At 69.7% G+C, this 57,671-nt stretch carries 47 protein-coding genes and 2 pseudogenes (1 of these 49 running past the window's edge); 25 read left to right on the top strand and 24 right to left on the bottom strand.

Going from position 1 to position 57,671, the window contains the following annotated elements; genetic code table 11:
- Together ACFFC4_RS15830 and ACFFC4_RS15825 are read left to right on the top strand one after the other, a co-directional pair.
- Nucleotides 1-210, top strand: the 3' portion of a protein-coding gene (locus tag ACFFC4_RS15830) for a DUF2786 domain-containing protein (protein ID WP_375502564.1). Its footprint begins 603 nt before the window's first position; only the last 210 of its 813 coding nucleotides appear in the window; its start codon lies beyond the left edge, outside the window; its stop codon occupies nt 208-210.
- The gene (locus tag ACFFC4_RS15825) at nt 207-692 is read left to right on the top strand and encodes a TIGR04338 family metallohydrolase (protein ID WP_375502562.1); all 486 of its coding nucleotides are present in this window, start codon (nt 207-209) and stop codon (nt 690-692) included. The genes ACFFC4_RS15830 and ACFFC4_RS15825 overlap by 4 nt, the downstream gene beginning before the upstream one ends.
- 45 nt (nt 693-737) lie before the next feature.
- Here ACFFC4_RS15825 and ACFFC4_RS15820 read toward each other — a convergent pair whose 3' ends face one another.
- The 4 genes from ACFFC4_RS15820 to recC all read right to left on the bottom strand — a co-directional run bounded on the left by ACFFC4_RS15820 (nt 738) and on the right by recC (nt 10,330).
- The gene (locus tag ACFFC4_RS15820; protein WP_375502560.1) at nt 738-1,865 is read right to left on the bottom strand and encodes an NDMA-dependent alcohol dehydrogenase; all 1,128 of its coding nucleotides are present in this window, start codon (nt 1,863-1,865) and stop codon (nt 738-740) included.
- Nucleotides 1,866-2,055: 190 nt separating this feature from the next.
- Entirely contained in the window at nt 2,056-3,831 is a 1,776-nt protein-coding gene (recD, locus tag ACFFC4_RS15815; protein ID WP_375502558.1) for an exodeoxyribonuclease V subunit alpha, read from the bottom strand.
- Nucleotides 3,828-7,097, bottom strand: coding sequence for a UvrD-helicase domain-containing protein (locus tag ACFFC4_RS15810; RefSeq protein WP_375502556.1), 3,270 nt, complete (start codon nt 7,095-7,097; stop codon nt 3,828-3,830). The genes recD and ACFFC4_RS15810 overlap by 4 nt, the downstream gene beginning before the upstream one ends.
- A complete protein-coding gene (gene recC / locus ACFFC4_RS15805) occupies nt 7,094-10,330 on the bottom strand; it encodes an exodeoxyribonuclease V subunit gamma (RefSeq protein ID WP_375502554.1) in 3,237 nt (1,078 codons plus the stop codon). The genes ACFFC4_RS15810 and recC overlap by 4 nt, the downstream gene beginning before the upstream one ends.
- Nucleotides 10,331-10,619: 289 nt before the next feature.
- Here recC and ACFFC4_RS15800 point away from each other — a divergent pair, with 289 nt between their 5' ends.
- Nucleotides 10,620-10,754 carry a hypothetical protein gene (locus ACFFC4_RS15800; protein WP_375502552.1) on the top strand — a complete coding sequence of 45 codons (135 nt, stop codon included), beginning with the start codon at nt 10,620-10,622 and terminating at the stop codon, nt 10,752-10,754.
- Between the two features lie 138 nt (nt 10,755-10,892).
- Here the strand turns inward: ACFFC4_RS15800 and ACFFC4_RS15795 are convergent, their stop codons facing one another.
- Nucleotides 10,893-11,114 carry a hypothetical protein gene (locus tag ACFFC4_RS15795; protein WP_375502550.1) on the bottom strand — a complete coding sequence of 74 codons (222 nt, stop codon included), beginning with the start codon at nt 11,112-11,114 and terminating at the stop codon, nt 10,893-10,895.
- Here ACFFC4_RS15795 and ACFFC4_RS15790 point away from each other — a divergent pair.
- Nucleotides 11,113-11,640, top strand: a complete 528-nt coding sequence (locus ACFFC4_RS15790; protein WP_375502548.1) for a hypothetical protein — start codon at nt 11,113-11,115, stop codon at nt 11,638-11,640. The two genes, ACFFC4_RS15795 and ACFFC4_RS15790, sit on opposite strands and share 2 nt — an antisense overlap.
- Here the strand turns inward: ACFFC4_RS15790 and ACFFC4_RS15785 are convergent.
- On the bottom strand, nt 11,637-13,127 hold the full coding sequence (locus tag ACFFC4_RS15785; RefSeq protein WP_375502546.1) for an MFS transporter: 1,491 nt from the start codon (nt 13,125-13,127) through the stop codon (nt 11,637-11,639). The genes ACFFC4_RS15790 and ACFFC4_RS15785 overlap by 4 nt on opposite strands.
- A gap of 207 nt (nt 13,128-13,334) precedes the next feature.
- Between ACFFC4_RS15785 and ACFFC4_RS15780 the strand changes: the two genes are divergently transcribed.
- Together ACFFC4_RS15780 and ACFFC4_RS15775 are read left to right on the top strand one after the other, a co-directional pair.
- Nucleotides 13,335-13,754, top strand: coding sequence for a MarR family winged helix-turn-helix transcriptional regulator (locus ACFFC4_RS15780; protein ID WP_375502544.1), 420 nt, complete (start codon nt 13,335-13,337; stop codon nt 13,752-13,754).
- A 32-nt stretch (nt 13,755-13,786) separates the two neighbouring features.
- Complete coding sequence (locus tag ACFFC4_RS15775) at nt 13,787-14,224, top strand: DUF2695 domain-containing protein (protein WP_375502542.1); 438 nt, start codon at nt 13,787-13,789, stop codon at nt 14,222-14,224.
- A gap of 29 nt (nt 14,225-14,253) precedes the next feature.
- On the opposite strand, the pseudogene ACFFC4_RS15770 reads toward ACFFC4_RS15775, so the two are convergent.
- A pseudogene (locus tag ACFFC4_RS15770) lies at nt 14,254-15,384 on the bottom strand (aldehyde dehydrogenase family protein); the annotation flags it as partial.
- A 94-nt stretch (nt 15,385-15,478) separates the two neighbouring features.
- Between ACFFC4_RS15770 and ACFFC4_RS15765 the strand changes: the two are divergent.
- Nucleotides 15,479-15,649 carry a hypothetical protein gene (locus ACFFC4_RS15765; RefSeq protein ID WP_375502540.1) on the top strand — a complete coding sequence of 57 codons (171 nt, stop codon included), beginning with the start codon at nt 15,479-15,481 and terminating at the stop codon, nt 15,647-15,649.
- Nucleotides 15,650-15,901: 252 nt separating this feature from the next.
- Here ACFFC4_RS15765 and ACFFC4_RS15760 read toward each other — a convergent pair whose 3' ends face one another.
- From ACFFC4_RS15760 to ACFFC4_RS15705, 12 genes and pseudogenes are all read right to left on the bottom strand, one after another.
- The gene (locus ACFFC4_RS15760; RefSeq protein WP_375502538.1) at nt 15,902-17,236 is read right to left on the bottom strand and encodes a TIGR02679 family protein; all 1,335 of its coding nucleotides are present in this window, start codon (nt 17,234-17,236) and stop codon (nt 15,902-15,904) included.
- Nucleotides 17,233-21,245: pseudogene (locus ACFFC4_RS15755) on the bottom strand (TIGR02680 family protein). Before ACFFC4_RS15755 ends, ACFFC4_RS15760 begins: the two are co-directional and overlap by 4 nt.
- A 95-nt stretch (nt 21,246-21,340) precedes the next feature.
- Nucleotides 21,341-22,597 (bottom strand): TIGR02678 family protein, encoded by a 1,257-nt coding sequence (locus ACFFC4_RS15750; protein WP_375502536.1) that lies wholly within the window; start codon nt 22,595-22,597, stop codon nt 21,341-21,343.
- On the bottom strand, nt 22,594-24,207 hold the full coding sequence (locus tag ACFFC4_RS15745) for a TIGR02677 family protein (protein ID WP_375502534.1): 1,614 nt from the start codon (nt 24,205-24,207) through the stop codon (nt 22,594-22,596). Before ACFFC4_RS15745 ends, ACFFC4_RS15750 begins: the two co-directional genes overlap by 4 nt.
- 103 nt (nt 24,208-24,310) lie before the next feature.
- The gene (locus ACFFC4_RS15740) at nt 24,311-25,336 is read right to left on the bottom strand and encodes a magnesium transporter CorA family protein (RefSeq protein WP_375502532.1); all 1,026 of its coding nucleotides are present in this window, start codon (nt 25,334-25,336) and stop codon (nt 24,311-24,313) included.
- A 599-nt stretch (nt 25,337-25,935) separates the two neighbouring features.
- The gene (locus tag ACFFC4_RS15735) at nt 25,936-26,973 is read right to left on the bottom strand and encodes an alcohol dehydrogenase catalytic domain-containing protein (protein WP_375502530.1); all 1,038 of its coding nucleotides are present in this window, start codon (nt 26,971-26,973) and stop codon (nt 25,936-25,938) included.
- A gap of 50 nt (nt 26,974-27,023) precedes the next feature.
- Nucleotides 27,024-27,563 (bottom strand): cupin domain-containing protein, encoded by a 540-nt coding sequence (locus ACFFC4_RS15730; RefSeq protein ID WP_375502528.1) that lies wholly within the window; start codon nt 27,561-27,563, stop codon nt 27,024-27,026.
- A gap of 72 nt (nt 27,564-27,635) precedes the next feature.
- The gene (locus ACFFC4_RS15725) at nt 27,636-28,823 is read right to left on the bottom strand and encodes a sugar ABC transporter substrate-binding protein (RefSeq protein WP_375502526.1); all 1,188 of its coding nucleotides are present in this window, start codon (nt 28,821-28,823) and stop codon (nt 27,636-27,638) included.
- Between the two features lie 49 nt (nt 28,824-28,872).
- On the bottom strand, nt 28,873-29,940 hold the full coding sequence (locus ACFFC4_RS15720) for an ABC transporter permease (protein WP_375502524.1): 1,068 nt from the start codon (nt 29,938-29,940) through the stop codon (nt 28,873-28,875).
- Nucleotides 29,941-29,962: 22 nt separating this feature from the next.
- A complete protein-coding gene (locus ACFFC4_RS15715) occupies nt 29,963-31,510 on the bottom strand; it encodes a sugar ABC transporter ATP-binding protein (protein ID WP_375502522.1) in 1,548 nt (515 codons plus the stop codon).
- Between the two features lie 53 nt (nt 31,511-31,563).
- Nucleotides 31,564-32,337 carry an SDR family NAD(P)-dependent oxidoreductase gene (locus ACFFC4_RS15710; RefSeq protein ID WP_375502520.1) on the bottom strand — a complete coding sequence of 258 codons (774 nt, stop codon included), beginning with the start codon at nt 32,335-32,337 and terminating at the stop codon, nt 31,564-31,566.
- A gap of 107 nt (nt 32,338-32,444) precedes the next feature.
- Nucleotides 32,445-33,428, bottom strand: a complete 984-nt coding sequence (locus tag ACFFC4_RS15705) for an amidohydrolase family protein (protein ID WP_375502518.1) — start codon at nt 33,426-33,428, stop codon at nt 32,445-32,447.
- Between the two features lie 125 nt (nt 33,429-33,553).
- Between ACFFC4_RS15705 and ACFFC4_RS15700 the strand changes: the two genes are divergently transcribed.
- The 8 genes from ACFFC4_RS15700 to ACFFC4_RS15665 all read left to right on the top strand — a co-directional run bounded on the left by ACFFC4_RS15700 (nt 33,554) and on the right by ACFFC4_RS15665 (nt 43,137).
- The gene (locus ACFFC4_RS15700; protein WP_375502516.1) at nt 33,554-35,197 is read left to right on the top strand and encodes a bifunctional 3-(3-hydroxy-phenyl)propionate/3-hydroxycinnamic acid hydroxylase; all 1,644 of its coding nucleotides are present in this window, start codon (nt 33,554-33,556) and stop codon (nt 35,195-35,197) included.
- On the top strand, nt 35,194-36,288 hold the full coding sequence (locus ACFFC4_RS15695) for a maleylacetate reductase (RefSeq protein WP_375502514.1): 1,095 nt from the start codon (nt 35,194-35,196) through the stop codon (nt 36,286-36,288). The genes ACFFC4_RS15700 and ACFFC4_RS15695 overlap by 4 nt, the downstream gene beginning before the upstream one ends.
- An 8-nt stretch (nt 36,289-36,296) precedes the next feature.
- A complete protein-coding gene (locus ACFFC4_RS15690; protein WP_375502512.1) occupies nt 36,297-37,235 on the top strand; it encodes a dioxygenase in 939 nt (312 codons plus the stop codon).
- Nucleotides 37,225-38,106 (top strand): IclR family transcriptional regulator, encoded by an 882-nt coding sequence (locus tag ACFFC4_RS15685; RefSeq protein ID WP_375502510.1) that lies wholly within the window; start codon nt 37,225-37,227, stop codon nt 38,104-38,106. Before ACFFC4_RS15690 ends, ACFFC4_RS15685 begins: the two co-directional genes overlap by 11 nt.
- The gene (locus ACFFC4_RS15680) at nt 38,103-39,011 is read left to right on the top strand and encodes a VOC family protein (protein ID WP_375502508.1); all 909 of its coding nucleotides are present in this window, start codon (nt 38,103-38,105) and stop codon (nt 39,009-39,011) included. Before ACFFC4_RS15685 ends, ACFFC4_RS15680 begins: the two co-directional genes overlap by 4 nt.
- A gap of 83 nt (nt 39,012-39,094) precedes the next feature.
- On the top strand, nt 39,095-40,732 hold the full coding sequence (locus ACFFC4_RS15675; protein WP_375502506.1) for a (2,3-dihydroxybenzoyl)adenylate synthase: 1,638 nt from the start codon (nt 39,095-39,097) through the stop codon (nt 40,730-40,732).
- Nucleotides 40,729-42,213 (top strand): MFS transporter, encoded by a 1,485-nt coding sequence (locus tag ACFFC4_RS15670; protein ID WP_375502504.1) that lies wholly within the window; start codon nt 40,729-40,731, stop codon nt 42,211-42,213. The genes ACFFC4_RS15675 and ACFFC4_RS15670 overlap by 4 nt, the downstream gene beginning before the upstream one ends.
- A 33-nt stretch (nt 42,214-42,246) precedes the next feature.
- Complete coding sequence (locus ACFFC4_RS15665; RefSeq protein WP_375502502.1) at nt 42,247-43,137, top strand: TrmB family transcriptional regulator; 891 nt, start codon at nt 42,247-42,249, stop codon at nt 43,135-43,137.
- A gap of 3 nt (nt 43,138-43,140) precedes the next feature.
- Here the strand turns inward: ACFFC4_RS15665 and ACFFC4_RS15660 are convergent, their stop codons facing one another.
- On the bottom strand, nt 43,141-43,905 hold the full coding sequence (locus tag ACFFC4_RS15660) for an SDR family NAD(P)-dependent oxidoreductase (protein ID WP_375502500.1): 765 nt from the start codon (nt 43,903-43,905) through the stop codon (nt 43,141-43,143).
- A 34-nt stretch (nt 43,906-43,939) separates the two neighbouring features.
- Nucleotides 43,940-44,800 (bottom strand): amidohydrolase family protein, encoded by an 861-nt coding sequence (locus tag ACFFC4_RS15655; RefSeq protein ID WP_375502498.1) that lies wholly within the window; start codon nt 44,798-44,800, stop codon nt 43,940-43,942.
- Nucleotides 44,801-44,864: 64 nt separating this feature from the next.
- Here ACFFC4_RS15655 and ACFFC4_RS15650 point away from each other — a divergent pair, with 64 nt between their 5' ends.
- The 4 genes from ACFFC4_RS15650 to ACFFC4_RS15635 are packed head-to-tail and all read left to right on the top strand — an operon-like array spanning nt 44,865 to nt 48,518.
- Nucleotides 44,865-45,785 carry a fumarylacetoacetate hydrolase family protein gene (locus ACFFC4_RS15650; protein ID WP_375502496.1) on the top strand — a complete coding sequence of 307 codons (921 nt, stop codon included), beginning with the start codon at nt 44,865-44,867 and terminating at the stop codon, nt 45,783-45,785.
- Nucleotides 45,782-46,675 (top strand): VOC family protein, encoded by an 894-nt coding sequence (locus ACFFC4_RS15645; RefSeq protein ID WP_375502494.1) that lies wholly within the window; start codon nt 45,782-45,784, stop codon nt 46,673-46,675. The genes ACFFC4_RS15650 and ACFFC4_RS15645 overlap by 4 nt, the downstream gene beginning before the upstream one ends.
- A 5-nt stretch (nt 46,676-46,680) precedes the next feature.
- Nucleotides 46,681-47,718 carry an alcohol dehydrogenase catalytic domain-containing protein gene (locus ACFFC4_RS15640; protein WP_375502604.1) on the top strand — a complete coding sequence of 346 codons (1,038 nt, stop codon included), beginning with the start codon at nt 46,681-46,683 and terminating at the stop codon, nt 47,716-47,718.
- A gap of 20 nt (nt 47,719-47,738) precedes the next feature.
- Entirely contained in the window at nt 47,739-48,518 is a 780-nt protein-coding gene (locus ACFFC4_RS15635) for an SDR family NAD(P)-dependent oxidoreductase (protein ID WP_375502492.1), read from the top strand.
- A gap of 56 nt (nt 48,519-48,574) precedes the next feature.
- Here ACFFC4_RS15635 and ACFFC4_RS15630 read toward each other — a convergent pair whose 3' ends face one another.
- From ACFFC4_RS15630 to ACFFC4_RS15620, 3 genes are read right to left on the bottom strand one after another with little or no spacing between them, the layout of a single operon-like run.
- Nucleotides 48,575-49,498, bottom strand: a complete 924-nt coding sequence (locus tag ACFFC4_RS15630) for a VOC family protein (RefSeq protein ID WP_375502602.1) — start codon at nt 49,496-49,498, stop codon at nt 48,575-48,577.
- Between the two features lie 51 nt (nt 49,499-49,549).
- Entirely contained in the window at nt 49,550-50,464 is a 915-nt protein-coding gene (locus ACFFC4_RS15625; protein ID WP_375502490.1) for an MBL fold metallo-hydrolase, read from the bottom strand.
- Nucleotides 50,465-50,488: 24 nt separating this feature from the next.
- Nucleotides 50,489-51,640, bottom strand: a complete 1,152-nt coding sequence (locus ACFFC4_RS15620) for an FAD-dependent monooxygenase (RefSeq protein WP_375502488.1) — start codon at nt 51,638-51,640, stop codon at nt 50,489-50,491.
- A 132-nt stretch (nt 51,641-51,772) separates the two neighbouring features.
- Here ACFFC4_RS15620 and ACFFC4_RS15615 point away from each other — a divergent pair, with 132 nt between their 5' ends.
- The 6 genes from ACFFC4_RS15615 (at nt 51,773) to ACFFC4_RS15590 (ending at nt 57,397) form a co-directional block, all read left to right on the top strand.
- Nucleotides 51,773-52,696 (top strand): LysR family transcriptional regulator, encoded by a 924-nt coding sequence (locus ACFFC4_RS15615; RefSeq protein ID WP_375502486.1) that lies wholly within the window; start codon nt 51,773-51,775, stop codon nt 52,694-52,696.
- A gap of 140 nt (nt 52,697-52,836) precedes the next feature.
- Nucleotides 52,837-53,790: a fumarylacetoacetate hydrolase family protein gene (locus tag ACFFC4_RS15610; RefSeq protein WP_375502484.1), complete on the top strand. Its 954-nt coding sequence runs from the start codon at nt 52,837-52,839 to the stop codon at nt 53,788-53,790.
- Nucleotides 53,787-54,797 (top strand): amidohydrolase family protein, encoded by a 1,011-nt coding sequence (locus ACFFC4_RS15605; protein ID WP_375502482.1) that lies wholly within the window; start codon nt 53,787-53,789, stop codon nt 54,795-54,797. Before ACFFC4_RS15610 ends, ACFFC4_RS15605 begins: the two co-directional genes overlap by 4 nt.
- Nucleotides 54,798-54,800: 3 nt before the next feature.
- On the top strand, nt 54,801-55,724 hold the full coding sequence (locus ACFFC4_RS15600) for a fumarylacetoacetate hydrolase family protein (RefSeq protein ID WP_375502480.1): 924 nt from the start codon (nt 54,801-54,803) through the stop codon (nt 55,722-55,724).
- Nucleotides 55,721-56,578 carry an SDR family NAD(P)-dependent oxidoreductase gene (locus ACFFC4_RS15595; protein WP_375502478.1) on the top strand — a complete coding sequence of 286 codons (858 nt, stop codon included), beginning with the start codon at nt 55,721-55,723 and terminating at the stop codon, nt 56,576-56,578. The genes ACFFC4_RS15600 and ACFFC4_RS15595 overlap by 4 nt, the downstream gene beginning before the upstream one ends.
- A gap of 75 nt (nt 56,579-56,653) precedes the next feature.
- Nucleotides 56,654-57,397, top strand: a complete 744-nt coding sequence (locus ACFFC4_RS15590) for an SDR family oxidoreductase (RefSeq protein WP_375502476.1) — start codon at nt 56,654-56,656, stop codon at nt 57,395-57,397.
- The last annotated feature ends 274 nt before the right edge of the window (nt 57,398-57,671 follow it).

The raw sequence follows: 57,671 nt of genomic DNA, 5'->3' as shown, positions 1-57,671 counted from the left end.
GGCACCGAGCTCGCCCTCACCGAGAAGGCGCTCGAGGTCGCCGACTTCTACCAGCACACGTCACGAGCGCGGGGTTCGTGGCGCGGGTGGCAGGGCTCGGGCCGCTCGTCCACCCTCGCCGAGCGGGCCGGGCGGCGCGCCGCCGACGCCGCCCGCACCACGTCGTCGTCGTCGTCCGAGCTTCCGGCCGGGCGTGCCGCGTTACCGTGAGCGACCCGCAACGTCGCCTGGTGTACGAGGCGGAGCACGCGCTGGCCGGCATGATCGACCGCCGCCTGGACTTTCCGGTGGTGTCTGCATTCGGGTCGCGGGTCGCGGTGCCGGACGACCGCAAGTTCGGTGACCTGGAGTCCGTGCAGCGCTACGTCGACGCCGTGCTGGCGCTCGCTTGGGTGCGGGCCGGACCGACCGGCGCGCGGCCGGTGCGGGTGCGGGCGCGCGCCGGAGCCGGCAAGGCCGAGTACGAGTTCGCTACCGCCACGATCGCCGTGCCGCCGCACCGGGTCGGCGGGCAGTGGGCGATGCGCGAGCTCGTCATCGTGCACGAGCTCGCGCACCACCTGGCGGACGCCGCCGACCACGGCCCGGCGTTCGTCGCGCAGCTGCTCGAGCTCGTCACCGAACTCGTCGGGCCGGAAGCCGGTTTCCTGTTGCGCTCGGGACTACTCGCAGCAGGGGTCGGCGTCGGTTGACGCGTGCGATGAGCGCTCGCGCGAGGAGCCCGACACCCGGCGGATTTACCGGTCTGCGTCGCTGTAGGTGATCATGCCGCGGATGTTCTTGCCGTCGCGCATGTCCTGGTAGCCGGTATTGATGTCCTCGAGCTTGTACTTGGTGGTGACCAAGTCGTCGAGATTGAGCTGGCCGGCCTGGTAGAGCGAGAGCAGGTTGGGGATGTCGGCCCGCGGATTGAGGCCGCCGAAGATCGCGCCCTGCAGATCTTTCTGCAGCAGGGTGAGCTCGAACAGGCTCAACTTCACGTCCAGGTTTGCCGCGCTACCCATGCCGGTGACTACAGTTCGGCCGCCCTTGGCGGTCATGGTCAACGCCTCCTGCACGTTCTCGCCCTGGATGTCGCCCACAGTGATGATCACCTTGTGGGCCATCCTGCCGAGGGTCAGGTCGACGAGCGCAGCCGTCGCCTCCTCGGCGCTGGCGAAGGTATGCGTGCCGCCGAACTCCATCGCCTTCTCGCGCTTGCTCTCGACCGGGTCGATGACGACGACCTGCTTGGCGCCGGCAGCGGCAGCGCCCTGGACGGCGTTCATGCCCACGCCGCCGGCTCCCATGATCACGACCGTCTCTCCGGGACGGACATCGGCAACCTTGGTGGCCGAACCCCAACCAGTGGTGACGCCGCAGCCCACGAGCGCGGCGACCTCGAGCGGGATGTCCGGGTCAATCTTGACCAGCGACGCCTCGTGCACGGTGATGTAGGGCGAGAACGTGCCGAGCAGGCACATCTGGATGACCCGCTGCCCGCGGGCCGAGACGCGGAAGCTGGTGCCGTCGCTGATCGACTCGCCGGTCAGCAGACCGGCACCGAGGTCGCAGAGGTTCTGGTGGCCACTGGAACACGGGGGGCACACGCCGCACGCGGGGATGAAGGCGGTGACGACGTGGTCGCCCTCCTTCAGCGTCGTGACGCCGGGTCCGACCTTGGTGACGACGCCGGAGCCCTCGTGGCCGCCGATGACCGGCAACTCGACGGGCGTGCCGCCGGTGACGAGGTGCTCATCGGAGTGGCACAGACCGGACGCTGCGAGCTCGACCGTGACCTCGTGCTCACGCGGTTCGCCGACCTCGATCTCCTCGACCGACCATTCGCCGCCGACCTCCCACAGCACAGCACCCTTCGTCTTCATTGCCTTGTCTCCGCTCGCGTCGAGGTGTCCACGGCGGGTCCACCCGCCGTGACCTTGATCGTATGCGTAGGTGATCGGGGTCACTGCACGGCCCGGTCTCGCGGATGCGGTGCGGTCCGTCGGCCTGACACGGCGAGGCTATGGATCGACCGGGCTTTCGCGCGGTCGTCGGCCCGCCAGGTGAAACACGTCAGGGCGAGTGACCGCTCAACCGGCTCCGCAGCCCGGTGGCGCGGGCAATGGGCCGTTCGACGCAGGCCAGCACTGATTCGGCCGACCCGATGAGGCGAACGGACGACGCGGCGCGGGTGATCGCGGTGTAGAACGTCTGCCGGGTGGCCAGGGGCGACGCGGCCAGCGGGAGCAGCACGGTGACCTCGGCGAACTGGCTGCCCTGGGCGCGGTGCACGGTCATTGCGTGCAGCGGGCGGACCTCACCGAGCCGGACGAGCGGCAGCACCGTCGGGGTGCCGCCGCGGGCGAACGCGGCGAGCAGGCCGTCGCCGTGGCGCACGACGACGCCGGTATCGCCGTTGTACAGCCCGACGTCGTAGTCGTTGCTCGTGACGAGCAGCGGCTGCCCCGCGTACCGCCCGTCGCCGCGCACGTCGAGCGAGGGCGCTAGCCAGCGTTCAGCGTGCTCGCTCCAGTGCCGCACCCCGCGCGGGCCGCCGCGGTGGGCGCACAGCAGCCGGTGCCGGTCCAGGGCGTCGAGCGCGCCCTCCACGTCTCCGGACGCTGCGGCCGCGATCAGTGCGCTCTCGTGAGCAACGACGGCCGACTGGACCGCGGCGAGCGCCGGTCCGGACACCGTCTCGTCGTCGGCCACCTCCGCGAAGACCAGCCCGTCGGCGCCGGAGCGCAGCAGTGCCAGCGCGTCGTCGCCGCGTCCCGCGCGCACCAGGGCCGCGAGTTCGGCGATCGGGCCGCCGGCGGCGAAGCGGTAGACGGTCCGCAGCCGGACAACCGATTCCCGCAGCCGGGCATCGGGGCTGTCCGCGTCGACCAGGTCGCCGAGCACCGCACCGGCCTCGACGGAGGCGAGCTGGTCGGGGTCGCCGACGAGCACGAGCCGGGTCGCCGGCCCGAGCGCCTCGAGCAGCCGGGCCATCAGGGTCAGCGACACCATCGAGCTCTCGTCGACCATGACGACGTCGAAGGGCAGGTGGTTGTCGCGGTCGTGCCGGAACCGGCTCGAGGTGCCCGGTCGCCAACCGAGCAGCCGGTGCAGCGTCGAGGCCGACAGCCTGGCCAGGGCCGCTCGGTCATCGTCGGTCAGGTTGCCGCGAGCCGAGTGCACCGCCTCCTCCAAGCGGGCCGCGGCCTTGCCGGTCGGGGCGGCAAGCGCCACGCGTAACCCGGGCCCGAGCCGGCGCAGCAGCACGGTGATCAGCTGCGCGACGGTGGTGGTCTTACCGGTGCCCGGACCGCCGGCGATAACGGCTACGCGCGACGTTGCGGCGACGGCCACCGCCTGACGCTGGTCGGCGGCCGCGTCGTCGAACAGCTCATCGAGGTCGGCGTCCAGCGGCCCCCGGTCGATGTCATCGGGACGGTCGGCGCTGCGTCGCAACAGGTCGTCGGCGACCTGCACCTCTTGGCGCCAGTAGCGGTCGAGCCAGAGCCGTGCACCGACCATGCGCAGCGGCGGCCCGCCCGCCGCGCCCGTCACGAGCGCGCTCGCGCTGCAGGCGGCGACCCAGCCCGCGGTCTCGGGCCAGGGCAGCTCGACGGCATCGCTTGCCTCGTCGGTGTCGGGCGCGATGGTGCACGCGGCCTCGTCGAGGTCGAGCACCACCGAGCCGTTGCGGGTGCCGCGGACGGTCAGCGCGACGGCCAGCAGCACCCGGTCGTCGCTCTCGCCCGCGAGCACGCCGAGCCGCTGCGCGACGTGCACGTCGGCCGGTTCGAGGACGCCGGCGTCGCTGAAGTCGGCCAGCAGGCCGACAGCGCGCAACGCCTTCACGCGGCGACGCCGCGGGCCAGGGCGTCCGACAGTGCGACCACCAGCGCGGCCGGCGGGCGCCATGCGAACACGCCCGGGACGGTCCCGTCCGAAGCCAGCACCGACGGGCCGCACATGCCGCGCAGAAACAGGTAGAGCACCCCGCCGAGATGCCGCTCGGGGTCGTAGTCGGCGAGGCGCCAGCGCAGGAACCGGTGCAGCGCGACGTCGTAGAGCAGCGCCTGCAGCGGGTAGTGCGCGTGCATCATGGCCTCGGCCATGGCGCCGAAGCGGTAGTGCCAGGCGGTCAGCGGCTCGTCGAAGGCGCCGAGCCGGTTGGTCTTGTAGTCGACAATCAGGAACCGGTCGTCGACGCGTAGCACCGCGTCGATGCTGCCGCCGAGGTAGCCGCGCAGCGTGGCGTCACCGACCACCGGGTCGTCGAGCAGGTCCGCGTAGCCCGCGAGCGGGTCGCCGACCGGTAGGTGGGTACGCAGCAGGTCGGCGATCTCGCGCAGCGTCGAGACGCCGTTCGGCCGCTCGCCGCCGCGCAGGGGTAGTTCGAAGTCCAGCTCGGTCAGCTGGTCTCCCCGCGCGATGTCGAGCAACGACCGGCCGCCGGCGAGCGGCCCCAGCGGCGTGTGCAGCGCAGGCGTCAGGCCGACGACCAGTGCGTCGGTCGACAGGTCGGCCGGGCCGTAGCGCGCAAGTTGTGTGCGCACGACGGCGTCCAGATCGTCGTCGAGGTTCTCGAGCACGGCGTGGACGAGCGTCCCGAACGACGTCCCGCCGGGCAGGTCGGTCATCGGCGACGGGATCGCGCGCAGCTCCTCGTCGGTGGTGTCGACGTCGGGTGGCAGCGTGTCGGGCTCGTCGTCCTTCTCGCCGGTCTCCGGTTCGCTGCCGATCACCGGCGACGCGTCGTGCGCGCCGCGGGTCAGCGCGCTGTAGGAGGTCCGCCGCCACGTCGCGTCCACGCTCCGGTCGAGCTGCGCAACCGACAACGCCTCGGTCGAGGACGGCGCGCTTGACCACTGCGCGGCCGACGTCGCGTCCACCGCGCTGATCGACAACGCTCCCGGCTGGGCACGTGCCTGCAGCGTCGCCACCGCGGTTGCGCCGTCCGGCACGTTCGACCGTTCGGGGATCTCCGCGGCTGGGTCGTCGGCGAACAGCAGGCGATGCAGCGGCGCGCACTCGGTGTTGCGCTGGCTCGGCGCCCACCACGCGATCACCTGCGCCTGGGCCCGGGTGAGCGCGACGTAGAGCAGCCGCAGGTGCTCGCCCAGATCCTCAGCGCGATGGCGTCGTTGGCTCGAGCGCAGGGTCGAGCCGCGGCCGGCGGTGTCGCGGACGCGTCGCCCGTCGTCGTCGTGGAACAGCGGGATCGCCTCGTCACGCATGTGCCGGTCCCATTCGAAGGGCACCAGGACGACGGGGAACTCCAGGCCCTTGCTCATCCAGACCGTCGCGATCTGCACGGCCGCGGCGTCGGAGTCGAGGCGGCGACTGCGTTCGACGGCGGTGTCGCGATGGGACTCTCGGACCCGTCGGCGTAGCCATTCGAGCAGTGCGGCGAGCCCGAGGGAGCCGGCCGTCGCATTCGCGTGCAGCTCCTCGCCGATGTGCCGGATGTCGGTGAGCAGTCGTTCGCCGCCGACCTGGGCGAGCAACCTCTGCGCGAGCCGTTCGTCGCGGCTGACCGTCTCGAGCATCGCCGCGACGCCCCGCTCCCCCAGCACCTGCAACCACGTCCGCACCCGAAGGCCGAGCGCGTCGAGGTCAAGCGTCTCGAGGTCCGCCGCGTCCCAGCCGACGAACGGCGTCAGCGCAAGCCGACGCAGCCGGGCCGACCGGTGCGGCTGCTCCAACGCCTCGAGCAGCACGACCCAGTCGCTGCCCACCGCCGTGCGGAACACGCTCGACGTCGTCCGGCGTACCGATGGCACGCCCGCGGCGCGCAGCGCGTCGTGCACCAGCTCCAGCTGGGCGTTGGTATGGACGATGACCGCGATGTCGCCCGGCTCGAGCGGACGCGGCCCCGACCCGTCGCGCGGCGTGAACGCCGGCCGTTCGCCGAGCAACGAGGCAACGCGCGACACGACGTCAGCGAGCACGATCTGACGCGCGTCGCCCACCGACTGGCTCGGCGGGCCCGGAGCGACGCGCAGCTGGACCGGCGCACCCGACGTGGCGAGCGAGCGCCCCGCGTACCCGGCCGACACCTCGTGGATGCGGATGCGCGGATCGCCCAGCGACGCCCCGCGGAACAGTGCCTGCAACCCGCGCAGCAGTTCCGGGTCGCTGCGCCAGTTGTGGGCAAGGGTCGCGTGCCCGTCGGCGACGTCGGACGCTGCGAGATAGGCGCGCACGTCTGCGCCGCGGAACGCGTAGATCGCCTGCTTCGGGTCGCCGATGAGCACGAGCGTCGCGTGCCCGTGGAAAGCCAGGCGCAGGATGTCCCACTGCACCGGGTCGGTGTCCTGGAACTCGTCTACCAGGACGACGGAGTACCGCGCGCGCAGCCGTTCGGCGGCTGCGTCCCCCGATGTCGTGTCGGCGAGCGTGCCCTGCAAGCGCGTCAACAGATCGTCGTAGCTGACGAGGAAACGCGCCCGCTTGCGCTGCTCCACCTCCCTGCGCACGGCGGTGGCGAAGCGGTGCCGCATGTCGGCGGGGCTGCCCTCGGCAGCGTCGTCCGGGATCAGGATCGCCTGGCCGTCGCGCACCACCGTTCGGGCGAGCTCGACGGCTTCGTCATAGGTCAGAGGTGGCGGCGCGGCCGACGGGCGAGCCCACATGCGGACGTAGAGGTCCTGCACGACCTCGTCCGTCAGATCGTCGAAGTTGTCGACGAACGTCGCGGTGGTGTCGAGGTCGGCCGCGGTGCCGAGCCCAGCGAGGACCCGGCTGCAGAACTCGTGCGTCGTGGCGACGGTCGCTGAGTCGAACGCGGCCAGCGCCTGCGCGATCCGGTGCCGTCGCAGCTCGACGTCCTCGGCCGCCAGGTGGCGCAGCAGCGCGTCGTCGGACTCTCGTGCTGCAGCTGGGTCGACGAGCCCGTCGCGGGTGCTGACCAGCCGTTGCCGCACCCGGTCGCGCAGCTCCTTGGTCGCGGCGCGGCCGAATGTCACGACCAGCAGTTCATCGAGCGAGGCGACGCCCTCGGCGAGGTAGCGGGCCACCAGCCCGGCGATCGTGAACGTCTTGCCGGTGCCCGCGCTCGCTTCCAGGATGACGGTGCCCGTCGGGAGATCACCGACGAGGTCGAACTCGGCGTCGCTCATCGCGGGTGCTCCGCGCTGAGCAGCGGTGTCCAGAGCCGGACAGCGAGCGGTTCGAAGCGCAGGTGCTCGTGGCCCGTCGGGTCGAACGCGGTAAGGGTACTCAGGGGTACCTTGCCGCCGAGTATCAGGACGGGCGCGGCGTCGGAGCACTCCCCCGGGTACTGGCCGTCCTGCCAGCGCGAGCGCGCCGCACCCAACGCGTCGTCGGTACCCCGATCGTCGTAGCGGCGTTCGGCGTAGGCCGCGGACGTCTTCAGCGGCAGCGGCAGCGGCGCGCGCAACCCGGCGTCGCGCAGGGCAACGAGATCGGTGAGCACGCCGGACGCCTCGACGGGATCGATGCCGCGCACCACCTGCCGGCGCGCGCCGCCCTGCCGCCGGCCGACGCACACCGCCTGCAGCGTCGGATCCTCGGTAGCGACCACGAGCGCCAGGTAGCGCAGCCACGACTCGAGGCGCAGCCGCGGGCCGAAGCTCGAGTACGTGACAGTCAGCAGCACGGAACCGTACAGGCCGCCGACCGTGCCAGCCAGCATGCGGCCGTCCAACATGGGTAGCGCGACGTCGACGGAGCGGGCGGGCGCGACGCGCTCGGGCGCGCAGGCGCTGACCAGCGCTTCGACGGTGCTGCCGACACTGCTCAGCACGCGCCGACCGAGCTCGCCGGGCGGCAGGTCGCCGCGCCGGTACTCCATCTCCTGGCAGGTCTCGACCGGCATACCGGCGAGCCGGTCATGCAATAGGCGGGTGCCGATGGCCCACTCGGGCAGCCCGCCGACATCCACGGGCAGGGCATCGGCCGGCTCGTCGTCGTCCTGCCAGGTGCTGATCTGCAGGCGCTGCTTGAGGAACTCCCGCATCGGGCTGCCGACGAACTTGATCAGGTCATCCAGGTCGACGACGTCCTGACGCTCCGCTGGCGGCAGTTCGCCGCTGAGGAACCCGTTCGGGGCACGCCGTGTCGTCGCCGCTGCGCGAGCGCCGGCGAGCCCGGCGGGGTCGAACGAGAACGGCCCGGGCGTGCCCAGGACGTGCGGCGTGAAGTTGCGTACATCGAAGGTCTGCAACGGATGCCTCACCACAACACCGGGCCCCACCACATCGAGCAGCTCGCCCAACGGGACGCAGGGCGGCACCTCGGCGCCGCTGCGCGGGTCGGCGCCGGTGTAGGTGATCACCAGGTGCTCCTGCGCAGCGCAGATCGCGTCGAGGAAGAGCTGGCGGTCCTCGCTGCGGACATCCCGTTCACCGGTGCGCGGGTCGCGGGCCAGCACGTCGTCGCCGTCCACGACGGCCTGCCGCGGGAACGCGCCGTCGTCCAGACCGAGCAGGCAGACGACGCGGTGCGGCACGGAACGCATCGGCACGAGCGTGCAGACGGTCAGCGTGCCGGTACGGAAGCTGGCCCGGGTGGGTCGGCCGGCCAGGCGGGTGTGCAGCAGCGCAGCAATGTCGGCGCGGCTGAGCTCGACGTCGGTGTCGCTCGCGGCCTCGGCGATGTCGGCGAGCTCGCTTCGCAGCTGGATCGCCTGCCAGCCCTGAGCCGGCTCACCGATGGACAACACAAGATCGCCGAGCAATACCATCCAAGACGGTACGGAGCGCGGCTGTTCGATCGCGCGGACCGCGGTGTCGACGCGGTCGAGCAGTTCGGCCAGCCGGCCGGCGAGGTCGATGTCGCCGCTGTCGACGTCGTCGAGCGGCAGGACGGTGCCGAGCCAGGTGTCGCCCTCCTCCATGGCCACGCCGAGCAGCAGCCGGTCGACCGCCGCCCGCCAGGTGCCCTGGCTCAGACCACCGAGCCCGTACGGCGTGCGATGCTGTGCGTCGAGGCCCCAGCGGGCGTTCGCGGCTGCCGTCCAATCTCGCAGCTGCTCGAGGTCGTCGTCGCTGAAGCCGAACAGCGCACGGACGGGCGGCGCGCCGGCGACGTCGAGCAACTGGGTGGCAGTGACCCGGTTGGCGGCCAACTCGAGCAGCTGGCCCAGCAGGCTGAACAGCGGGTTGGTCTGGCGCAGCGAACGGTCGGCGAGGCGTACCCGCAACTGCCCGGCCGGATGGCCGCCGGGCTCGTCGGCCATGCCGAAGCTGGCCGCGACCAGGGGCGCGAACGTCTCGACGTCGGGACACATGATCAGGATGTCGCGCGGCTCGAGGGTGGGGTCGGCGGCGAGCAGGCCCAGCACGACTTCGCGGAGGACCTCGACCTGGCGCGTCGGGCCGTGGCAGGCGTGCACGGTGAGGCTGCGGTCGGTCTTGCGTGCCGGCGCCACCGTGTCGTCGGTCAGCTGCTGCTGCAGCTGGCCGAGCAGGGTGTCCCGGCGCGCGTCGACGGGGTGGTGCACGTCCTCGCCTCGCGGCAGCAGCTGTTGCAGCTCGCGGATGTCGCGCGACAGCGAGGCGAGCAGCGGATGGCGGGCTGTTGCCGTGTCGTCCGCGCGCCGACCGGGCTGCTTGCCCTTCGTCGCATTCCACAGTGCGGGCGACGGGTGGTGCAGCCAGAGATGGATCTCGTGGTGCTCGGCGAGCGCAGTGAGGACGGCAATACGGACGGGCGTGATCCGGGTGGTGCCGAAGACCGAGAACCGGGCGGGCAGGTCGACGGGTGCGCTGCGCACCTTCGCGCAGGCCGCCTCGAGCAGCTCGGCCGGCGACGGGCCGACCTCCGCGCGCACCCGGCGCCACAGCTCGGCCTCCCAGCGCAGGTCGGCCGGCAGCGGCGTCCCGTCGCCCAGCTCGTCGCGCCCCGCGTGCCAGGCCCGCAACATGGCCGGGCGTGCTTGGGCGTAGGAAGCAAAGTGCCGGGAAAACTTGGCCGCAACGGCGTATCGCCGTCCGCGGTCCTGTTGACCCGGCTCGAGCCCGAGGTGGAAGGCGAGCATCGCCGCCCACGGCTGGGTCGCTGCTGCGTCGGCAATCACCGTCCTTAGCGGCCAGACGACCCGCTCGGGTGACCACTGCTCTACGGCCGCGGCGTAGGCCCCGTCGGCCGCGGCCACCGCGTCGTCGAGCAGCCGGTCCGAGGAGGGAAAGACGACGTTCGCGCACACGCCGTCGCCGTCGACCGCGCCGAGGATGTGGCTGAGTTGCTGGGCCAGCCAGCGTTCCACGCCCCGACTCGGCACCGCGACGAGCTCGGGCGCGAAGGGGTCCGTCGTCGGCGCGTTGAGCAGCTCGCCGAGCGCGGCAACCAGCGGGTCCGCACGTTCCGAGCGGTGGACGTGCAGGGTCACCGGGAAACAGCCGGGTGCGTCACGGCGTCAGCCTAGAGCGCACTGCAGACACGGTTGCCGTTTTCCACCGATGGTCGGGTCTGCGCACCGCGGCTGTGGACGGGACGGCCGAGGTGTCCGACCCGTCGTCGATGATGAGCGGCATGGGACAGAACAACCGCCAGCGGCGGACGGCGAAGCAGCGTCGGCGAGCCCAGGAGCAGCGCGGTCGCGGACCGTCGGCAGGCACCGCCCAGGGCTGGACAACGAGACGTGTGCGGCCGGCACCGCCGCGCTGTTGCTGGGCCGCATGATGCGCGTCCTCGTGCGCGGCGGTCAGCCGACCCTCGATGCTGCGGTCGATGGGGAGTTCGCCACCGCAACGGCCGCCCTGATCAGGGCCGGGTGGACGCCGGTCGACATCTACGAGGTGGTGCGTCGCTAGGGTCCGGTGCCCGGGATTTCGCGGGTGCTGCAAGAGCTGGCTGCCGTGATCGACCGGTACCCGACGCACCTCGTCGACCCGCGCTGGCAGGCCCAGCTCGACGCACTGGGCGCGAGTGCGCCGGCCACCGCAGGGGTGTCACCCTCCTTGGCCTGGGGACGGCAGGCCGGCCTGGACTGGCCCGAGGCCCTTGATCAACTGCTTGCCGTGCTCGCTGTCACCTGCGCACTGCCGGTCGTGTCGAAGGTGCTGCCCGCCCCGGGCGAACGTGCCGAGGCGGTATCGGCCGTCGAAGGCATCGACGCCAAGGTGCTGCGGCGGGTGCGCGGGCTGCTGGCCAAGGCCGAGTTCACCGAGCATGAGGCTGTGGCTCGAAAACCCCTACGTCGACGCGAAGGCACTGCTCGTCGGAGTCGTGGCGCACGCGAACAACTGCCAGGCCGTACAGTCCGTCCTGGGTTTCGTATCCGTGGTCGGCCACGCCACCGACCTCGACGTCGGCGAGCTGCTGACCATGTCCTTGCTCGTCCAGGCCACCCGTGCCATGACCCAGGCCGGCTCGCACGTCACCCGCTACGGCACGTCACTCACCCGCTCGTTCCGGCAGTCGTTCCTGGTCGCCTATGCCGGCCGGATCGGCGAGCGGCTGCGCGATTCCGCGACAGCGGCCGAATCCGCCTTCGACGGTGAGCACGACGGCGGCGCGCTCGTCCCCGTTCTCGCCGCGCGTCGCGGAGCAGTGCACGGTGCCTTCACCGAGCTGTTCCCGGACCTCGTCGAACGCCGCGTGTCCGCGTCCAATTCGGCCGGCTACGGCGCCGGCCGCGCCGCCGGCGACCTCGCACGATTCGATGTGCGAGCGGCGGTGGCGCCGAGCCGGACCTAACGGACGGCGCCGAGCTCCTCGGCGTGCTCGAACACCGTTTCGTCACCAGTGGGGGAAGCGGTCGTCCGCTGCTTGGCGATTAGCACGAAGGCCAGCACCGTGGCGATGATCAGCGCACCGAGACCCCAGGTGAAGGCCACGGTGTAACCGTGCACTGCACCGGCGGCGTCACTGGAGCGGCCGTGGTCGCGGACGTAGTGCACGGTCGCCGTTGCCGCAATGGTGTTGAGCAGCGCGGTGCCGAGCGACCCGCCGACCTGCTGGGTGGTGTTGACCAGCGCACTGGCCACGCCGGCGTCCCGGTCGGCCACGCCGATGAGCGCCGTGCTCGACAGCGCGACAAACGCGAAGCCCATGCCCAGGCTCATGACGATCTCGGCCGGCAGGATGTGTAGGACGTAGCCCGAGTCGACGCGCAACTGGGTGAACCAGGCCATACCCACTGCGGCCAGCAGGGTGCCGCCGACCATGAGCGGACGCGGTCCCACCCGCGGCAGCAGACCGCTGGCCAGGCCCGCGGCGACGATGATGCCGGCGCTGAAGGGCAGGAAGGCGAGGCCGGACTTCACCGCGGAGTAGTGCAGCGTCCCCTGCAGGTAGTAGACGAGGAACAGGAACATCCCGAACAGCGCGAGCCCGATGAGCAGTGAGACGAGGAACGCGCCGGCGCGGTTGCGCTCGGTGAACACGCGCGGCGGCAGCAACGGTTCGGCCGTGTTCTTCTCGATCACGACGAATGCGGCCAGCAGCACGACAGCCGCGGCGAGCAGGACGATCGTGGTCGTGGCCGACCAGCCGTCCTCGTTGGCCTTGGTGAAGCCGTAGACGAGCGCGACGAGGCCGAGCGTGCTGGTGACGACGCCGGGGATGTCGTAACGCGCCGTGCCCTCGGCTCGGCTTTCGCGCACCACGAACAGGGCTGCCGCGGCGGTGGCGATGGCGATCGGGGTGTTGACAAGCAGGGTCCAGCGCCACGAGGCGTACTCGGTGAGCACGCCGCCGAGGATCAGGCCGAGCGCGGCGCCGCCGCCGGAGATGCCCCCATAAACGCCGAAGGCGCGGGCCCGCTCGCGCGGCTCGGTGAACGTCACAGTGATCAGCGACAACGCAGCCGGGGCCATGAGCGCGGCGAAGGCGCCCTGCAGGCCGCGGGCGGCGAACAGCTCGCCCTGGTTCTGCGCGATGCCGCCGATGGCAGAAGCAATACCGAAGCCGATCAGGCCGATGACGAACGCGCGCTTGCGGCCGATGAAGTCGGCGACGCGGCCACCGAGCAGCAGCAGGCCGCCGAAGGCGAGCGCGTACGCGGTGACGACCCACTGGCGATTGGCATCGGAGATGTGCAGTGACCGTTGGGCGGACGGCAGGGCGATGTTCACGATGCTGGCGTCGAGCACCACCATCAATTGGGCGACGGCGATGACGACGAGCGCCACCCAACGTCGCGAGTCGACGCTCTTGGCGGCGTCGGTCTGAATTGAGCTCACGGTCGTGGTCCTTCGATCGTCGATGTGGTGCCTTTGCAGGCAGGACGTACGTTACGAACTCCGATCGTCCGAGTCAAGACGATCCGATGAGCAGTCATCCGACTGTTGACGGTATGGCAATGTTCGGTTAATATGCAGGACATGGGAGCCCGTCGATCTTCGACAGAGGAACCCGCTGCGCCCTGCATCTTCCGGTCGTCCGACCTCATGTTCTTGCTGCACGCCGCCGCTGAGCGGGTGGCCGCCGACCTCGACCGGGCCGCCGTGGAGATGGGCCTCCGGGACGTCCGCGACTGGTTCGTGCTGGCTGCCCTCGACGATGGTCAGCAGCGCACCCAGCTCGAACTGAGCCGGATGGTGTGCGTCGACAAGACGACGTTGATCTCCGTGCTCGACCGGCTCGAGCGCCACGAACTCATCGTCCGCACCGTTGATCCGAACGATCGCCGGGTGCGTATCCCGCAGATCACACCGGCCGGCCAGCGCATCTTCGCCAAGTTCGCCACCGCCCGCGACGCGGCCGAGGCCCGTGCTCTCGCTGGCGTCGAGCCGAAGGAACGGGCCCTGCTGCTGCAGGTGCTCGCTCACATCGCCGACGACACGCCCGCGCTACAGCCTGCGCGCTGAGAACTGTCGGAGGTCGCCGCTACAACGGTGGCATGACTGCAGACCCTTTTACCGATCCATCGATCATCGACCAGGCCGAGGCGCTGGTACGTCAGCTGGCAGCCGAACTCACTGCGGTGTACGAGGGCGAATGCCTGTGCTGCTACGTATGGCGCCAGCTCGACGAGTACCCGTGCGACGGCACCCATCGCCACGCTATCCGGTTCCGCGACGCGGCGGCCCCGCGAGCCACCGCTCTTCGAGTGCGGCTCAGCCGCGTGGGCGCCTGCTGCTGCGACTGCGAGCTGTTCATGAGCGGCTACCAACCGCAGAAGCGGTTCTGGACGCCCGAGCGCGAGGTGACGATGAACGGCGTCGCCCGCCTGATCGAAGGCGAACCGCCCGAGGTGCTCCCGTCCTGTGCAGGCGTGCGCCGCGGCTCGGTGCAACCGTGCACGAACTGGGTATCCGCGCGCCGCCGGTGGCGGTGACAGACCCGGGCGCACCGCCGCCGAGCGGGTCAGAACGGGTAGCTGGGCAGCGTGCGGCGGACCGTCACCCACTGGGTGTCGGCGAAGGCGTCGAGATTGGCCTGTGCGCCACCGTGCGTGAGCCTGTGCCTGACGCGAGCACGCCGCCGAACGGGATCGTCGCCTCGTCGTTCACGGTCTGGTCGTTGATGTGCACCAGCCCGGACGGGGTCTGCTCGGCGATCTCGAGGCCACGCAACGCATCGCGGGTGAGGATGCCGAGGGACAGGCCGTACTCCGAGCGTCGTGCGAGCTCGACCGCCTCATCGACACCGTCCACCGACAGCACGGGTGCCACCGGGCCGAAGATCTCCTGCTCGAACGCCGGGCTGTCGGTGGGCACCGAACCGAGCACGGTCGGCCGGCAGAACAGCTCGTCGTACGTGCCACCGGTCACCAGCTTTGCGCCCGCGTCGACGGTGGCGGTGACGACGGCGTGACCTTGTCGCGCTGCGGGGCGTCGATGATCGGGCCGAGCGCAACCTGGCCCGTCGCCGGATTGCCACGGGCAGCGCCTCGGCGTGCGCGGCGAGGCGCTCGACGTACTCGTCGTACATCGAGGCGTGCACCACGTGCCGGCCGGTGGCCATGCAGATCTGGCCCTGGTGGAAGAACGACCCCCAGGCACCGACGCTCGCGGCCTGCTCGACGTCCTCGTCCTCGAGGACGAGCAGGGCACTGTTGCCGCCGAGCTCGAGGTGCACCCGCTTGAGATGCTCGGCAGCGAGCGCGCCACGCGCCGGCCGGCGCCTGTGGAGCCGGTGAAGGCGATGACCCGGACGTCGCGATGGATCACCAGGGCCTCGCCGACGTCGCTGCCGCCGGGCAGCACGCTCAGCACGCCCCGCGGGCAACCCTGCCTCCTGGAAGATGCGGGCCAGCGTGACGCCGCCGCTGACCGCGGTGCGCGGGTCGGGCTTGAGCACCACCGCGTTGCCCAGCGCCAGCGCCGGCGCGACGGCCCGGATCGAGAGGATCAGCGGGAAGTTGAAGGGCGCGATCACGCCGACCACACCCACCGGCACACGCCGGGCCAGGCTGAGACGCGGCTCGTGCGAGCGCAGCAGCTCGCCGTACGGGTGCGCGGCTAATCCCGCGGCTCCAGTGCACCCAGACCGTGCTGCTGAACTTCAACGGCCTCAACTGGCCGCACGTCACCGTCGCCACCCTCACCCAGCAGTAAGCCCTGCGCTCCATAGCCGTCAGGGGAATCCCATGCCGAAAACCGATCTCGTCCTCGAGGGCGGCGGGGTGAAAGGCGCCGGTCTAGTCGGCGCCGTCACCGCCATGACCGAGTACGCCGACCCGTACCAGTTCCAGCGCATCGCCAGGCGCGGCCGAGATCAGCGAACGTCGCCGAGAGCGCACGCAGGTCCGCACCAGTGACCGGACCGGTCGAGCGTGCATCCTGTGCGAGCTTGCGACGCAGAGACAGCGTGCGCGACAGTCCAAGGCGCCCGGCGCGCGGATCGGTAGCTGCCACTACGTCCTCCGGCACGTCACGAATCGGGAGATCACCCCCACCCGACCTCACTTGCGGGCTTCGAAACACTGAGCCGACACCCGGGTAGCCCTGGATGCAGAAGCCTTCTTTCCGGGACACTCCTACCCGGGTTGAACGTTCACAAGGAACCGCACCTACTCCGCGCCGCCCTCGGCAACGAGGTCGTCCGCCAGCACGTCCGCCACAGCCTCCTCCTCGATGGCCAGGCCGTAGTCGGCCATGACCGCCGCGAGTGCCGGCTCCCACGGCGACCCGGCCGGAGTGCCGATCAGGGCCCGCGAGCGCGGACCGGCGGCGAGCGCCGCGTAGTCGGCCGCCGAGTACCGCCATGGCGACCACGCGATGCGCTGCAGCAGTACTCGGGCGATACGCAGACCGCCCCAGTCGAAGTCGCCGTGGAACCGGCACGCCGCCCCGTGCGACGTCAGCGTCTCCAGCAGTTCGATCACGGCGGTGCTCGGCTGGCCGCCGGTGCAGACCAATACTGGCGCGGAGCCGACGTCGACCCTGGCCCAGCGGTGTGCCGCGACCTCGACAACGGTCGGGTTCTCGCATACGTGCACGGTCGCGTCCGATGGCAGCGCCGCGACGCCGTCGGAGCGGACCTGGTCGAGCGTGAGAACGACCGGCATACGGGCCGTGCGCATGGCCTCGAGCGCCGTCGACGTCGCCACGCCCGCGGCCCCCGGAGGCAGCTGCTCGTCCACAGCCGACCGACCAGGAACACCGAGGCACAACACCGTCGAGGCGACGTTGGATAGGACGACGCCGGCGGCCGCCCATGCGTCGCGGACCGGCACCGGTTGCCCGGGGGCGAATGCCTCGCCGACGACCGTGGCTGCGAGACGACCTAGCGGTCGGGAGGAGTCCAGCGCGTGCGCGTCGCCGACCGTCCGTCGGGCGAGCATCGCCAAGGGCTCCCCCGATGACGGGAGCGCGACCAGTACGCGCGCGACATCACCGACGAGTTCCGACGCCACCGCCGGCCCGCTCGCCCGGCCGGTGCGCCCAGCCTCGGCCCGCGCCGAGCGTTTCAGCCCGCCTGCGGCACACCAGCCGTCCCACCATTCCGCAAGGCCTGTAAACCGGGCTGCCGCACCTGACAGCAGACGGCGCGCCGCCTCCCACTCGGCCGTGTCGCGTTGCCGCTCGGCGACGCTATCGACGACGGGACCGGTGAGCGTCTGCACCGCGTCGGCGAGGCCGGCCGGCCACGGGCCGCGGCGCAGAACCTCCTCGACGGCGGCAAGGTCCACCCGCAAGCCCTCCCCCGCCCGTCGCGACGGCCCGACCAGACGCACGACGCCCGCGCGCTGCTCGCCGGTCGGCTCGCGCAGCTGCACCACCCCGGTGAGCGGTTCGTCGCGAGCGGCGACGATCCGGCCGCGGACGCGCTGCACGAGCCACGCCGTCTCAGCTCCGCCGAGCAATCGTTCGAGCGCCGATCGGTCACCGGTGCGATCGCTCATCCGAACAGGGACTCCCCTGCGGGCGGCGCGGCGAACACTCCCGCGCGTGCACCGCTCGCGACGTCGTCGAGGCGGGTGCGCCGCTGCCCGTCCCAGCGCCAGCGGGTGACGCCGACGGCGTCGACGCCCTCCGCGCGCGACAGCTGGGCGATCGCGAGGCCCGGCACCTGCGGGTAGCACCCCCACTCGCGCTCGCTGGTCATCACGACGTCCAGGTCGAAGGTGGCCAGCAGGCCGAGGGACTTGGCGCGCGAGTCGTCGTCAACACCGGCGAACGCTTCGTCGAGCAAGATCAGCCGCGGGGCGAGCGGGCCCGCGGAGTTGTAGTGGGCTGCCGCCGCGGCGAACAGCGGCACCGAAACGGCGAGCACTTTCTCACCACCCGACGCGGGCCCGCTGGCCGAACGCCACTGGCCGTTCTGCCAGCGCTCGACCACGAAGGAGTGCCACTGCCGGTAGTCCAGCGCGTGCTCCAGGTGCTCGTTCCAGCTGCCGGTCGGGTCGGCCTGCCGGACGATCGCGATCTGGGCCTGCAGGAAGTCGCCGATCGCGCTTCGGTCCTCGGCGGTCCAGGTGGCGTCCGATCGCAGCATCAGCGCGCGCGACGCGACCAGGCCGGCGGGACCGTCCGACCGCGCCTGCCAGCGCACTCGCAGCTGCATCCCGGTGGAGGTCTTACGGTGCGACAACTCCGTGTTGATCCGCGTGATCTGGCCCTCGGCGCCCAGCAATAGCTCATGCAGGTGGCCGGCGACCTCGTTGACCAGATGGTTCTCCAGGATCTCGCGTTCGCGCGCGCTCAGCAGACGTTCGCGCTCGGCGACGTCGGCCGCCAACCGGTCGGCCAGCCGGTCGATGTCGACCTCGTCGCTGAGGTAACGCACCCGCGCGACCAGCACGTCGTCGTGCTGCTCGACCCACGCGGTATGACCGTGCCGGCTCATCTGCGCGGCCAGCGTGGTCTGCGCGGTGGACACGCGTTGCTGCGCCCGGCTCCACGCATCGTCGGACTCCTCAATCGCCTCGAGGTGCTGCTCGGCGGTGCGGGACAGGGCGAGCGCCGCGGTGACGTTCCATCCGTCCGGAACACCCGGGTCGGGCACGTCGAGCTCCGGGAGCGCGACGCGCAGCAGACCGGTGCCGGCGAACAGGCGCAGCGCGTCGATCACCTCTGCCCGTTCGGCCGACCGCTCCTCGCGCCGGATCGCGAGTTCCCGGCCACGCTCCTCGAGCGTCGCGCGCCTCGCCGTCGCCGACAGCTGCTGGGCCTCCAGGCTCGCCCGCTCCTCGGCGACCCGGCTGAGTGCGGCGGCGGTCTCGCCCAGTCGGGCCTGAAGCTCGGCGACGGACGCTCCGACGCTCGCCTGCAGTTCGTCCGCCCGCGCCCGTAACCGGGTCGCCGCCTCGTGCAGTTCGCGCACGGACGTCTCGTGATCGGCGAGCAACCGGTCGGCCTCTGCGGTCCGAGCCGCGGCCTGCTTACCGGCTGCCGCAGCCGCGTCCGCCGCCTCGACCGACCGGCGCAGCTCGATCAGAGCCTCGGCGTAGGCGTTGACGGCGGTCAGCGCAGCGTCGAGACCTTCTCGGGTGACGCCGAGCCCCATTCCGCGCGCGGTCTCGTCGCGTTCCGCCGTCGCAACCGCGGCCTGCGCCTCGGCCTGGTCCGACGAGGCGCGGACGCTGGTCACCTGCTGCTCAGCGCTTACCAGCTCGCGCTCGGCCGCGGCGACGTCGGCGTGCGCGGTCGAGACTTCACGCTCGGCGTGTGCCGGGTATCCCGCGAGCTCGGTCGCGACCGCAGCGGTCAACCGGTCGGCCTCCGCTACCTCGGCCTGCGCAGCGGAGCGCGCGTGTTCGAGCGTCGTCGCCTCGGCTCGCAGCTCGATAAGGAGCTGTCGACGATGGGCCTCCGCGCTCCCGCGCCGACGTACTCGGCCCGCTCCTTAGACCACGATCCGCGGGCCGGGCCGGCGCCCCAGCGTCCGTCGACAGCCACCCACAGGGCGGCGCCGGAGTCCGCACCGAGACCGATGCGAGACAGGACGTGAGCGACGACGAGGTCCGTCACCGCCGCGTCCGCGCCGACCGACGGCACCAGCACCTCGGCCAGCGACGCTCCGTCGGCCTCGGCACCGGACGGGCCGAGGATCACGTCGCCGTCGGCCTGCACCGTTCCGTCGGCGAACACCCACGCGTCGAGGAGCCCGGCCGACTGAAGCGCCGCTTCGACGGCAGCTCGGCGCGCGTCGGCTATCCCGGCGGCGAAGTCGGTGACCCGCCACAGCGGCGCGCCCGCCGAGTGCACCGTGACGGGCGCGCGGCCCGGAGCGCGCGGCGGCTCGGGATCGGTACCCGCCTCCAGCGCAGCGATGCGTGCGTTCAGGTCCGCGAGCTGGCCGGCGAGCTGGCGCTCCTGCTGCGTGCCCACCGCCTGGCGTTGCGCCAGGACAACCCGAGCGTGTTCGGCGGCCGCGCCCACTGCGGCACGGACGGGAGACTCCCCGTCGAAGCGCCTCGCCCAGCCCTCCGCCGTCTCCACCGTCTCGTCGACGGCGCCGTCGAGTACGACGATGGTGAGCGCGTCGAGATAGCGGCGGACCTGCTCGGTGTACGCGCCGACCGTCTCGTCCACCTGCACCCCAGCCGCGCGGACGGCCTCCGCTCGCCGGGCCGCGTTCGCTTCGGCGACGTCCAGGGCGTTGCGCAACCCGTCCGCGTGAGCCCTCACCTTGGCCGCTTCGCGGACCAGGCCTCGAACGTGGGCGATCTGCTCACGGCGACGGCCGAGCACCCGGCCGGCCGCCGCTTCGTCGGCACGAACCTGCGGGTGCTCGGTCGCCAGACCGGCGGCATCGGCGAGCGGCGCCGCCGCGCTCTCGCGCAGGTCGGCGTCCGCCGAGACTGTCCGGAAGCGGGCGCTCGCCTGCTGTTCCTCGGCCGCGTACTGCTGGGCGCGTGACCGTGCGTCGGCCAGACGGCCGTTGCCTTCGGCCAGCTGCCGTTCCTTCTCGGCAGCCGCCATCTCGGCCTCGTGCAGACGCGCCGCGTCGCGCATCTCCGGGCTCTCACGCAGCGCCTGGTCCTGACCGGTCAGTTGCTGCTGCCGCTGCACGGCGGTTGCTTGCGCCGCCGCGATCCGCTCGACCTCGGCGGCCGCCTCGGCGAGATCGGTCTCGGCCTTGGCGAGGTCGCGTCCGGCGTGCTCGTAGGCGGAGTTGGTGACGCGCACGCGCGTGGTGCGACGGCGTGCCGCGACGCGCGCGTACGCGCGGTAGTCCTTCAGGAACGCCTCGGCGGCGCCGAGCGTCTGCCTGCTGTCGTCGATCGCGAGGCGCTCCTCCTCCAGCGAGCGGAACGACTCCGCGACGTCAGCGACGACGGCCTGGTCGAGCGGGGCGAGGGCTTCGGTGAGCGCCGCGGACAGGGCGCGCTCGTCCGGACGTTTCGACAGCTGCGGTTGCCGTAACTGGATGAGCAGGTCGACCAGTGCCGCGTACCGTTCCGGCCCGAGCCGGAACAGCGCCTCGTCCACCGCCCGTCGATAGGCCTCCTGGGTTGTGTACAGCTGACCAGACCCGGCGACCGCGTCGCGCAGCCGTTCCTGGCTCAATACGGTGCCGGACTCGTCGAGCAGTCGCAGCTCACCGATCCGTCGCGACGTGGTGAAGTACCAGTGCTTGACGATTCCTCGGTTGGCAGCCGCCTTGAGGCCGATGCCGAGGGTGATGAACTGTTCGGGGCCGTCGTCGTCGAGCCGACCGAACTCGACCCAGGTGTAGCCCGTTCGCTCGCTGTGCGGGTGCGCGCCGCCGAGCAGCAGGTTCCACTCCATCCGCTTCTTGGGATCGGCGTCCGGTTCGACCCGCCGGGGCGCGAGCGACCCGTCGAGCAGGAACGGGAGGGACAGCGCCAGCACCTTCGACTTGCCGGTGCCGTTGTTGCCGCGCAAAAGCAACCGGCCGTCGTGGAACCAGAACTGCTCGTCGTCGTAGTAGAAGAGGTCGACCACACCCAGTCGCAGCGGCGACCATCGCGCGGTGACGGGATGCGGCAGCGCGTCCGGGCTCGCCGTCGCGGGGTCGAGCCAGCTGTCGTCGACGTTCGTCAACGGTCGGTCCGCTGCCGGATGGTGGGGGCAGTGACCGCAAACCGTCGCAGCGCCGGTAAGGGATGGACCACGGCGTCGTTGCCGGTTCCCGTCACGCGCGCTAGGCCGAGGCCGACCAGCCGGTCGAGCGCATCGGCGACAAGGGCGTTCTCGGCACCGGGTTCGCGGGTCGTGCGGCGCCAGAACCCCGCGTTCTGCTTCGCCAGCCCCTTGACGAGGCGGCGGAGCCCGACAACGTCTACGGAGCCGACGCGTGCGAGGTACTCGGCCAGCAGCAGGGTGGCGTGCCCGTCGGTGCCCTGCTCCGGCATGCGGACGTCGGTGAGCTGATCGTCGGGGTCGACGAGTGCTATCCCCTCCGCACGCAGTTCGGCGACCAGGCCGGTCGCGTCGGCGAGCCGCCGGGTGAGCTGCACCCGCTGGCCCACCAGGTAGAGACGCTCCGGCTCGGGGAGCTCGTCGTAGTAGACGACCGGGTCGCACAGCAGCCGGCGCGTGACCGCGTGGCGCAGACGACGGGTGGCCTCGTCCTCTGTATAGGCCGGCGGCGGTTCGTGCAACGCGTTCTCGATCTCGCCGATCGTAGGGGCCGCGCCGAGTGCGGACGCGACGAGTCCTGGGCTGTGCGGCGCGGACAGCATCGTCGCGAGCACGCGTCGGTCGACGTCGTAGAGCGCGTCGCCGCTGCCTGCGGTGTAGGACTCCTCGTCGCCGGCCACACGGGTAAGGACTCCGTAGCGCAGCAGCAATCGGATGGCGGCGACGAGGTCGGTTCGCTGTTCGCGATCGGCAAGCGTGAACTCGATACCCTCCAGCCCGGGCTGCCTGGCCGCGAGCACCACCTCGTCGGCCACCCTGCCCAGCGCGACCTGCGGGTCCGACCGTTCCAGCACGGCGAGGGTGACGCAGAGCAGGACGTACCGGCGGCGGGTGAACCCCGGGTCGCCGCTGCGCGCTCGGGCCGGATGCCGCTCGGCGACGGCGACGGCGGTCGGACCGTCCGGGACGTAGGACAACTGCAGCCGTGCCGTCTGCGCGTCGACGACGAGTCGCCAGCCGGTCTCCCGCTCGAACCACTCCCGCAACTCCTCGGCGTGCCGCCGGGCCAGCCGCACGAGTTCGCCGTCGGTCTGCGCACGCAGCACAGGGCGCATCAGCAGCGCGCGGAGCACGCGCGTGCGACCCTCGGAATCGCGGTCGTCCAGAGCGCTCGAGATCCTCGGCGCAAGATCGAGCCGGCTCATCCGGGTCATCCGGCGGCCCAGTTTACGAGGTCACCCGCGGCCTCATCGACGGCCGACGCGATGTCGACGAGGTGGTCGGGCCCGGCGAGCGTGCCGTCCGCAGTGTTGATCACGGCGACCCCCGACCCAGGCGTCCGGATCAACGTGACCGTCAGTTCACCGTCGGAGGTGTGCACCTGCGCAGTCTCCGGGTTCGGTCCCATCGCCGCCAGCGCGTCCCCGAGCAGCGCGAGGAAGAGCCGGAACGACTCCGGGTCGAGCACGCCGAACGCGGACAGCGGCTTCGGTCCGCCGGTGAGGATGCGGCGCCGGGCCGCCGCGGTCTGCTCGGCCTCCTGCCTGGCCCGATCGACCAGCAGCGCCTTCGCGACGGACCGGTCGGTGACCCGGACCGCCTTGCCGCGGCGTTCGTAGGCGCCGGTGCGGCGGAGCTGCGGGCTGATCTCCAGCGGCGGCGCATCGGCCCACGGCGTCACGTTGCCGAGGTCGGCGGACGCCCAGGCGTCCTCGGTGGCCGCGGTGATGCTGAGATGCCGGACCGGCGTGAGTCCGAACGCCGAACGCCACAGCCGGTGCCGGTCGCCGTCCGCGGGGAGCGTCGCGAACCACCGCGCCAGGGTCACGAAGTCATGGGTGCGGTCGGTGCGTCCACCTGCCTTCTCGTGCAGCGCGCGGACAACGGCCAGCAGTGCCGGGATCGCCGAGCGGGCCCGCGCGCGCAACAACTTGGCCTCGCTCTCACGTGCTGGGGTGCTGACGAACCAGTCGGTGAGGCCAGACCACTGCCGCAGCCACGCCTGCCGTGCCGACGCGGCCGCCGTCTCGGCCTCGCCGGGCGCTGCGTCGACCGCCTCGCGCTCGGCGGCGATCGTCACCAGTACGTCGATGCTTGCTGCGTCGAGGGACCCGAGCAGCTCGGCGATCGCTGCGCCCCGCACGAGCAGGTCGTTGATGAAGCGTTCGAGGTAGTCGACGAGCTGTTCCTTGTAGGCCAGGAACGCCTCGACGTCGGCGTCGTGCAGGTCGATGGTCCGCTGGATCGATCCCATGAACGCGACGGCGTTGTCGGCGAGTTCGACGAAGCGTTCCCGCAGGCTTCGCAGCGTCTGGTGCGCGAGCGCTGCGTCGACGGTGGCGCCGGTCGCGTGCTCGCTCACGGTGTGGCGCAGCGTGATGAGCAACGCGACGATGTCCTCGAGCGCGACCGACTGCAGCGAACCGCGAGTCCCCAGCGCGGCGTCGTATTGGGCCAGTGCCCGCTCCGCCGCCTCGCCGGCACGCGATAGCTGGAACAGCATCCGCCGGCGGTAGAAGTCCTCGATGGCAGTGACCCGGCTGGAGTCGGGGAAGGCGAGCAGGTTGCCCCACCGCCCGTCCGCCAGACTCTCCAACGCGTTGCCTACCGCCTCCTCGGTGACGGCATCGCCACCGTCGACGGCGACCCCCGCGTACACTTGCTCGGGACGGACGTGGACGGTGAACCGTTCCTTCTCCACCATCAGCACGCGCATGACCCGCCGGTAGAGAACCGAGTTCGGCGCCGTCAGGTAAGCGAACGGCCCGTACGTGCCGGCGTCGGCATCGGCCGGTTCTGGCGTCGGGGTAATCGGATCGCTCATGTCGTCGAATCCTTCCATGAGGTACCGACCGGACGCGCTGCGTGAGCCAGCCAAGTCGTTCGGGTCCCACGACTGCGACTAAATCTGTCGCTTCCGTACTCCGCTACAGCCACTTCTTCAGCCGGAACACCACGTACAGGGCCGCCGCCACGACGACGATGACCGCGCTCGAGACGTAGAAACCCGAGTGCGCCGCGAACCCTGGGTAGGGGACGTTCTGCCCGAAGAAGCCGGTCACCGCAGTGGGCACGGCGATGATCGCCACCCAGGCCGAGATCTTGCGGGTGTCGTTGTTCTGCCGCACCGAGGTCGCCGTGAGCTTCTCCGTCGCGATCGTCAGATGCGTACTCGTGCGGGTCTGGAAGAACTCGATGACCCCGTGGACGAAGTCACGCTGATCCTCCGCGATGCTGCATACCAGCTCGAACCGATCCGCGATATCGGACACCAACGCCCGGTCGGCCTCGGAGAGCTGCGTCAGCTTGGCCATCCGACCGTAGGTCGCGCTTGCGTGCGCGGCCATCGTGCGCACTGCGAGCAACTCCTGCCGCACCACGAACAGCTCCTCCAGCAGCGCCTCGGGGTCGTCGTCACGATCGTCGTCGGTCACCAGCTGTTCCAGGCGGCCGGACTCGCGCGCCAACTGCGCCACCAGGTCCGTCTCGTGCCGCACGAGCGCCGACAAGATCGCCACCGACAGCTCCATCGGCGAGCGCGGCCGCAGCGCGCCCTCCTTGACCCGTCGCAGCACCGCACTCGTCTCCCGCGCCGCGACGTGCGCCTGCACGACCGGGTTCAGCGGGCCGTGCACGGTCACCACGTAGTTCGGCCCGACGAACTGGTCCAACTCCACGTAGTGCACGTGCCCACCGGTCCCGAGGTCCGGGGCATGCACCACTGTGAACTCATGATCGTCGTAGGCGTGGATCTTCGACACGTGATTGCGCTGCACGCAATCACGGACCGCGAGGTCATGAAAACCGAAGACCTCCGACAAGACCGACGCCTCGCTGTCGGCGCACACCCTCATGTCCACCCAGATCAGCAGATCGGGATCGGTCAACAGCCCCGCCAGCTTGGCAACATCATGCTGCTCTATGCCGGCGTCAGAAATCGTGTAGACGTCCATGCCGACAACCGTGACAGACCCGGCAACCACCATCGCGCCTGACCTCAACAATCGGCCGGCCGCGCCGCGCGCGACGCGTCCTGCTGGTGAGGCTCAACAACATCCGCAATCTGGAGCGCATGGCAGCTCGCGACTGTGGCAGGGCCGCCGAAGATGACACGCAGCAGCCTTCGCCGCGCCGGCATCGCGTCCTTCTTCGAACGCGGGCGCCGCGATGATCAGCCCTGCGACGGGATCGGCCTACCACCACTCGAATGCCAGGTTGATAAGCAACCCGACAGCAGAACCGCGGAGAGGAACGCGAACGCGGTCACCCGCAATGCGGTCTGCTCGCAGGACTCGAGGCGTGCGTGGTCGCAGGCGAAGAATCGCGGCGGTGAGGGCGATTCGGTATCGTGGGAAGCCGGCTGGGGCTCACTCGTGCCACTTCGTGCCGGTGACATCTGGGGACATGATCTTGCACGAACAACTGCCCCAGGCCACAGTTGGACGCGCGCGGACGCGATCCGCGTCCGCGACCTAGCGACCCGTGACCGGGTCCCACACCGAATGCCGCCGGGGTTAGCTGTGGCTCATGAGTTGCGTCGTCGTCGAAGGCCTCAAGAACTGGCGACCTCGATCACGACCCGTCCGACATTGCTCATCGCTTCAAGGCGTCGATGAGCATCGGCGACGGCGTCAAGCGGGAAGGTCGAATCGATCACCGGACGCAGCTGATGGTCCTCGACGAGCTGCCAAAACAGCGCGCGGGACGCCTCGTTCGCGCTCCGGACGCCGATGACGCGCTGGCTCGCCAGGTACAGCGCGGCGAGATTCAGCTCGACCTTTCCGCCGAACATCGCTCCGGAGCTGACTACTCGGCCGCGCGGCGCGAGCGCGCCCATCGTCAGCTTCCACAGCTCTGGGGAACCGACGTTGTCGACCACGATGTCCACGCCACCGCTGCTGCGCTCGCGGATTTGATTGAGAACTCCCGGCTCGCTCGAGTCCAGCACGGCGTCGAACAGCTCCAGCCGCTGCAGCTCGGCCAGCTTGGACGGGCTGCGTGTAGTGCCAAAGACCCGGCAGCCGAGGGCACGAGCGACGACGGCCGACATCGTGCCCGTCGACGACGCAGCGCCCTGGACGAGCACCGTGTCGCCGGCCCGGACGTCGGCGTCGGTCAGCTGCACCGTCGCAAGGGGGCCGTTGACGCTCATCGCCGCCGCCTCGACGAAACTCACGTGCTGCGGCAGCGGCCGTAGGTTGATCGCTGGCACGACGGTGAACTGCGCGTAGGCGCCGGGGCGCGTAACGCCAACCAGATTGAGATTGGCGCAGCTTTCAGCGCGCCCGTCCGAGCACGGCTTGCACGAGCCGCACGAAATCGCGTTGTGTACCACCACCCGCGACCCGATCGGGAACTTGGCGTCAGTGTCGGGCCCGTACTCGACAACCTCGCCGGCGTGCTCGGAGCCCAGGATGTGCGGGAAGTCGTAGCGCGCGAAAGGCACGCGGCCGGCGCGGTTAGCGACGTCGAGAAAGACGTTGACCGATACCGCACGTACTCGGATGAGTACTTCGCCGGATCCGGCCCGCGGCGTGGGCATGTCGGCGCGTTCGAGCACTCCTGGGTCGCCATGTCGGCGGATCACCATCGCGTGCATGATGTCCTTTATCCCCGAGCCAGACGGTTCCTGGTCGTGTGTCACGCGCTGGCAGGCGCGGAGCGCCCGCCGTCCAATGAGGTGAGCTGCTCGATGTCGTAGCGCGTGCGCAGCTCGGCTACCGCCTGCGGGTCGGGTTTGCCGGCCGAAGCCGCGAGCAGCTCCATCAGCTCGTCGAAATAGTGTTCGTGACCCCCGGGAACCGACGATTGGAAGAACGCCTTCGCCGGCTGATCGGTGCCGTTGCCGAACGCGTGCGGCGTGTTGGGCGGCACGAACAGGAAGGCGCCAGGTCCGCCGCGCAGGAAACGTTGCCCGGTCGCCGACTCCCATTCGTGCCAGTCGGACACCGACCGGTCGAGTGGTTCGAAGGCGAGCACGTCGAGCTGGCCTTCGAGCACGTAAAAGATCTCCTCCCCCACCGCGTGCACGTGGGCGCCGACGTCCCAGCCGGGCGGGACAACGATCTCGAATGTTGACGTCAACGCCGGGTAGTCCATCGTCGTCTTCACGGTCGCATCGAGGCCACCGCCGACGATCCGACGGCCGGCGCCCGGCGGCAACATGAGTCCTTCAGACATCAGCTCGCTCCTGCTCGTCGCGACGGTCGGCGGGGTCGGCGGGAGATCCCCACCGGCCCGCCCGGTATAACCTCAGCCGAGGCCCCAGAGCTTGGTGTACATGGCTCGGAAGCCTCCGTTCGAGTACCACGATCCCGAGGCGTAGGCAGCCGCGCTCTTGGTGTTTGACGGCACGTTGGCCTTGTCGAACAGCCGCAGCGCCGGGAGGTAGTTCACCTGCTGCTGCCCGGTGATGATGCGCAACAGGGCGTCCGTGGCGTTCCACATGGTCTCCGCGGTGTCGACACCCGGGTCGGCCGCCTGCTGTCCGCTAGCGACCCGTTGCAGGCCCGGCGGCTGGCCAGTGACGGTCAGGTAGGTGAACTTGCGACCGGTGACCTGCTTGGCCCCCTGCAGAGCGAAGATGCCCGACGGGGCGTCGTATCCGCCGAATACATAGTTGATTTTCGGGTTGGCGGTCATCGCGGAACTCACCGCGGTGGGCAACTTGTCGATTGTCGGGTCGCTGAAGCTGACGACGGTGAGCTTGCAGTCGGGGCACTGCTTGGCGAACTCGCCCTTCACCGCCGCCGTCTGGGTGACGCCGGCGTTGGAGTTGTCGGCGACATAAAGCACCTGTGCCTTGCCCCCCGAATCGGCGATGATCCAGTCGGCCCCGAGAGCGGCGTACACCGGGCCGCCGATCGTGAGTCGCCGAATGTCGGGGTTGTTCGGGAAGCTGCCGGGCTTGTCGTTGTCGGTCGCGACGATCGGGATCTTTGCTGCGATTGCGGCGCCGTAGGCCTGCGAGGCGAAGGAGTAGTCCAGCGCGGCGGTCACGATGCCTGCCGCATGGCTCGACACGGCCTGCTTTAGGCAGGTATCGGCGGTAGAGGGGTTCGTGGCCGCGTCGCACACGTGGACGTTCACCCCCGCAGTCTTGAGCGCGGCGGTGAGCGCGGTCGCCTCGGCCGTGAAGATGGGCGCCTGCAGGAAGATCGGGATGTACCAGACCGTCTTCCCGGCGAGCTTGTCCGTCACGCCGGTCAGGGCGACTCCGGGCTCCGGAAACGTCGTGCGCAGCGGCGAATACTTCGCCACCTGGCTTTTGGCATAGGCCACCCCAGTGGCGCCGGACGAGCTGCTCGACGACCCGCCGCCGCCCGAAGACGACGACCCACTGCCGCTGCTGCCACATGCCGCGAGTGTGACGGCCGCACCCACCGCCAGCGAGATTGCGCCGATTCGTGCTCGGTCACTCGGTTTTATGAAACGCCTCATGGTGACACTCCTTCTGCTCAACTTTGAGCCGGGTTTGATGGGCTGGCTATCAGACGCGCAGGGCACGCTTGCGGGTGAGGGTCGATGCGATGACGGCGGTGATCAGCGCGGCTCCATAGAAGACGTCGCTGATCCAACCCGTGTAGCCGAGGAGCTGGAGGCCGACGATTCCAGTGACCAGGAAGTAGATCGCGATCATGGTGCCGATGGGATTGAACCTGCCGGGTTGGACCGCCGCCGTTCCCAGGAAGGTCGCCGAAAGCGCTGGCAATAGATACGTGGGCGAGCTGTTCGGGTCGAAGCCGCCGATGGTCGCGGTGACGAGCACCCCTCCGACGCCGCAAAGCAGCCCTGAGGTGACGTATGCCCCGATCCTGATCCGGGTCACGTGCACCCCGGCCAACCGGGCGACCTCGCGGTTGGCGCCAACGAAGGTCATGTGGCGACCGAGTGCGGTGTACCGCACGAGGTAAGCGATCAGGAGGGCCAGCGCGAGACCGTAGAAGAAGCTGATCGGCAACCCGAATGCGACGGTGGTGTTCGCGACTTTGCTGAAGCTGTTACTGAGCCCGGACACGGCCTGCGAACCGGCGAATCCGGATGTCAGGCCGAGCAGCAAGGTGCCCATGCCGAGCGTGGTGACGATCGGGTCGATACCGAGCCGGACGACGATGAAACCGTTCACCGCGCCGACACCGCAGCACAGCGCGACGGCGACGAGCGACGCGACCGCCGGGTTCCACCCGTGCTGGACGACCATCACCGGAATGAAGGTTGCCGACAGCCCGAGGATCGCAGAAATAGAAAGGTCGAATTCGCCAACGGCGAAGGTGACCACGGCGGCCATCCCGAGGAAGACCAGCGCAGTCTGAGAACCGAAGATTGTCTGGAAGGTTCCGGACGTCAATAGCACATCTGGTTCGATGATCGCGTAGACCGCGGCGACCGCCAACCAAACGCCGACCAAGGCGTACCGGCCGAGGAACCCGCTCCGTCCGCGCTGATGGAACCGGCTCATGAACCCGCCGACGGCGGCGTCCTCGGGCACGGTAGCCCCGGAGTCGGCCGGCGCCTCATCCGCAACGCTGGCGGTCGGTTGCTGGGTATCGATGCTCACGAGTCCTCCGTCATTTTTTCGGTCAGCTGGCTGCAACGGGCACCGGATAGGTGGCGGCCGTGATGGCGTGTGGAGACAGGACGGCCGTCAGTTCGGCGGCGACGACACCGTCTCGAAAAACCAGAACCCGGTCGCAGACGGCGGCGAGGTCCTGCGTCTCGATAGACGCGATCACCACGCCAACGCCGCGGTCGGCGGCCGCGCGGATGGCCCGCAGGATGTCGATGCGGGCGCCTACGTCGACGGCCTGCGTCGGCTCGTTGAGCAGCACGACCTCGGGCTTGTTGAGCAGCCACTTGGCGAGCAGGATCTTTTGCTGGTTACCGCCGCTGAAGGACGAGCAGGGCAGGTTCCGCTGCGCCGGGACGATGCCGAGCATGCCGACGGCCTCGCGAAACTCCGCTGCCTGCCAGCCGGATCGAAGCATCAAGCGACCCCGGGCTCGGGCGCGGGGCAACGTCAGGTTGTCCTGCGCCGAGAGCTCGACGGCCAGGCCTTCCTGGCCGCGGTCCTCCGGGACGAATGCGACACCGGCTGCGATCAGCTGCCCCGGCCCCGCCGACGGCAGCGTAAAGGTCCGGCCCAGGATGTCGAGGCTGCCGCGCCCCTTCGCTGCGACGCCGGCGAGGATGGCAGGCAGCTCGGCGTGTCCCGAACTAGATCCCCCCGTGATCCCGACGACCTCTCCCGGCGCCACGTCAAGGTCGATGCCCCGCAGGAACTCGCCGTGGATGTCGCGCGCCCGCAGCACCGCCGTGGGGCGGTGACCGGGTGCCTGTGTCGGAGTGCGGCCTGCAAGGAGTTCGACCTCGCGCCCGAGCAGCAAACGCGCCAGGGACGCCTCGGTCAGGCTCCTGGTTTCCCGGTCGCCGGCCACGACGCGGCCGTCCTGCAGCACGGTCACCCGGTTGGTCAACGACAGCACTTCGTCGAGGCGGTGGCTGACCAGGATGATCGCTGTGCCCGTGGCAGCCAGCCGCCGGATCGTCGCGTAGAAGTCCGGCAGTAGGTCGCGCGGTAATGCTCGTGTCGACTCGTCGAACACCACGCATCCGGTGCCCGGCATGAGGTTCTGCAGCGCGCGCCCGATAGCGACGATGGCTTTCTCGCCGGGGTGCAACGTACTCACTAGTTGCGAGGGGTCGATGTCCGAGTGCAGCCGTTCCAGGGTCTGCTGCGCGACCGCGCGTTCGGCTCGCCAGTCGATGCGCCGGGTCAGCCGGTGCGCCGAATACTGACCGAGCCGGATGTTCTCCAGGACCGTCACCTCGTCGACGAGCCCGAGGTCCTGGTGCACGAACGCTAGGCCGTGCTCGCGCAGTTCTCGGGGTCGGACCGGGTTGGCCAGCCGGGTGCCGTTGATTTCGACGGTGCTGCCGGCGTCAGCCGGGTGCACCCCGGAGAGCACCTTGATCAGGGTCGACTTGCCGGAGCCGTTCTGACCGACTAGCGCGTGGATCTCACCGGATCGGGCGGTGAAGTCGACGTCGCGCAGCACCTGGGCGGGCCCGAACGTCTTGCTCAGCCCGCGCACCGACACCCACGGCGGCCGCACGGCGGGCGGGTTCACTGTTGACGCCGGCTCGCGCGTCTGATGAGGGGACGCCTGGTGAGGGGACATAGTCACGCCATCTGCCAGCCGCCGTCGACGTTGAACGACGCGCCGGTGATGTTGTGAGCGCGGTCCGAGGCCAGGAAGGCGGCCATCTCCCCGATGTCTCTGGGCGTCTGGAAGCGGGCCAGCGGGATGCGGCTGCGGAAGAATTCCCAGCCTTCTTCCTCGGTGGTCGCCTGCAACGTCGCGAATTGCCCGACGACGGCAGTGTGCAGCTCGGTCTCGAGGATGCCCGGCATGATCGCGTTGACGGTGACGTTGTGCGGCGCGAGTTCGAACGCCAGCGTATGTGTCATGCCGCGGACCGCGAATTTCGAGGCGACGTAGGGCAGCACCATGCCGAAGCCGCGTTGCCCGACGATCGAGGACACGTTGATGATCCGGCCGCTGGCCTGCGCGATCAGATCCGGCACGAAAGCGCGCGTGGTCAAGAAGGTGCCGCGCGCGTTGACGTCCATGACGCGGTCGTACTCGTCCTCGGTGAGGTCCTGGATCGGCGCGGGGTGCGGCCCGACCCCGGCATTGTTGACCAGGATGTCGACCCGGCCGAACGCCTCGTGCGTGGCGTTGCGCAGCGCGGTCGCGGAATCAGCGCTGCGCACATCGTGGCGCACCGCGACAGCCGGGCCGGTCAGCTCCTTGGCCGACAGCTCGCCCTGGTCGCCGTCGACGTCGGCGATCACGATCGATGCGCCGGCCGCGCTCAGCGCCTCGCAGCAACCGAATCCGATGCCGCGAGCGCCGCCGGTGACCACGGCCACCCGCCCGTCGAGATCCCCCATGACGTGTCCTTTCGTCGTCCGGTCGAGCGGTAGCCGAGAAGAAGTGGCCCTGAGTGGTCCACCTCACCACACCACCCACCAAGGTAGGTAGCATTATTTTCAGGTCGTTACTGTGAATCGTCCGCAGCCGGCGCGATGTGCAGCAGGGTCTCGGCGTTGACGTGGGCGATCGAGCGGCGATCGGCCTCGCTGATCGCCGCGCCGTCCAAGAACTTGGTCGCCGTCGTCATGTCCTCGAACGGGTAGTCCGTACCGAACAGGACATGGTCGGCCCCAAGGGCGCTCAACGCACACGTCAACGGCGGTTCGGAGCAGACCCCGCTGGTCGTGATGTACAGGTTGCGACGCAGGTACTCCGACGGCTTGCCGCGGCGCAGCTCGATTCCCTGATGGTTGTGGAAGTCCCAGCGCGAGTCGAGCCGCCACAGGACGTAGGGCAGGCCCTCGCCCATGTGCCCGAGCAGCAGCTTGGCGTTCGGGAAGTCGTCAAACACCCCGCCGAAGATCAACCGCAGCGCATGGGTGGACGTGTCGGTACCCCAGCTCCACATCGGCCCGATGAGCTCGGGATGACCGCTCAGCACGTGTCCGGCGTCGAAGCCGTTGCCAGGATGCAGGTAGAGCGGGACGTCCAGCCGTTCAGCAGCCTCCCAGACGACCCGCAGGGAAGGGTCGTCGAGATAGACGCCATGGGTGTGTGCGTTCACGAGCGCGCCCTTCAGACCGAGCTCGGTCACTGCGCGGTCGAGTTCCTTCGACGCCGCGAGCGGGTCCTGCAACGGCAACGCCGCAAAACCCGCGAAGCGGGTCGGATGTGCGGCGATCGTGTCGGCCAGGAAATCGTTGACGCGCACCGCGGCGCGGGCGGCGAGCTCCGGGCGGGTCTCAGCCTGGATGCCCGGCGAGTTCAGCGACAGCACGGCGACGTCCACGCCGGAGCGGTCCATCTCCGCCAGCCGCTCGCCGGTCAGGTCGAGCAGGCGGCGGGAGGCTTCGCGCCAGACCTCGGGCTGGGCGATCGTCGCCGTCGCGGCGCCGTAGCCGGCCAACTCCTCGGTGACGAAGTGCTCTTCCAGCGCGATCTTGCGCATGATCCTCCTCGCTCGCTGTACGCAACCGGCGGACCAAGTTCGTTCACCATGTCGCATTGACTTCACGAATAGTGGAACCTATCGTCGGATCCGTCAAGGGCCAGTTATTTCGTCAGGAGCGACGCGTGCACCGAAACGGTCTGGGTAACGAGGGCTTCGAGGCCGATGTGGCCGTCGTGGGATATGGGCCGACCGGCATGGCGATGGCGGGGCTACTCGCCCAGGCCGGGCATCGCGTGTTGGTGCTGGAACGCTATGCCGGGCTGTACAACCTCCCGCGAGCGGCAATATTCGACGACGAGACCATGCGGACGCTCGACAAGCTCGGCATCGCCGAGCAGATGGCGCCCAAGCTGCATGTCCAGCGAAACTACGAATGGGTCAACGCGGCCGGCCAGCTGTTGATCGACCACTCGTTCGCCGAGCGTGGTCGCAGCGGTTGGGCGGAGTGGTACATGATGTATCAGCCCGAGCTGGAAGACGCTCTCGACGCCGCCTGCCGAGCGCTGCCGAACCTGCGCATCTCGCACGGAGCGACCGTCGTCGATCTCGAACAAGACGACTCGGGCGTCGTCCTGCACGTCGAGGAACTCCACGGCACCCGCCGCGCGATCTCCTGCCGCTACGCCGTGGCGTGCGACGGCGGCAACAGCGCCGTCCGCCGCAAGCTGGCCATCGGCGAGGACGACTACGGCTTCTCCGAGCCGTGGATGGTGTGCGACTTCCGCCTGACCCGCGAGGTGCAGCTACCCTCTGCCCGCCAGGTGGGCGACCCGGCGAAGCCGGTGTCGATCATTTCGCTCGGCCCCCGGCACCACAGATTCAGCTTCATGCTGGACTCCGCAGCCGATTTCGAGCTGGCCAGCGAACCCGCGTTGATCTGGGCACGAGTCGCCGACTACCTGCACCCGGACGACGCCGAGCTGATCCGCGTGGCCACCTACACATTTCGGTCCTTGGTCGCCGACCGGTGGCGCGATGGCCGCATCGTGCTGGCCGGGGATGCGGCGCACCAGATGCCCCCGTTCCTCGGACAGGGCATGTGCTCGGGCATCCGCGACGCGCAGAACCTCGCCTTCAAGTTCGACCTGCTGTTGCGCGGGCGGCGCGGTGCGGAGCTGTTGGACACCTACCAGCTCGAACGCGGGCCGCACGTGCGCGCCGTCGTCGAGAAGGGCATCGAGCTTGGCCGGCTGCAGACCGTGCGCGACCCGGTCGCAGCGGCCGAGCGCGATCAACGGCTGATCGCCGCACGCGCCGAGGGCCACGACACCGGATCCATGCGCTTTCCCGGCCTGCATGCCGGATTATTGTCCAGCTCGCCGGCGGGCGGCCGAGGTGAGCTCTCGATCCAGGCAGACGTGGACGACGCCGGCCGGCGCGGACGATTCGACGAGGTGCTCGGCCGCGGCTTCGCACTGATCGTCACCGCGGAGGTCTACGGCCTGTTGAGCTCCGACGGCACTGCCGACGCGCTGCGTTCAGCCGGCGTCGTGCTCGCCGGCGTCACCCAGCAGGCGTCGCACACCGTGCCGGGCTCGGTCGTGCTCGACGTGGACGGCACCTACGGGCAGTGGTTCGCCGACCACGGCGTGGTCGCAGTCGCGGTCCGGCCCGACTTCTATGTCTATGGCAGCGCTGCTGACGCGCCCGCTGCGTCTGAACTGGCTACCGAGCTCCTGCGCGATCTGGGCGCCGACGGTTCGGGGACGGATTCGGAGACGCCGCATGCGCTGGCGGTTCCGCTTCGTTCAGGGGCGTCGGCGTGACTGCCTTTCACTACGACGCACTGCCGGGACGGGTCGTTTTCGGCGCCGGCTGCAGCACGCGGCAACTCGAGCCGGAGCTGCAGGCGCTCGGCGCGCGCCGGGTCCTGCTCGTGGTCGCCGAGCAGGAGCGCGCGCTGGCAGACAAGCTCATCGCGCCGCTGGGCACACGTGTCGCTGCAACCTTCACCGACGTCCGTCAGCATGTGCCGCAAGCGACCGTCGAGCGGGTGCTGGCAGCTGCGCGAGCGGCGGACGCCGACGCGGTGCTGAGCATCGGCGGGGGGTCGACCACCGGCACCGCGAAAGCCGTAGCGTTGCGGACCTCGCTGCCCATCGTGGCCGTGCCCACCACCTACGCCGGGTCGGAGATGACGCCGATCTGGGGAATGACCGCCGGGGGCCGAAAGACGACCGGCCGCGACCTCGCGGTGCTGCCGAAAACGGTGCTCTACGACCCCGATCTCACGCTGTCGCTGCCCTCGTCCATCACGGTGTCCAGCGCCTTCAACGCTATTGCGCACTGCGTCGAGGCGCTGTACGGGCCGGGCGCCAACCCGATCACCAGCCTGGTGGCCGTCGAAGGAATCCGCGCGCTGGCCGCGGGGCTCGTTCCAGTCGTCACCGACCTGCACGACAGCGCCGCGCGCAGCGATCTGCTCTACGGCGCCTATCTGGCCGGCACCGCGTTCGCCGCCGCCGGATCAGGCCTGCACCATACGATCTGCCACGTGCTCGGCGGCGCGTTCGACCTGCCGCACGCGCCCACACACGCCGTCGTCCTGCCGCACGTTGCCGCCTTCAACGAGCCAGCCGTCCCGGACATGCGGCGCGCCGCGCGGGCGCTGGGCAGCGACTCGATGGCCGACGGGTTGGCCGCATTGGCCGCCGCCACGGACGCGCCGACGTCGCTGCGTGAGCTGGGCATGCCGCAGGACGGCGTCGAGGAGGCAGTACGGGTGATCATGCAGAAGGATCTGAGCGGCAACCCGAGGCCTCTCACAGAGGGCGACGTGCGAGCCATTCTCGGGGCGGCGTTGGCCGGCCGGCCGGCCGCTGTCGAGGCCTATGCAACGGCTGCCCCGACCCGATGACGACGGACATGGATCCGACCCTCGCGGGCGTCGATGGCTCCGTCGATCCCGCCCTCACCCAGCGTGTGCTGGACAGCTTCGAGGACTCGGTCTCGCCTCGATTTCGGCAGGTGATGCGCAGTTTGGTGACCCACCTGCACGCGTTCGCGTCCGACGTCTCCCTCACCGAGGACGAGTGGGCGTCCGCCATCGAGTTCGTCACCCGCATCGGCCAGATCAGTGACGACTCGCGGCACGAAGCGATCCTGCTGTCGGACGTGCTCGGCTTGTCCATGCTGACCATCGGCATCAACCATCCGCCCGCCGCGCCGGTCACCGAATCGACGGTCATCGGTCCCTTCTTCGTGGAGGGATCTCCTGAGTTCGCGAACGGCGATGACATCTCCGGCGGGGCTAGCGGTCAGCCGTGCTTCTACTCGGGCACCGTCACTGGGCTCGACGGGCAGCCTCTCCCCCACGCGCTGCTCGAGATCTGGCACTCCGACGAGGACGGGAACTACGACGTCCAGTACGCAGACCGCGATTCGGCGCAGGGCCGCGGGCACCTGCGCGCGGACGCGTTCGGCCGTTACTGGTTCTCCTCCGTGTTGCCTGAGCCGTATCCCATCCCGCAGGACGGCCCGGTCGGCGACTTGCTGACCGCCGCCCGCCGCAGCCCGATGCGGCCCGCGCATGTCCATTTCATGATTGCGGCCGATGGCTTCGTCACGCTTATCACGCACGTCTTCCGCGACGGCGATCCCTACCTCGGCAACGATGCGGTGTTCGGCGAGAAGGATTCCCTCGTTCGCGCGTTCGAGGCCCGCGGTCCTGGAGTGGCACCGGACGGGCGACAGCTCGATGAGTTCTTCACCATGCGCTACGACTTCGTCCTGCAGCGGTCGGTCGACACGCCGGCGCCGCTAGACCCGCGTGAGCCGTCAATAGGATCGGCCGATGACATCTGAGGTCGAAGGCCGGGTCCACCGCGTAGCTGCTCCGGCCGGGCACAGCGGTGGCGACGTCGCCGAGGCGGGCCGGGATCAGGGCTCCGAAGACGGTCGTCAGGGCATTCAGTCCGTCGAGATCGCCATGACGGTACTGCTCACTCTCGAAGATGGCGGGGGTCCGATGAGCCTCACCCAACTGTCCACCGCGAGCGGCATGCAGCCCAGCAAGGTGCACCGGTACCTGGTCAGCTTGAGCCGTGTAGGGCTGGTTGCGCAGTCGCCGACATCGGGACGTTACGACCTGGGCCCCTCGTTGCGTCGCCTCGGCGCTGACGCCCTGCGTCGCATGGACGAGGTAGGGATCGCCTCAGACCACTTGCCTGGGTTACGCGACCGAACGGGACATGCAGTCAACCTGGCGGTGTGGGGCGATCACGGTCCGGTGATCGTAAGATGGGACTACGGTGCCTACGCCCTGCCCATCACCGTGCGGGTCGGATCCACGCTGCCATTGCTGACCTCGTCCGTAGGACGCGTCTACCTCACATACCTGCCAGCGACGCTGACCTGGCCGGTGCTACGCGCACAAGGCCCAGACGTCGCCCGGGCCGATCCGGCTGTCGTCGAGGAAATTACGGCCACCGTGCGGCGCGACGGCTTCGCCACCACGGCCGGCGCGGTCATCCCCGGCATTTATTCAGTCGCCGCCCCCGTATTTACCACCGGAGACCAGTTGCCGCTGGTGGTGTCCATCGCGCTGCCCGAGCGACTCGCCAACGCGGCCCTGTTGCAGTCGGTGACCGCAACGTTGCTCGAAACGACAAGCGCGATGTCGGCCGACATCGGCTACACGGGGCCTATGAAGCTCGAAACCAGGAGTTCCCGATGAGAGTCAATGGTTTGCTGCATTACGGCCTGCAGGTTCCAGACCTGGAGACGGCCGCCGATTTCTACGGCACCTTCGGCCTCGACGTGAGCGAGCGAGCGACGTCGCTGGCCGTTCGCTGCGTGGGCCGCGATCAGGACCAGACCGTGCTGGTCGAGGGTTCGGACAAGCGGCTTCATCACGTCAGCTTCGCGATCGCGCCGGGCTCCGGGCCACAGTGGCAGCGGCATCTGGAGGAGCAGCACATCGAGCTGCTCGACGGGCCAGGTGGGGACCTCGGCGCTGGCCTGTGGTTCGCCGACCAGGACGGCAACCTGGTGAACCTGCTCGAGCGCGACGTCGCGGAGCCGCGGGCGGTCGACACGATCCCGGTCAACCTGGCCGGCGGCTACCAGCGGGTGGATCGGGCCAGGTGGCTCGACGCGGACGCGCCCGCTGTGCCCCGTCGGCTCGGCCACATGCTCATCTTCACCACGGACAACCTGCGCGCCGAGCAGTTCTACGCAGCCGTGCTCGGACTTAAGCTTTCCGACCGGGTGCCGGGCAAGGCGAGCTTCATGAATAGCGGGCCGGGCGACCACCACATCTTCGGATTCATCCAGAGCAGCCATCCGGGCTTGCACCACTCGAGCTGGGAGGTCGAGACATTCGACCAGCTCGCGATCGGCGCTCGGACCATGGCCGATAGCGGTCATCGGGTGGGCTGGGGCCTCGGCCGGCACACGCTGGGATCCAACCTGTTCCACTACATCCGCGACCCCTGGGGCAGCTGGATCGAGTACTTCACCGACATCGACCAGATCACCGAGGACTGGCAGGCCCGAACGGACTGGACTGCCCCGCCTGCCGTGTGGTGCCCGATGATGCCCGAGGACTTCCTCCAAAACCAGGAAGACAAGCGAGACTGACGTATCAGCCCTACCTACGCAGGTAGGTAGTATGGGTGTCGATCCGACCTACGACGGAAGGGCATCTCATGAGGCTGGCAGGCGTGACCCCGTTCCCGCCGGAGTACGCGCGTCGATATCGACGCAAGGGGTATTGGGAGGACCGTCCGCTCGTCGAGCACTATCTCGACGCCTTCGAGCGATACGGCGAGCGGGTGGCGATCATCGACGACACCGAGTCGATAACCTATGCCGAGCTCGCGGCGCGCGCCGCGACCGTGGCGCGCGCACTTGTCGACATGGGCTTGCGTCCGCTGGACCGCGTCGTGGTGCAGCTGCCGAACACGGCGCAGTTCGCGTCGTTCTACATCGCGTTGCAACACATCGGCGCGATCCCGATCATGGCGCTGCCGTCGCACCGTTACCGCGAGATCGAACAGTTCGTGCGGCTGTCCGGCGCGGTCGCGTTGGCATCGCCGGCCACATCCAAGGACACGGACTTCGTCTCGATCTTCGATCGGATCGCGAGCGCACAACCGTCCTTGACGCTGCACATCGTGCAGGATGCGGCACCGGAGTCGAACGCGGTGCGGCTGGAGGCGTTGCACGAGGGCAACCCGCGCACGTCGGCCGACCAGGTCAAGGAGCTGCGCAGCGCCATCGACCCGGAGGACCCAGCGGTGTTCCAGCTGTCCGGCGGCACCACCGGCATCCCGAAGCTGATCCCGCGCAGCCACAACGACTACGCCTACAACTCCAAGCTTGCCGTCACCGTGTGCGACGTGCGCGCCGGCGACGTGCTGCTCGATGTGCTGCCGATCTCGCACAATCTGCCGCTCGCCTGTCCGGGCATGCAGGGCTTCCTGTTCGCCGGCGCAACGGTTGCGATGAGCGCCACCACCAACGCGGCCAACCTCTTCCGTCGGATCGAGCGCGACCGCGCGACGCATGTGCACGTGGTGCCGGCACTGTTGATCAAGCTGATCAACGACGGCTCGGCCGCCGACTTCGACCTCAGCTCGATGCGCGTCATCCAGAGCGGCGGTCAGCGACTCCAGCCGGAAACGCGCGCGCGCGCGCAACGGATCTTCGCCAATGCCACCGTCCAGGAGAACTTCGGCATGGCCGAGGGCCTGATCATGTTCGTACGGCTCGACGACCCGCTCGAGGTGCGGCTCGAGACCGTCGGCCGGCCGATCTGCCCCGACGACGAGGTGCGACTGGTCGACGAGGTCGGCGCCGACGTGCCGGTCGGCGAGACCGGCGAGCTGTGGACACGCGGGCCTTACACGCTGCGCGGCTACTTCGACGCGGCCGAGCACAACGCGCACGCCTTCTCACCCGACGGCTTCTACATGTCCGGCGACTTGATGTGGCAGCACCCGAGCGGAAACTACGTCGTGGCGGGCCGTCGAAAGGATCTGATCAACCGCGGCGGCGAAAAGATCTCCGCCGAGGAGATCGAGAACCTGCTGCTGTCGCATCCCGCGGTGTTGAACGCCGCGTGCGTGCCGGTCGACGACGACGTGCTGGGCGAGCGCATGTGCGCGTGCCTTGTGCTGCGCCAGGGTAGCTCCGTCACCCTCGAGGACGTGATCGTGCACTTGCAAGCCTTCGAACTGGCGCGGCACAAGCTGCCGGAGTACCTGCGGATCTATCCCGAATTCCCGCTGTCGCCGGTGGGCAAGGTCTCGAAGAAGCAGCTGGTCGCCGACCTGCGCGAGCAGCCGCCGCGCCGGTGATCAGTTCCCGCCAGCGCAGCGTCGCCCTGCTGGTTGCTGGCTGCTTCTTCATGGAGAACCTGGACGGCACCATCGTCGTCACAGCGGCGCCGCGGATCGCCGCGGATCTGAACGTGTCGGCCGCGTCGGTCGGTCTCGTGATCACCGCCTATCTGATCACCCTTGCCGTCCTGATCCCGCTCAGCGGCTGGCTGGCGGGGCGCTTCGGCAACCGCGCCGTCTTCTTCGCGGCCATCGCGGTCTTCACGCTCGCGTCAGTGTTGTGCGCGGCGAGCCCCAACCTGAACGTGCTGGTCGGCGCCCGGGTGTTGCAGGGGATCGGCGGAGCCATGATGGTGCCCGTCGGCAGGCTCACCGTGCTGGCCGGGACGCCGAAGGTCGATCTGCTGAAGCTGATGTCCTACATCGTGTGGCCCGGACTCGTCGCGCCAGTGATCGCTCCGCTCGCCGGTGGGCTTATCACGACCTACGCCAATTGGCGGTGGATCTTCCTCATCAACGTCCCGCTCGGCGCCGTCGCGCTCGTGGCGGCGGTCCGGTTGTTGCCGGCGTCGCCGCGAGGCGACGTAGCGCCGCTCGACTGGAAGGGCGTCGGGCTCACGTGCGCGGGCTTGGGCGGTTTGACCTACACCGCTCACCTGGTATCCACGAGTACCTCGTCGTGGACCGCGATCGTCGTCCTCGGCGTGCTGTCGGCGCTCGTGCTGGCCGGCACCGCGCGCTACCTGCTGCACGCCCCCTCGCCTGTGGTGGACCTGCGGACACTGCGCATCCGCTCGCTGCGCCGGTCGCTCTCGGGGCTGTGCCCGTTCTGGTTGACCGTCGGCGCAGTGCCGTTCCTGCTGCCGTTGCTCTTCGAGGACGTGTTCGGGTGGGGCGCGGTGAAGGCAGGCGCCGTCGTGCTCACCGTCTTCGTCGGCAACATCGGGATCAAGCCGGCGACGACGTTCCTGCTCAATCGCTACGGGTTTCGACGCAACCTGATCTGCGCGAGCGCCGCGGTCGCGGCCAGCGTGGCGGTCGCCGGGCTGTTCACCGCCACCACGCCGATCCTGACCGTCCTGGCAGTGACCGTGCTCAGCGGCGCCGCTCGCTCGCTTGGTCTGACCTCGTACAACGCCCTGAGCTTCAGCGAGGTCCCCGAGGACCAGATGCGGCACGCCAACAGCCTCGCGGCCACCGTGCAACAGCTGTTCGCGGGCTTGGGCGTCGCCGCAGCGACGGTCGCCCTGCGGGTGGGCGCGCCGATCGGCAGCGCCGTTTTCGGCAGCCGCGCGCCGGCGACCCCGTACACGATCGCGTTTCTGCTTCTGGCGTTGGTCGCACTGCTCGCCACCGCGCAGGCCTTCCGGCTGCCCCGGGACATCGGCGACGCCGCCCGCCAGCCGCACCGGCCGCCCACGACGGACCGCACACTGTCGAGACCTGCACCCAGCAGTCTTGACGCGAGCGTGCAACGCCGTGGCAACCTACCGCGGTAGTATGCATCTTAATCCCACGAGAAGGGTCCCCGAATGGCGACGTTTCCCGGCTCAGCGCCCGCGGCCGACGCACGATTCACCGAAGCGCTGTCCAGCCTCGGATTTTCCCAGTACGAGGCGCGCTGCTACGTCGGCCTGCTCGGTTCGGCGCCCCAGACCGGGTACGCGGTGGCCAAAACGACAGGCGTCCCGCAACCCAAGGTGTACGAGGCGCTGCGCAAGCTGGTGGCCCGCGGAGCCGCCCGCCAGCTGCCTGGCGAGCCAGCACGCTTCGCAGCTCTGGATCCGGCCACGCTGCTCGACGGTTTGCAGGCCGCATTCGACGAGCGGCTCGACGACGCGCGCCGATCGACGCCGGACCTCACGGACATCCCGCAACCGTCGACCCAGGAAGACGTCGCGGGACTGGCCGGGCGCGACGCAGTGCTCGCGTCGGCAAGCGCGGCCCTGCACGCCGCTGTGCGTCGCGTGTACCTGTCGGCGAGCGCAGCCGAGATCACCGCGTTGGCCAACGAGATCGCGGCCTGCGCAGCCCGCGGCGTGGACGTCGTGGTGCTGGCTTTCGGCCGCATCACGCTGGACGCCGAGGGTGTGCGAGTATTTCGGCACGCCAGCACAGACGGCGCGGTATTCCGCCACCATCAGGCCCGGCACGTCGCCATGGTGGCCGACTCGCGCGAGACCGTGTTCGGCCTGGCCGCAGACGGCCGGGCATGGTCCGGTGTCCACACCGCGAACGCGGCGATCATCGCGGCCGTCAAGGGCTACATCCGCCACGACATCGACATGCAGCAGGTGTTCAACGACTTCGGCGCGCAGCTCGTCACGGCCTACGGACCCGGCCTGCAGGAGCTGGAGAGCTACCGGGCCGAGCAGCCGCGCACGGCCGACCGCGGCGCGGCGTCGGCCCGACGCACCGGCTGACGCTCACGTCGTCGCCGTGTACCCGCCGTCGATGACGATCACCTCGCCCGTGACGAACGGGTGGCTGACGGCAAGCGCGTGAATGCTCTCCGCGACGTCCTCGAGCGTGACGTTGCGCCGCAGCGGAGTGTGCTGGGCGCGCCGCTGCATGAGCCGGTCGTAGTTGTCGCCGAGCGTGCGCTCCATCCACTCCCCGGCGATCCATCCCGGAGCGACCGCGTTGACCCGGACCTCGGGCGCAAGTACCGCCGACAGCGTTCGGGTCAGGTTGACTACAGCGGCCTTGCTAGCCGCGTACACCAATGGCTGGGGTCCCGGCCGCAAGCCGACGATGCTGGCCACGTTGACGACGGAGCCGCGCGCCGCCCGCAGGCCCGGCGCCGCGGCGCGGACGACCTGCACGAGACCGCGCACGTTCGTCGCCATGACCCGGTCCCAATCGGCGAAGTCGAGAGCGTCCAGGTCCCGCGGCGGGGTCTCGCTGGTGGTGCCGGCGTTGTTGACGAGGACGTCCAACGCGCCGGTCCGTTCGACGGCGCGCCCGACCAGCTCGCGCACCGCCGCGTCGTCGGCGACATCGGCGCGCACCGCCTGGTGAGCGCCGCCGATCGCGTGCAGCTCGCCGAGGACCTGCTCGGCGCGCTCGGCCGACCTGCTGTAGTTGATGGTGACGTCGAAGCCGGCGCTGGCCAGCCGCAGCGCAGCAGCGCGGCCGATGCCGGCGGCCGAACCGGTAACCAGCGCAGCGGGGCGTCGGGGCTCGCTCACGTGCGTCTCCCGTCGTCCTCGCGCGGCCGCGCCATCAGGCTGCCGCCACTCGGTCGAAGCCAAGCACTCGCTCGGCGTTGGCGTGGAACACCTTGTTCATGACGTCCTCGGAGTAGCCGAGGTCGGACCACTCGTTCAGCAACCGGTCGAACGGGATGCTCGGATGGTCGGTGCCAAACATGATCTTGTCCTGCAGGCGGGCTCGGATGTCGGTGCGCAGCCCGGGCGGGAAGTGCTTGGGGGCCCACCCCGACAGCTCCCAGAACACGTTGCCCTTGTGCAGCGCGACCGCCGTCATCTCATCGATCCACGGGTAACCGGGATGCGCCGCGATGATCGTCAGGTCCGGCAGGTCGGCGGCGAGGTTGTCGATCGCGAGCGGGTGCGCGTCGCTGATCCGACTACCCAGCCCGCCCGGCAGCCCCGCGCCCATGCCGGTGGTGCCGACATCGACCATAACAGGCAGGCCGAGCTCGGCGATTCGCGCGAACAGCGGCCGCCACTGCGGGTCGTCGACCCGAAAGTGACCCATGATCGGGTGGAAGTGGAAGCCCAACACGCCGTCTTCGCGAGCTGCTCGTTCGGCTTCGGCGACGGCGGCGACGCCTGACAGCGGATCGACCGCGCCCCATGCGCCCAGGAAGACGTCCGGGTGTCGATCGCGCATGGCCGCGACCGACGTGTTCCCACAGGCTGGGGCCCCGGTGGAGCTTTCGATGTCGAAGGCCACGAGCACCGCCTCCATCCCCGCCGTGCGGATATCGGCGACCACGTCATCCTCGGCCCGGCCCACCCACGGCTTCTTCCAGTAGCGGGCCAGCGCTTCGGCATATGGGCCCTGCGAGCGCACCCACTCGTCGGTGCCGGGATAGCAGTGCAGATCGATGCGACGCATAGGCTCACCCTAACTACTTGAGTAGGTACTACGCTACTGTTGACTGGACCACAGGAGGCAAACGATGACAAGTCCGAGCACGGCCAACTGGGCGCTGGTGACGGTGACCAGCGCAGCCACCGCGGAGCCCCAGGTCGGCGTGCGGCAGCTGGGCGAGACGCAGGTGCGAATCCCGGGGTTCCTGCGCGGCTACGGTGGCGTGCTCGACGTCGTCCGCGACTGGACCGAGCTCGAGCCGGAGCTGCGCGCCCATGACGGCGCCACCGGCGAGCTCATCGCTGACCCGACGATCCTGCTACCGCTGCGGTACCCGGCGAAAGTGCTGTGCTCGGGACCCAACTACCGCGATCACCTCGCCGAGATGAAGCAGTCCGGACTGGGCGACTCGTGGACGGCGTACTTCTTCTTCAAACCACCCACCACCAGCCTCATCGGCCCGACCGATCCGGTGCTGGTCGGCGAGAACTGGCAGCACGACCAGGTCGACTGGGAAGGCGAGCTCGCCGTCGTGATGGCGCGCGGCGGCCGCGACATTGCCCGCGGCGACGCGCTGTCGCACGTGGCCGGCTACTGCGTGGCCAATGACATCTCGCTGCGGGGCCCCCACCGTCGAGACACCCCGGCGGCGCCGTTCGTGTGGGACTGGGTCGCGTCCAAGGGCGCCGACACATCGCTGCCGCTCGGTCCCGGCATCGTTCCCGCGTGGCAGATCGACGACGTTCAGCAGCTACCCATCCGAACCCGGGTCAACGGCGAGCTGCGCCAGGACGGCAATACCTCGGACATGGTGCTCGACGTCGCGACGATGGTCGCGCAAGCCAGCGAACTGCTGACCCTGGAGCCCGGCGATGTCATCGTCACCGGAACCCCCGCTGGCGTCGGCGCCTCGAGCGGCACCTTCCTCGCGCCGGGCGACGTGGTGGACGTCGACATCCCCGGGGTGGGCCAGCTGCGAAACACCATCGAACGCAGGAGCGCGCGATGACGCTCATCACGCGCCTGCGCAGCATCGCCATCTCGGCGCAGGACCCGGCTGTCTTGCTGCCGTTCTACGAGCAGACCTGGGGCCTGGAACGCGTCGCCGAGACGACCGACGGCGCGATTCAGCTACGCGCGCGCGGGCCGGAGCACCATGTCTTCACCCTGGCGCCGGGCCACGGGCACAGCCTGGAGCTGATCAGCCTGGCCGCGTCCTCGCCGGACGCAGTCGACACCATCGTCCAGCGGGCGCGTGACGCGGGCGCAGAGGTGGAGCGACGCCCCGCAGCCAGCACCGAGCCGGGCGGCGGCTACCGGGCGATCATCCGCGATCCAGAGGGCCGGCGGCTGGAGGTCAGCGCCGACCTCGCCGAGCACGACGGCGCGCCCGGGCGAGACTTCGGCCCCGATCGCCTCAGCCATATCGTCCTGAACTGCACCGACATGACCGCGGCCAAAGACTTCTACCAGCAGGTGCTGGGGTTTCAGATCTCGGACTGGTACGAGAACGACCAGATGGTGTTCCTGCGCTGCAACGAGCTGCATCACTGCATCGTGCTGGCGCCGGGCCGCTGGACGTCGCTCAACCACGTCGCGTTCGAGGTCGAGTCAGCGGATGAGGTCATGCGGGCGTTGGGCCGGATGCGCAAGGCCGGCTTCGACACCATCTGGGGACCGGGCCGGCACGGTCCCGGCGGCAATGTGTTCTGTTACTTCGTCGATCCCGTCGGCAACGTCATCGAGTACACGGCCGAACTGCTGGTTCTTGCCGACGACTGGCAGCCGCACTCGTGGGTGCGCAACCAGGAGAACGCCGACGTGTGGGGAACCAGCGGCGGCATCAGTCCCGAGGTCATCGCCGCGATGGCGAACCCACCTGCGGGTGAGCGTTCGTGAAGGCGATGGTGATCAACGGTTTCGGCGGCCCGGAGGTTCTGGTGCCGGCGGAGCTGCCGCTGCCCGAACCGGGCGCTGACGAGGTGCGCATCCGGGTGCAGGCCGTCGCGGTCGCCCGGACGAAGGACGTCGCGGCGCGTGCCGGCCGGCCGCCGTTCGGACCGATGATCACCGCGTTCCCGCACGTGCTGGGCACCGAGCACGCCGGCGTGGTGGACGCCGTGGGGTCAGCCGTGGGCGACCTGTCGCCGGGCACGCGCGTGGCCGTCTCGGCGGTGCTGTCCTGCGGCAAGTGCCGGGGCTGCGTGATCGGCCACGAAGAGGCGTGCGAGACGTTTGGCTTGATCGGCGTGCACCGCCAGGGCAGCTACGCCGAATACGTCGTCGCTCCTGCCGGCAACGTCCATCGGCTGCCCGACGACGTCGACGCGGCGTCCGCCGCGGCGGTGGCCGCGAACGGCCCGGTCGCCCGCGCCCAGCTCGACGCGGGGCTCGTCGGCGAAGGCAGCACGGTGCTCGTCATCGGCGCCGGGGGCGCGTTGGGCTCGATGGCGGCCACGCTGGCGGCGTGGCGCGGCGCGCGCGTGATCGGCGTCGACCGGCTGGCCGACCGTCCCGACCGGCTTGACGGACTGCCGCTCGCGGCCAGCGTCGACGGCGACGGCGAGCAGCTCCCCCAGCTGATCGCGTCCGCGGCCGGCAGCTGGGGACTGGACTGCGTGATCGACAACCTCGGCCTGCCGGCGGTCTGGGCCGCCTACCGGCCAGCCGTCGCGTACCTGGGCCGCATCATCGTGTCCGGCGCGATCAGCCACGACGCGCTACCGATGCAGTTGCTGCCCTTCTACCTGCGCAGCCAGTCGTTGATCGGCGTCCGCACCGGCAACCGCGCCCAGATGGCGGCGGTCTGGCGCGATGTCCACGAGGGATTCCGGCCACCTCGCGATCACGTGCGGCGGGTGCCCTTCGCCGACGTGTCGAATGCTCATGCCCAGGTCGAAGCGGGCACCACGCACGGTCAGACCGTCTTGGAAATGTTGTGAACCAGCCCCAGGAGGCACCGATGAGCTTGTCGGATCAGGTCGCGTTGGTCACCGGCGCCGCCCGAGGAATCGGGCGCGCGATCGCCGAGACGCTCGCCGCAGACGGCGTCGAGGTCGTCGTGGCCGACATCGACGCGGACGAGGCGGAGTTGACCGCCAAGGCGATCACCGCCGGCGGCGGCCGCGCTTTCGCGGCCGCCCACGACGTGCGCGACGAGCAATCCAGCGCCGACGTCGTCGCCCGCATTCTCGAGCGACGCGGTCGGCTCGACATCCTGGTCAACAACGCCGGAGTTGGCCCGCGACCCGGCCCGTTCCACACGCTCACCGCCGACGAGTACGACCGCGTCATGTCGATCAATGCGCGCGGGCTGTTCCTGACGACCAAGGCCGCCACGCCGCCGATGATCGAGCAACGGTCTGGGCGCATCATTCATATCTCGTCGGTGGTCGCGAAACGGGCGTCGCCGAACATCCTTCCCTACGCCGCGTCGAAGTGGGCGGTGATCGGCATGACCCAGACGATGGCCCGCGAGCTGGCGCAGTACGACGTCACCGTCAACGCGGTCTGCCCGGGAGTGATCCGCACCCAGCTGCACGAGGGCGTCGTGGAGAAGATGTCGACGCTGTACGACAAGACCGAGGACGACACCTGGCAGATGTTCTACGACCGCATCGCGCTCGGCCGCTTGCAGGAACCCGCCGACATCGCCGACATGGTGGCCTTCCTGGCCTCGGCGAAGGCCCGCAACATCACCGGGTCGGCGTTCAACGTCAACGGCGGCATGGAGTTCAACTGACGCTGCGAGGTTGAGCCGGCCGCGAGTTCAGCTGACCCCCTGCCGGCGCGGCGGGCTCAGATCGGCGAGCCGGTCCACACGCCGCGGTCCGGGTCGTTGAACATCGCCGGGATCATCTGCTCGGTGATCGGGTTCGACGTCCCCCACTGGTCGGCCTCCTCGGGCGTCGCAACCCAGACCCGCGGCTCCCACGCCGCGTCGTCCTCGATGCGTTCCAGCTCAGTCGTGTATTCGACGATGTTGCCGTTCGGGTCGAGGAAGTAGGAGAACGTGTTGTCCCCCGCGCCGTGCCGGCCCGGTCCCCAGATCGGCGGCCTCCCGGACCGCTTCATCCGCCCCGTTCCCCGCATGTACTCATCAATCCCGCGCATCTCGAACGACACGTGGTTCAGCGACGTGTGCGGCCCGTGTGCGATGGCAAGGATGTGGTGGTCGACGCGGGTGCGCAGGAAGCACATCTGGTCCTCGAGCCAGTCCGACAACCGGAAGCCGAGCAGGGTTTCGTAGAACTTCTTGGTCGCAACCACGTCGGTGGCGTTGACGACCACGTGGCTGAGCTTCTGCGGAATGGACTCGCGGGGTTCGAGCGGACGGTAGGGCCGGTCGGCGACGTCGGCCGACACCTCGATCAACCGCCCGTCCGGGTCGAAGAAGCGCATGCCGTAGCCGCCGCCGGGCGTACCGAGCTTGTCCGGTTCCCGGTCGAGCTGCACGCCCGCGGCGATCATGCGCTCGGTGACTGCGTCGACGTCGTGTGCTGTCTCGACGGCGAACGACAGCAGGTCGAGCCGCTTCTCCGCAGCGCGGCGCACCCGCAGGATGTACTGCTCAGGGTGGGCAGGTGTCGCGAAAAAGGTGATGTCGGAGTCGTTCGCGACGGGCACCAGGCCCCAGATCTTGTCGTAGAAATCGACCGATTCCCGGTAGTCGGGCATGGCGAGGCCCACATGACGCAGGTGGGTAATGGGCGAACGGGTCAGCGGCTCGGACACCGGCTGTCTCCTTGGGACGGGTCGCTGCGGGCGACGGTTTCACGCGTAGCAGGCAAGCGGGCCACCGTGGAAGGCGACCATGTCGGCAAGCGCGGCCGCGACGTCGAGCGGGTGCCCGGCGGGGTCGAGATCGCAGTAGGCGCGGTGCAGGTTGCCGACGATGCGTTCGGCGTCGAGCCAGTCGGCGTACTGGCCGAGGTCGGTTTGCCGCGCGGCGTCGAGCGGCCCGACCTCGGCGTCGAGACCCTGTCGGGCGACGCTGAGCACGAAGCGCAGGTAGCCGACCACGGTGTCGATGAGGCTGCCCGTGCACGGCGCCCCGTGGCCCGGCACGATCACCGCCGCTGGATAGGCGCCGACGACGTCGGTGAGCACGCCGATCGCCCCGCTGACCGATCCCATCAGCAGGAACGGCGTTCCGCCGTTGAACAGCAGGTCTCCGCAGAAGAGCACCTGCTGGCGGGGCAGCCACACCAGGCTGTCGTTGTCGGTGTGCGCCGGCCGGCCGACGTAGCTGACCTCGATCGGGTCGTCGTCGGACCACAGCGTGACCCGGTCGGTGAACGTCAGCGTGGGCGGCGCCAGCTCGATGTCCCCCCAGTCGACCGGATCCCACACGCCGGGCCGTGGCGGCAGTCCGGCCTGCAGCAACGAGGTGCGGCAGTTCTCGTGCGCGACGATGGTCGCCGTGTCGAACAGGTAGTTGCCGAACGTGTGGTCGCCGTGGTGGTGGGTGTTGATCAGCGTCGTGACCGGCGCGCGGGAGACGGTGGCGATCCGCTCGAGGTAGGCCGCGGTGCGGGCACGCGTCGAGCACGCGTCGACGCTGATCACCGCCGTGCTGCCGACGACGAAACCGGTGTTGTTGATCCACCATGAACCGTCGGGCTGGATGTAGGCGAAGACCTGCTCGGCGACCTCCACCAGTTCTGCCGGTCCGAGCGCGGCGCTCACGTCGGACTGCTCACGTCGGGGTGCTCATGCTGGGGCGTCGAGCAACCTGTCGACGGCGCGCGACTGGTCCGGCAGGTGGGTGCGCATCGCCTCCACGGAAGCGGCGTAGTTGTCGGCGTTGATCGCCATCTCGTTCGCCAGAATCTGGTGCGACACGTCCTGCACGAGCTTGGCGCGCGGAAAGCGGCGCTCGCCGAATTGCCGCAGGATCTGCTCGATCGGCCCGCCGCCGGTTAGCGTCTCAGCCAGCATCTCGGCCAGCACGACACCGTCCTCGAGCGCCATGCCGGCGCCCTGGGTGAGGTGGGGCGCGCACGCGTGCGCGGCGTCGCCCAGCACGCCGACCCGGCCGGAGAACCACGGCAGGGGCAGCATGACGTCGGAGATCGGGCTGTACACGATCCCGGCCGGGCCGCTGATCGAGTCACGAACGCGCCCGGGCAGGTCGCCGAAGGGCTCGAGCTGGCTGCGAAGCAGGTCGCCCAGCGTCGCCGGATCGTGCACCACATTCGACGGCTGGGGTGTCACGACGAACATGTACATCGACTCCTCGCTCAGCGGGCAGAAGCCGAGCTTGACGCCGAGTGCCTGGTAGACCCGCATCCCGGTGACCTCCGCCGGTCGCGGCAGCGTGATCCGCAGGACCCCGAATCCGGAGTGCACCGGATCGAACTGGTCGCCGAAGATCTTGCGCCGCGTCCAGGACTTGATGCCGTCGAAGGCAACCACGAGGTCGTAGGTCTCGTGCCGGCCGTCGGTCAGCTCGACCTCGACCTCGTCCCCGCGATCGGCGAGGTCGGCGACGCTGGTGTGGTAGCGGACCTTGATGCCGACGTCCTCAGCCCGCTCCAGCAGGATGCGGTGCAGGTCGAGCCGGGACAGCGCGTTGTTGCAGGGCACGTCCTCTCCGCTGAAGCCGTACGGGATGTTGACCAGATGCTCGCCGTCGGCGCCGTAGAAGTCGCACTGGTCGAACTGGTACCCGACGGCCAGGCAGCGATCGAGCACGCCCAGCGACCTGAGGGCACGCAAGCTGTTCGCAGGCTGATTGATGCCGACCCCGTAGACCGAGAACTCCGGCTTGACTTCGACGACATCGACGTCGTATCCGTGCTGGGTGAGAGCGATGGCCGCGCCGAGGCCGCCGATCCCGGCACCGACGACGAGAACTCTCACGACTGCCTCCGAAGGATCAGATCTAGTGCACTGCACGCTAGGACGCCGAGGCAGGTACGGCATAGACGGCCCTGGGGATGCACGTCATCGACGCTGTCGATGGAGCCCGTTCGTTCTGGGACGATGAACGGCGTGGATGTGTCCGCGACGCTGCGACGAGCCGATCTCAACCTCCTGCTGCCGTTGAACGCCTTGCTCGAACACCGGCACGTCACACGTGCGGCAGAGGCGGTGGGCATCGGTCAGCCGGCGATGAGCGCGGCCCTCGGTCGGCTGCGCCGGCTGTTCGACGACCCGTTGCTCGTGCGCAGCGGTCGAGTTCTCGAGCTGACGCCGATGGGTCAGGCCCTGCTCGAACCGGTTCGGGCCGCGCTGACCGGTCTGGAGCAGCTGTTCGTGACGACTCCGCGCTTCGACCCGGCCGTCGACTTCCGCACGTTCACCGTCGTGGCGAGCGACTACGTGACGCTGGTGCTGCTGCGCCCGCTGCTCGAGCTGTTGTACCGCGAAGCGCCGGGGGTCGCCGTCAACGTGGTTCCGGTGGACGGCGCCACCGCGGTCAATCTCGAGCGGTCGCAGGTCGATCTCGTGATCATGCCGCGCGAGCTGAAGGACATCAGGATGGCTGGCTTCCCGCATCGCGCGCTGTTCACCGACCGGTACGTGCCGGCGGTCTGGAGCCAGAACCGCGACGTCGGAGACATCCTCGACCGCGACGCGATCGTGCGACTTCCCTACATCCAGTACAACCCGGTCGGCGGGAACGCCGCCTACGTCGACGTCCAGCTGCGCGAGCTCGGGATCGAGCCCAAGGTCGCGTTGTCGACGCTCAGCTTCACCCTCGTTCCAGCGTTGCTCCCGGGCACGCCGCTGTTCGCGTTCGTGCACGAGCGGCTTGTCGCGGCGTCACATGTGCGCCGCGACCTCAAGATCCTGAAGACGTCGGTGCAGCTGGCGCCGATCGTGGAGACGATGTACTGGCACCCGGTGCTGCACAGCGACCCGGCGCACCAATGGCTGCGCGAACAGGTGGCGACGCTGGCGGCGAACCTGTGACGCCGCGGCGAGCCCATCGCCGCCGTCGATGACGGGTATCGGCGAGCGCGTCTTTCCCATCTGGGGTGGTCAGACCTAGGGTCGCGACGTCGGACGAGGTGACCGGCGTCGCATCGCCCGCCAAGCCCGACGGAGACCTGATGGCATACCAGCTCGGCACGTTCCGGCCCGCGGTCGGCGACGCCTTCGCCGGCGTCCTGGTGGGCGAGCAGGTGGTGCCGCTGGCCGAGCTCGGCTTCGGCGCCACGACCGTCGAGGCGCTGCTCGCCGACTGGGCCCGCAGCAGCGCCGCCCTCGACGCCGCGGTCTCAGGTGGCGCTGTACCGGCGTCGGCGCTTGCTCTGTCGTCGCTGACCGCCGCCGCGCCATTCGTTCCCAACCAGGTCTTTCAGAGCGGCGCCAACTACCGCACCCACGTGGTGCAGCTGATGGTGGCCGCGGCTGCGGAGCAGGGCGCGGACGATCTTGACGATGTCCGCGCGCGAGCCGTCGCGACGATGGACGAGCGCGCCAGCTCAGGCACGCCGTATGTCTTTCTCGGCCTGCCCTCGGCCGTGTGCGGACCAGTGGACGACGTCGTCCTGCCGCCGACCGGCGTGCAGCACGACTGGGAGCTCGAACTCGGCGTCGTCATCGGCGCCTACGCCTATCTGGTCGACCGGGACCGGGCGATGGACTGCGTTGCCGGCTACGTCATCGTCAACGATCTGAGCACGCGCGACCGGATCTTCCGGCCGGACATCCCGTCGCTCGGCACCGACTGGCTGGCCGGGAAGAACGCGCCGACATTCCTGCCGCTCGGACCGTGGGTGACGCCCGCCCGATTCGTGCCCGATCCGATGGATCTGCGGATCTGCCTCTCGCTCAACGGCGAGGTGATGCAGGACGAATCCACCGCAGACATGATCTTCGACATCCCGCGCCTGATCGAGCACGTCAGCGCCATCACCCCGCTGCGTCCCGGCGACCTGCTGCTCACCGGCTCGCCCGCCGGCAACGGCGCGCACTACGGGCGCTACTTGCGGGCCGGCGACGTCATGGAAGGCGCCATCACTGGCCTGGGCACGCAGCGCAACCGGTGCGTGATCCGGTGAGCCGGACGCAGACAGTCGACGTGCACGCCCACGTCGACGTGCCGGCGATCGACAAGCTGGTCGACGGTCAAGCAGGGCTCGACGCCGAACGCGCGGCGCAGCTCGCGACGTTCGGCGTCGAGTCCACAGCGCGGAACATCGAGCTTGCAACCACGTCATACCAGCCGTTCCTGACGACGCCGGCCGCCCGGCTGGGCCGAATGGACGCCGGCGGGATCGACGTGCAAGCGGTCAGCGTCGTGCCCACGCTCTACCACTACTGGGCCGACGAAGCGCTCGCCGCCGACCTCGTCGCCGCCGCGAACGGGCACATCCTCGACCTCGTCGCGCTCGAACCCCGGCGTCTCGTCGGGTTGGCGACGGTCTCGCTGCAGCATGCGGCGCTTGCCGTCGATCAACTGCGCCGGGCGTTCACCGCGGGAATGCGAGGTGTCCAGATCTCGACCTCAGTCGCCGGCCGAGAGCTGTCCGACCGATCGCTCGACCCGTTCTGGGCCGCTGCCGAGGAGCTGGGTGCGTTCGTCTTCATCCATCCGTGGGGATGCAGCCTCGGCCCGCGATTGGCGACCTCCTACCTCGGCAACATCGTGGGGAACCCGACTGAGACGACGTTGGCACTGACCCACCTGGTCTTCGGCGCGGTGTTCGACCGGTTCCCGCGGCTGCGGGTGTGCGGCGCACACGGTGGCGGGTATTTCCCGCACTACCTGGGCCGCGCCGACCACGCCTACCAGGTGCGCCCGGAGAGCCGAACGATGAGCCGGCCGCCGAGTGAATACCTGGACCGCATCTGGGTGGATTCCCTCGTCTACGAAGCCGACATCCTGACAGCACTGGTGAAGGTGCTGGGAGCTGAGCACGTCGTGCTCGGTTCGGATTACCCGTTCGACATGGGCGTGCTCGATCCGCTCGATCGGCTGGACGCCGCAGGGCTGCCGCCAGCCGACCGCGACGCAATCGCCGGCGGCACGGCCGCTCGGCTCTTGGACTTGGCGACGAAAGGCTAGGACATGCGCTGGTGCACGTACTCGACCGCGACCTCCGACCCGGCCGTCGGGCTCGTCGAGGATTTCGTGGTCTACGGCCTTCGCTCCCCTGCGACGCTGATCGAGATCCTGGGCTCGCCCGAGGCGTTGGCGACAGCAGCTCGATCGGCCCGCACGTCGCCGTCCGAGGCGCTAGCGCTGGCCGACGTGCGATTGCACGCGCCGGTGCCGGTTCCGCCATCGGTGCGCGACTTCATGGCCTTCGAGGAGCACGTGGTCACGGCGACGACCGCGCTGGGGCTTCAGGTCGATCCGCTCTGGTACGAAGTCCCCGTCTTCTACTTCTCCAACCCCGCGGCGATCCGCGGACCGCACGACGACGTCCCGATCGCGCCAGGAAGCGTGGCGTGGGACTTCGAACTGGAGATCGCCGCGGTGATCGGCGCACCCGGTTCGAACATCGCGGCGCGCGACGCCGATCAGCACATCGCCGGGTACACGGTGCTCTGCGACTGGAGCGCGCGCGACCTGCAGGAACGCGAGATGAGGCTGCATCTCGGTCCGGCGAAGGGCAAGGACACGGCCACGAGCCTGGGGCCGGTGCTGGTCACTCCCGACGAGCTGGAGCCGTATCGCGCCGGGAACGCCTACGACCTCGCAATGACAGCGACCGTCAACGGCGAGCCGTACAGCAAAGGCAACTTCTCGACCATTCACTGGAGCTTCGGCGACTTGCTTGCGTACGCGTCTCGCGGAACGGAGCTGCGCACCGGCGACGTGATCGGTAGCGGCACGGTCGGCACCGGATGCATTCTCGAACTGTCCCGCACGCACGGGTTGGACAGCTATCCGTGGCTGGTGGCAGGCGACGCCGTCACGCTGTCGATCGAACATGTCGGCGAGATCTCTGTCTCGGTCACGCCGAGTGTTGCGGGAGCCGGCGCATGAGCACCCGGGAAGGCAAGCTCGACGGACGAGTCGCCGTGGTCACCGGCGCGAGCTCGGGCAACGGCCGGGCTACCGCTCTGGCCCTGGCGCGCGAGGGGGCCGCGGTCGCCTGCGCCGACCTGCGCCCCGACCCGGCGACCGGCGGCTTCGAGGAAACCGGGAGCCTGCCGACCCACGAGCAGATCGAGGACCTGGGCGGCGCCGCGTCCTTCGTGCGAGCCGACGTGACCTCACCGCAGGAGATGGACGCGCTCGGTCAGCAGGCGGTCGAGCGGCACGGCCGCATCGACATCTGGGTCAACAACGCGGGCATCGTCGTGCCGTCGCCCATCGACGACATGCCCATCGACGCGTTCAACAAAGAGCTGGCGGTTGACCTGACCGGCACCTGGCTCGGCTGCAAGGTGGCCGCCCGGGCGATGCGGTCCCAGCCGCGGATCGGCCGCGCGGCCGGTCACATCATCAACCTGGGCTCCATCGCCGGCTCCTTCGGCAACGCGAACATCACCGCGTACGCGGCGGCCAAGGGCGGGGTCCACGCGATGACCCGTGCACTGGCCACCGAGCTCGGTGCGGACGGGATCACCGTGAACGCCGTGCTGCCGGGCTTCTTGCCGACGGCAATGAACCGGGGGTTCTGGGATCACCCCCAGATGCTCGCGGCAATTCTGGCCGCCACCGCGCTCGCCCATCCCGGCATGCCGGAGGATGTCGCGAACGCGATCGTCTTCCTCGCATCCGAAGACGCGGCCTGGATCACCGGCGTGCTGCTCCCGGTGGACGGCGGCTTCAGCGCGATCGGCGCCTTCACCTCGATGGTCGACGTCATGCTCGGCATGTCCGACGACGCCTAGCTGCCCGGACCCGGCCGGCGTTCGCGACCCGCGCGGTTGTCGACTGTCTGCGGAGGTGCATGCGATTATGCGATTGTGCGAATCGCCGTTGCCGGAGCGACCGGAAACATCGGGGCACTCACCGTCGCCGCGCTCGACCGGGCGGGCCACGATGTCGTTGGCATCAGCCGTTCGCTGGGTGTGGACCTGCTGACCGGTGACGGCCTCGACGCGGCGCTGGGCGGTGTCGAGGCCGTCGTCGACGCCACCAACTCCACGGCGACCGGCATCGCTGAGGCGGTGGAGTACTTCAGCACCACCACCAGGAACCTGCTTGCCGCCGAGGAGCGGGCCGGCGTACGCCATCACGTGCTCCTCTCGATCGCTGGGGTCGACCGCGTCGAAGGCGACGCGCACTATGCGGGCAAGCAGGAGCAGGCGCGCCTGGTGGTCGCGGGAGCGGTGCCGTGGACGATCGTTCCGGCCACCCAATTTCATGACTTCGCCGCGTCGGTCGTGCAATGGAGCGAGCACGACGGCATTGCCCCGATTGCGCCGCTGCTGGTGCAGCCCATAGCACCCGCGGACGTGGCGGACATTCTTGCCGAGGTCGTCGCCGGCGCGCCGCAGGGGCGCTACGCCGACATCGCCGGACCCGACCAGCAGGACCTGGTCGACATGGCCCGGCGTACCAACGACGCGCGCGGACACGCGGTCAAGCTCGTGCCGACCTGGTCGGGGATGTTCGGCCCGGCAATGGCCGGCGACGTGTTGCTGCCCTGCGACGGCGCCCGCATTGCCCCGACCACCTTCGAGGACTGGCTCGCGACGCAGCGGTAGGCGTCGGCGCTATTCGTTGGCGCTATTTGTCGACACTGCGGTCGGCGGCCAGCTGAAGGGCCAGGTGCAGGTCGTCACGCCCGTGAGCTCCCGGGTGTATGTGGCGTGGGGTCACCTCCGCGGGCGCGCGGACAGCGCGTCGGGCGATATCACCGTTTTGGGCCAGTTTCGACGCTCAAGTCGAGCAGTCGGCAGCCGATGGTTGCGGTGTACGCCAAGACGCCGAAAGGGCGGTGGTGAAGTGGACGGTGGTCTTGAGACCGCAGTGGCTGTG

It is taken from the genome of uncultured Jatrophihabitans sp., from assembly GCF_964244045.1.
GTDB lineage: Bacteria > Actinomycetota > Actinomycetes > Mycobacteriales > Jatrophihabitantaceae > Jatrophihabitans.
Note: the sequence above shows the minus strand (reverse complement) of the source record. Positions and strands in the feature narration are given on the sequence as shown.

Coding starts and splice junctions, on each gene's coding strand:
- ACFFC4_RS15820 (WP_375502560.1), bottom strand. CDS start 1,865: ATGAAGACGAAGGGTGCTGTGCTGTGGGAGGTCGGCGGCGAATGGTCG.
- ACFFC4_RS15810 (WP_375502556.1), bottom strand. CDS start 7,097: ATGAGCGACGCCGAGTTCGACCTCGTCGGTGATCTCCCGACGGGCACC.
- ACFFC4_RS15800 (WP_375502552.1), top strand. CDS start 10,620: ATGATGCGCGTCCTCGTGCGCGGCGGTCAGCCGACCCTCGATGCTGCG.
- ACFFC4_RS15790 (WP_375502548.1), top strand. CDS start 11,113: ATGAGGCTGTGGCTCGAAAACCCCTACGTCGACGCGAAGGCACTGCTC.
- ACFFC4_RS15795 (WP_375502550.1), bottom strand. CDS start 11,114: ATGCTCGGTGAACTCGGCCTTGGCCAGCAGCCCGCGCACCCGCCGCAG.
- ACFFC4_RS15780 (WP_375502544.1), top strand. CDS start 13,335: ATGTTCTTGCTGCACGCCGCCGCTGAGCGGGTGGCCGCCGACCTCGAC.
- ACFFC4_RS15775 (WP_375502542.1), top strand. CDS start 13,787: ATGACTGCAGACCCTTTTACCGATCCATCGATCATCGACCAGGCCGAG.
- ACFFC4_RS15765 (WP_375502540.1), top strand. CDS start 15,479: ATGCCGAAAACCGATCTCGTCCTCGAGGGCGGCGGGGTGAAAGGCGCC.
- ACFFC4_RS15760 (WP_375502538.1), bottom strand. CDS start 17,236: ATGAGCGATCGCACCGGTGACCGATCGGCGCTCGAACGATTGCTCGGC.
- ACFFC4_RS15750 (WP_375502536.1), bottom strand. CDS start 22,597: ATGACCCGGATGAGCCGGCTCGATCTTGCGCCGAGGATCTCGAGCGCT.
- ACFFC4_RS15745 (WP_375502534.1), bottom strand. CDS start 24,207: ATGAGCGATCCGATTACCCCGACGCCAGAACCGGCCGATGCCGACGCC.
- ACFFC4_RS15740 (WP_375502532.1), bottom strand. CDS start 25,336: ATGGACGTCTACACGATTTCTGACGCCGGCATAGAGCAGCATGATGTT.
- ACFFC4_RS15735 (WP_375502530.1), bottom strand. CDS start 26,973: ATGGTGATCCGCCGACATGGCGACCCAGGAGTGCTCGAACGCGCCGAC.
- ACFFC4_RS15730 (WP_375502528.1), bottom strand. CDS start 27,563: ATGTCTGAAGGACTCATGTTGCCGCCGGGCGCCGGCCGTCGGATCGTC.
- ACFFC4_RS15725 (WP_375502526.1), bottom strand. CDS start 28,823: ATGAGGCGTTTCATAAAACCGAGTGACCGAGCACGAATCGGCGCAATC.
- ACFFC4_RS15710 (WP_375502520.1), bottom strand. CDS start 32,337: ATGGGGGATCTCGACGGGCGGGTGGCCGTGGTCACCGGCGGCGCTCGC.
- ACFFC4_RS15705 (WP_375502518.1), bottom strand. CDS start 33,428: ATGCGCAAGATCGCGCTGGAAGAGCACTTCGTCACCGAGGAGTTGGCC.
- ACFFC4_RS15690 (WP_375502512.1), top strand. CDS start 36,297: ATGGATCCGACCCTCGCGGGCGTCGATGGCTCCGTCGATCCCGCCCTC.
- ACFFC4_RS15685 (WP_375502510.1), top strand. CDS start 37,225: ATGACATCTGAGGTCGAAGGCCGGGTCCACCGCGTAGCTGCTCCGGCC.
- ACFFC4_RS15680 (WP_375502508.1), top strand. CDS start 38,103: ATGAGAGTCAATGGTTTGCTGCATTACGGCCTGCAGGTTCCAGACCTG.
- ACFFC4_RS15665 (WP_375502502.1), top strand. CDS start 42,247: ATGGCGACGTTTCCCGGCTCAGCGCCCGCGGCCGACGCACGATTCACC.
- ACFFC4_RS15655 (WP_375502498.1), bottom strand. CDS start 44,800: ATGCGTCGCATCGATCTGCACTGCTATCCCGGCACCGACGAGTGGGTG.
- ACFFC4_RS15650 (WP_375502496.1), top strand. CDS start 44,865: ATGACAAGTCCGAGCACGGCCAACTGGGCGCTGGTGACGGTGACCAGC.
- ACFFC4_RS15645 (WP_375502494.1), top strand. CDS start 45,782: ATGACGCTCATCACGCGCCTGCGCAGCATCGCCATCTCGGCGCAGGAC.
- ACFFC4_RS15640 (WP_375502604.1), top strand. CDS start 46,681: ATGGTGATCAACGGTTTCGGCGGCCCGGAGGTTCTGGTGCCGGCGGAG.
- ACFFC4_RS15635 (WP_375502492.1), top strand. CDS start 47,739: ATGAGCTTGTCGGATCAGGTCGCGTTGGTCACCGGCGCCGCCCGAGGA.
- ACFFC4_RS15610 (WP_375502484.1), top strand. CDS start 52,837: ATGGCATACCAGCTCGGCACGTTCCGGCCCGCGGTCGGCGACGCCTTC.
- ACFFC4_RS15600 (WP_375502480.1), top strand. CDS start 54,801: ATGCGCTGGTGCACGTACTCGACCGCGACCTCCGACCCGGCCGTCGGG.
- ACFFC4_RS15595 (WP_375502478.1), top strand. CDS start 55,721: ATGAGCACCCGGGAAGGCAAGCTCGACGGACGAGTCGCCGTGGTCACC.